This window comes from Novosphingopyxis sp. YJ-S2-01 (genome assembly GCF_016093175.1).
Taxonomy (GTDB): Bacteria; Pseudomonadota; Alphaproteobacteria; order Sphingomonadales; family Sphingomonadaceae; genus Novosphingopyxis; species Novosphingopyxis iocasae.
Window position 1 is genome coordinate 617,858 of record NZ_JAEDAI010000001.1, and the last position, 56,238, is coordinate 674,095.

At 62.3% G+C, this 56,238-nt stretch carries 58 protein-coding genes and 2 tRNA genes (1 of these 60 running past the window's edge); 34 read left to right on the plus strand and 26 right to left on the minus strand.

Features of this window, described 5'->3' with window-relative positions; translation table 11 throughout:
• The 8 genes from I6A82_RS02945 to I6A82_RS02980 all read right to left on the minus strand — a co-directional run.
• Window positions 1–158 carry the start of a PaaI family thioesterase gene (locus I6A82_RS02945; protein WP_198093661.1) on the minus strand. It extends 322 nt beyond the left edge of the window, so the window shows 158 of its 480 coding nt (coding positions 1–158); the start codon lies at window positions 156–158; the stop codon falls past the left edge of the window.
• Complete coding sequence (locus I6A82_RS02950) at window positions 139–609, minus strand: PTS sugar transporter subunit IIA (protein ID WP_198093662.1); 471 nt, start codon at window positions 607–609, stop codon at window positions 139–141. The genes I6A82_RS02945 and I6A82_RS02950 overlap by 20 nt, the downstream gene beginning before the upstream one ends.
• Before the next feature lie 92 nt (window positions 610–701).
• Window positions 702–1,271: a ribosome hibernation-promoting factor, HPF/YfiA family gene (hpf, locus tag I6A82_RS02955; protein ID WP_198093663.1), complete on the minus strand. Its 570-nt coding sequence runs from the start codon at window positions 1,269–1,271 to the stop codon at window positions 702–704.
• 50 nt (window positions 1,272–1,321) lie between these two features.
• Window positions 1,322–2,026: a DNA polymerase III subunit epsilon gene (dnaQ, locus tag I6A82_RS02960; protein WP_198093664.1), complete on the minus strand. Its 705-nt coding sequence runs from the start codon at window positions 2,024–2,026 to the stop codon at window positions 1,322–1,324.
• Between the two features lie 27 nt (window positions 2,027–2,053).
• A complete protein-coding gene (coaE, locus tag I6A82_RS02965) occupies window positions 2,054–2,668 on the minus strand; it encodes a dephospho-CoA kinase (protein WP_198093665.1) in 615 nt (204 codons plus the stop codon).
• Entirely contained in the window at window positions 2,665–3,489 is an 825-nt protein-coding gene (locus I6A82_RS02970) for a shikimate dehydrogenase family protein (protein ID WP_198093666.1), read from the minus strand. The genes coaE and I6A82_RS02970 overlap by 4 nt, the downstream gene beginning before the upstream one ends.
• The gene (locus tag I6A82_RS02975; protein WP_198093667.1) at window positions 3,486–4,079 is read right to left on the minus strand and encodes a Maf family protein; all 594 of its coding nucleotides are present in this window, start codon (window positions 4,077–4,079) and stop codon (window positions 3,486–3,488) included. The genes I6A82_RS02970 and I6A82_RS02975 overlap by 4 nt, the downstream gene beginning before the upstream one ends.
• A 13-nt stretch (window positions 4,080–4,092) precedes the next feature.
• Window positions 4,093–4,932: a pyruvate, water dikinase regulatory protein gene (locus I6A82_RS02980; RefSeq protein WP_187334973.1), complete on the minus strand. Its 840-nt coding sequence runs from the start codon at window positions 4,930–4,932 to the stop codon at window positions 4,093–4,095.
• A gap of 298 nt (window positions 4,933–5,230) precedes the next feature.
• Between I6A82_RS02980 and hemE the strand changes: the two genes are divergently transcribed.
• From hemE to I6A82_RS03000, 4 genes are all read left to right on the plus strand, one after another.
• Window positions 5,231–6,280: a uroporphyrinogen decarboxylase gene (gene hemE / locus I6A82_RS02985; RefSeq protein ID WP_198093668.1), complete on the plus strand. Its 1,050-nt coding sequence runs from the start codon at window positions 5,231–5,233 to the stop codon at window positions 6,278–6,280.
• A 9-nt stretch (window positions 6,281–6,289) separates the two neighbouring features.
• Window positions 6,290–6,730: a CopD family protein gene (locus tag I6A82_RS02990; RefSeq protein WP_187334971.1), complete on the plus strand. Its 441-nt coding sequence runs from the start codon at window positions 6,290–6,292 to the stop codon at window positions 6,728–6,730.
• Between the two features lie 198 nt (window positions 6,731–6,928).
• Window positions 6,929–8,185 (plus strand): transcription termination factor Rho, encoded by a 1,257-nt coding sequence (gene rho / locus I6A82_RS02995; RefSeq protein ID WP_187334970.1) that lies wholly within the window; start codon window positions 6,929–6,931, stop codon window positions 8,183–8,185.
• A gap of 96 nt (window positions 8,186–8,281) precedes the next feature.
• A complete protein-coding gene (locus I6A82_RS03000) occupies window positions 8,282–8,992 on the plus strand; it encodes a YjbE family putative metal transport protein (RefSeq protein ID WP_198093669.1) in 711 nt (236 codons plus the stop codon).
• Window positions 8,993–9,098: 106 nt separating this feature from the next.
• On the opposite strand, the gene I6A82_RS03005 is transcribed toward I6A82_RS03000, so the two are convergent.
• Window positions 9,099–9,797: a dienelactone hydrolase family protein gene (locus I6A82_RS03005; protein ID WP_198093670.1), complete on the minus strand. Its 699-nt coding sequence runs from the start codon at window positions 9,795–9,797 to the stop codon at window positions 9,099–9,101.
• Between the two features lie 110 nt (window positions 9,798–9,907).
• On the opposite strand from I6A82_RS03005, the gene I6A82_RS03010 reads away from it, so the two are divergent.
• The 6 genes from I6A82_RS03010 to I6A82_RS03035 are packed head-to-tail and all read left to right on the plus strand — an operon-like array spanning window position 9,908 to window position 15,617.
• Window positions 9,908–10,177: a DUF6489 family protein gene (locus I6A82_RS03010; RefSeq protein WP_198093671.1), complete on the plus strand. Its 270-nt coding sequence runs from the start codon at window positions 9,908–9,910 to the stop codon at window positions 10,175–10,177.
• A 14-nt stretch (window positions 10,178–10,191) separates the two neighbouring features.
• A complete protein-coding gene (mnmE, locus tag I6A82_RS03015) occupies window positions 10,192–11,466 on the plus strand; it encodes a tRNA uridine-5-carboxymethylaminomethyl(34) synthesis GTPase MnmE (RefSeq protein ID WP_198093672.1) in 1,275 nt (424 codons plus the stop codon).
• Between the two features lie 59 nt (window positions 11,467–11,525).
• Window positions 11,526–13,337, plus strand: a complete 1,812-nt coding sequence (gene mnmG, locus I6A82_RS03020) for a tRNA uridine-5-carboxymethylaminomethyl(34) synthesis enzyme MnmG (RefSeq protein ID WP_198093673.1) — start codon at window positions 11,526–11,528, stop codon at window positions 13,335–13,337.
• On the plus strand, window positions 13,334–13,942 hold the full coding sequence (gene rsmG, locus I6A82_RS03025) for a 16S rRNA (guanine(527)-N(7))-methyltransferase RsmG (protein WP_198093674.1): 609 nt from the start codon (window positions 13,334–13,336) through the stop codon (window positions 13,940–13,942). The genes mnmG and rsmG overlap by 4 nt, the downstream gene beginning before the upstream one ends.
• Window positions 13,939–14,715 carry a ParA family protein gene (locus I6A82_RS03030; protein WP_198093675.1) on the plus strand — a complete coding sequence of 259 codons (777 nt, stop codon included), beginning with the start codon at window positions 13,939–13,941 and terminating at the stop codon, window positions 14,713–14,715. The genes rsmG and I6A82_RS03030 overlap by 4 nt, the downstream gene beginning before the upstream one ends.
• On the plus strand, window positions 14,712–15,617 hold the full coding sequence (locus tag I6A82_RS03035) for a ParB/RepB/Spo0J family partition protein (protein WP_198093676.1): 906 nt from the start codon (window positions 14,712–14,714) through the stop codon (window positions 15,615–15,617). Before I6A82_RS03030 ends, I6A82_RS03035 begins: the two co-directional genes overlap by 4 nt.
• 72 nt (window positions 15,618–15,689) lie before the next feature.
• Here I6A82_RS03035 and I6A82_RS03040 read toward each other — a convergent pair.
• Together I6A82_RS03040 and I6A82_RS03045 are read right to left on the minus strand one after the other, a co-directional pair.
• A tRNA-Leu gene (locus I6A82_RS03040) sits at window positions 15,690–15,776 on the minus strand.
• Window positions 15,777–15,889: 113 nt separating this feature from the next.
• A complete protein-coding gene (locus tag I6A82_RS03045; protein WP_198093677.1) occupies window positions 15,890–16,615 on the minus strand; it encodes a zinc-ribbon domain-containing protein in 726 nt (241 codons plus the stop codon).
• Window positions 16,616–16,751: 136 nt separating this feature from the next.
• On the opposite strand from I6A82_RS03045, the gene ftsE reads away from it, so the two are divergent.
• From ftsE to I6A82_RS03065, 4 genes are read left to right on the plus strand one after another with little or no spacing between them, the layout of a single operon-like run.
• On the plus strand, window positions 16,752–17,453 hold the full coding sequence (gene ftsE / locus I6A82_RS03050; RefSeq protein ID WP_442945050.1) for a cell division ATP-binding protein FtsE: 702 nt from the start codon (window positions 16,752–16,754) through the stop codon (window positions 17,451–17,453).
• A gap of 9 nt (window positions 17,454–17,462) precedes the next feature.
• Entirely contained in the window at window positions 17,463–18,359 is an 897-nt protein-coding gene (locus I6A82_RS03055) for a cell division protein FtsX (protein ID WP_198093679.1), read from the plus strand.
• Window positions 18,356–18,886: a YdcF family protein gene (locus I6A82_RS03060; RefSeq protein WP_198093680.1), complete on the plus strand. Its 531-nt coding sequence runs from the start codon at window positions 18,356–18,358 to the stop codon at window positions 18,884–18,886. The genes I6A82_RS03055 and I6A82_RS03060 overlap by 4 nt, the downstream gene beginning before the upstream one ends.
• Before the next feature lie 2 nt (window positions 18,887–18,888).
• Window positions 18,889–19,581, plus strand: a complete 693-nt coding sequence (locus I6A82_RS03065) for a lysophospholipid acyltransferase family protein (protein ID WP_332310924.1) — start codon at window positions 18,889–18,891, stop codon at window positions 19,579–19,581.
• Here the strand turns inward: I6A82_RS03065 and hisC are convergent.
• Complete coding sequence (gene hisC, locus I6A82_RS03070) at window positions 19,578–20,684, minus strand: histidinol-phosphate transaminase (RefSeq protein WP_198093681.1); 1,107 nt, start codon at window positions 20,682–20,684, stop codon at window positions 19,578–19,580. The two genes, I6A82_RS03065 and hisC, sit on opposite strands and share 4 nt — an antisense overlap.
• Before the next feature lie 78 nt (window positions 20,685–20,762).
• Here hisC and metX point away from each other — a divergent pair, with 78 nt between their 5' ends.
• Both metX and metW read left to right on the plus strand, forming a co-directional pair.
• Complete coding sequence (metX, locus tag I6A82_RS03075; RefSeq protein WP_198093682.1) at window positions 20,763–21,875, plus strand: homoserine O-acetyltransferase MetX; 1,113 nt, start codon at window positions 20,763–20,765, stop codon at window positions 21,873–21,875.
• Window positions 21,872–22,462 carry a methionine biosynthesis protein MetW gene (metW, locus tag I6A82_RS03080; protein ID WP_198093683.1) on the plus strand — a complete coding sequence of 197 codons (591 nt, stop codon included), beginning with the start codon at window positions 21,872–21,874 and terminating at the stop codon, window positions 22,460–22,462. The genes metX and metW overlap by 4 nt, the downstream gene beginning before the upstream one ends.
• Here the strand turns inward: metW and I6A82_RS03085 are convergent.
• On the minus strand, window positions 22,459–23,091 hold the full coding sequence (locus I6A82_RS03085; RefSeq protein ID WP_198093684.1) for a TetR/AcrR family transcriptional regulator: 633 nt from the start codon (window positions 23,089–23,091) through the stop codon (window positions 22,459–22,461). The two genes, metW and I6A82_RS03085, sit on opposite strands and share 4 nt — an antisense overlap.
• A gap of 194 nt (window positions 23,092–23,285) precedes the next feature.
• On the opposite strand from I6A82_RS03085, the gene I6A82_RS03090 reads away from it, so the two are divergent.
• On the plus strand, window positions 23,286–25,664 hold the full coding sequence (locus I6A82_RS03090; RefSeq protein WP_232343247.1) for a TonB-dependent receptor: 2,379 nt from the start codon (window positions 23,286–23,288) through the stop codon (window positions 25,662–25,664).
• Between the two features lie 60 nt (window positions 25,665–25,724).
• Window positions 25,725–26,990: a spinster family MFS transporter gene (locus I6A82_RS03095; RefSeq protein ID WP_232343248.1), complete on the plus strand. Its 1,266-nt coding sequence runs from the start codon at window positions 25,725–25,727 to the stop codon at window positions 26,988–26,990.
• Window positions 26,991–27,021: 31 nt separating this feature from the next.
• Here the strand turns inward: I6A82_RS03095 and I6A82_RS03100 are convergent, their stop codons facing one another.
• From I6A82_RS03100 to rpmI, 5 genes are all read right to left on the minus strand, one after another.
• Window positions 27,022–28,593 (minus strand): peptide chain release factor 3, encoded by a 1,572-nt coding sequence (locus I6A82_RS03100; RefSeq protein ID WP_198093685.1) that lies wholly within the window; start codon window positions 28,591–28,593, stop codon window positions 27,022–27,024.
• 146 nt (window positions 28,594–28,739) lie between these two features.
• Complete coding sequence (pheT, locus tag I6A82_RS03105; protein ID WP_198093686.1) at window positions 28,740–31,145, minus strand: phenylalanine--tRNA ligase subunit beta; 2,406 nt, start codon at window positions 31,143–31,145, stop codon at window positions 28,740–28,742.
• Window positions 31,142–32,236, minus strand: coding sequence for a phenylalanine--tRNA ligase subunit alpha (pheS, locus tag I6A82_RS03110; protein ID WP_198093687.1), 1,095 nt, complete (start codon window positions 32,234–32,236; stop codon window positions 31,142–31,144). Before pheS ends, pheT begins: the two co-directional genes overlap by 4 nt.
• An 89-nt stretch (window positions 32,237–32,325) precedes the next feature.
• Window positions 32,326–32,688: a 50S ribosomal protein L20 gene (gene rplT / locus I6A82_RS03115; protein WP_198093688.1), complete on the minus strand. Its 363-nt coding sequence runs from the start codon at window positions 32,686–32,688 to the stop codon at window positions 32,326–32,328.
• 44 nt (window positions 32,689–32,732) lie between these two features.
• A complete protein-coding gene (gene rpmI, locus I6A82_RS03120) occupies window positions 32,733–32,936 on the minus strand; it encodes a 50S ribosomal protein L35 (protein WP_187334948.1) in 204 nt (67 codons plus the stop codon).
• A gap of 213 nt (window positions 32,937–33,149) precedes the next feature.
• Here rpmI and I6A82_RS03125 point away from each other — a divergent pair, with 213 nt between their 5' ends.
• Window positions 33,150–33,899: an SDR family NAD(P)-dependent oxidoreductase gene (locus tag I6A82_RS03125; protein WP_198093689.1), complete on the plus strand. Its 750-nt coding sequence runs from the start codon at window positions 33,150–33,152 to the stop codon at window positions 33,897–33,899.
• A gap of 18 nt (window positions 33,900–33,917) precedes the next feature.
• Here I6A82_RS03125 and hisN read toward each other — a convergent pair whose 3' ends face one another.
• Window positions 33,918–34,718, minus strand: coding sequence for a histidinol-phosphatase (gene hisN / locus I6A82_RS03130; RefSeq protein WP_198093690.1), 801 nt, complete (start codon window positions 34,716–34,718; stop codon window positions 33,918–33,920).
• 4 nt (window positions 34,719–34,722) lie between these two features.
• Window positions 34,723–35,658, minus strand: coding sequence for a ribose-phosphate pyrophosphokinase (locus tag I6A82_RS03135; RefSeq protein WP_187334945.1), 936 nt, complete (start codon window positions 35,656–35,658; stop codon window positions 34,723–34,725).
• 169 nt (window positions 35,659–35,827) lie between these two features.
• Here I6A82_RS03135 and I6A82_RS03140 point away from each other — a divergent pair, with 169 nt between their 5' ends.
• From I6A82_RS03140 to ribH, 5 genes are all read left to right on the plus strand, one after another.
• Window positions 35,828–36,520 (plus strand): energy transducer TonB, encoded by a 693-nt coding sequence (locus I6A82_RS03140; RefSeq protein WP_198093691.1) that lies wholly within the window; start codon window positions 35,828–35,830, stop codon window positions 36,518–36,520.
• A gap of 67 nt (window positions 36,521–36,587) precedes the next feature.
• Complete coding sequence (locus I6A82_RS03145; RefSeq protein ID WP_198093692.1) at window positions 36,588–36,995, plus strand: hypothetical protein; 408 nt, start codon at window positions 36,588–36,590, stop codon at window positions 36,993–36,995.
• Complete coding sequence (gene ribD / locus I6A82_RS03150) at window positions 36,995–37,957, plus strand: bifunctional diaminohydroxyphosphoribosylaminopyrimidine deaminase/5-amino-6-(5-phosphoribosylamino)uracil reductase RibD (protein ID WP_198093693.1); 963 nt, start codon at window positions 36,995–36,997, stop codon at window positions 37,955–37,957. The genes I6A82_RS03145 and ribD overlap by 1 nt, the downstream gene beginning before the upstream one ends.
• Window positions 37,957–38,577, plus strand: coding sequence for a riboflavin synthase (locus tag I6A82_RS03155; RefSeq protein ID WP_198093694.1), 621 nt, complete (start codon window positions 37,957–37,959; stop codon window positions 38,575–38,577). Before ribD ends, I6A82_RS03155 begins: the two co-directional genes overlap by 1 nt.
• Window positions 38,578–38,602: 25 nt before the next feature.
• Complete coding sequence (ribH, locus tag I6A82_RS03160) at window positions 38,603–39,025, plus strand: 6,7-dimethyl-8-ribityllumazine synthase (protein ID WP_187334942.1); 423 nt, start codon at window positions 38,603–38,605, stop codon at window positions 39,023–39,025.
• A 36-nt stretch (window positions 39,026–39,061) separates the two neighbouring features.
• On the opposite strand, the gene I6A82_RS03165 is transcribed toward ribH, so the two are convergent.
• The 4 genes from I6A82_RS03165 to I6A82_RS03180 form a co-directional block, all read right to left on the minus strand.
• Window positions 39,062–39,787, minus strand: a complete 726-nt coding sequence (locus I6A82_RS03165) for an EcsC family protein (protein WP_198093695.1) — start codon at window positions 39,785–39,787, stop codon at window positions 39,062–39,064.
• Window positions 39,788–39,861: 74 nt separating this feature from the next.
• Window positions 39,862–40,440: a DUF1993 domain-containing protein gene (locus I6A82_RS03170; protein ID WP_198093696.1), complete on the minus strand. Its 579-nt coding sequence runs from the start codon at window positions 40,438–40,440 to the stop codon at window positions 39,862–39,864.
• 248 nt (window positions 40,441–40,688) lie between these two features.
• The gene (locus I6A82_RS03175) at window positions 40,689–41,864 is read right to left on the minus strand and encodes an amino acid aminotransferase (protein WP_198093697.1); all 1,176 of its coding nucleotides are present in this window, start codon (window positions 41,862–41,864) and stop codon (window positions 40,689–40,691) included.
• An 81-nt stretch (window positions 41,865–41,945) separates the two neighbouring features.
• Window positions 41,946–42,764 carry a DUF1134 domain-containing protein gene (locus tag I6A82_RS03180; protein WP_232343254.1) on the minus strand — a complete coding sequence of 273 codons (819 nt, stop codon included), beginning with the start codon at window positions 42,762–42,764 and terminating at the stop codon, window positions 41,946–41,948.
• A 232-nt stretch (window positions 42,765–42,996) separates the two neighbouring features.
• Here I6A82_RS03180 and I6A82_RS03185 point away from each other — a divergent pair.
• The 10 genes from I6A82_RS03185 (at window position 42,997) to I6A82_RS14675 (ending at window position 53,778) form a co-directional block, all read left to right on the plus strand.
• Window positions 42,997–43,089 (plus strand) — tRNA-Ser (locus I6A82_RS03185).
• Window positions 43,090–43,455: 366 nt separating this feature from the next.
• A complete protein-coding gene (locus I6A82_RS03190; RefSeq protein ID WP_198093699.1) occupies window positions 43,456–45,144 on the plus strand; it encodes a hypothetical protein in 1,689 nt (562 codons plus the stop codon).
• Between the two features lie 266 nt (window positions 45,145–45,410).
• Window positions 45,411–45,872 carry a curli production assembly/transport component CsgF gene (locus I6A82_RS03195; RefSeq protein ID WP_232343255.1) on the plus strand — a complete coding sequence of 154 codons (462 nt, stop codon included), beginning with the start codon at window positions 45,411–45,413 and terminating at the stop codon, window positions 45,870–45,872.
• Window positions 45,873–45,973: 101 nt separating this feature from the next.
• Window positions 45,974–46,882: a CsgG/HfaB family protein gene (locus I6A82_RS03200; RefSeq protein ID WP_232343256.1), complete on the plus strand. Its 909-nt coding sequence runs from the start codon at window positions 45,974–45,976 to the stop codon at window positions 46,880–46,882.
• Window positions 46,883–47,064: 182 nt separating this feature from the next.
• The gene (locus tag I6A82_RS03205; protein WP_198093701.1) at window positions 47,065–49,314 is read left to right on the plus strand and encodes a hypothetical protein; all 2,250 of its coding nucleotides are present in this window, start codon (window positions 47,065–47,067) and stop codon (window positions 49,312–49,314) included.
• A 67-nt stretch (window positions 49,315–49,381) separates the two neighbouring features.
• Window positions 49,382–50,758 carry a hypothetical protein gene (locus tag I6A82_RS14670; protein ID WP_198093702.1) on the plus strand — a complete coding sequence of 459 codons (1,377 nt, stop codon included), beginning with the start codon at window positions 49,382–49,384 and terminating at the stop codon, window positions 50,756–50,758.
• A gap of 79 nt (window positions 50,759–50,837) precedes the next feature.
• Window positions 50,838–51,593 carry a hypothetical protein gene (locus I6A82_RS03215; RefSeq protein WP_198093703.1) on the plus strand — a complete coding sequence of 252 codons (756 nt, stop codon included), beginning with the start codon at window positions 50,838–50,840 and terminating at the stop codon, window positions 51,591–51,593.
• A gap of 213 nt (window positions 51,594–51,806) precedes the next feature.
• Window positions 51,807–52,286, plus strand: a complete 480-nt coding sequence (locus I6A82_RS03220) for a hypothetical protein (RefSeq protein WP_198093704.1) — start codon at window positions 51,807–51,809, stop codon at window positions 52,284–52,286.
• A gap of 62 nt (window positions 52,287–52,348) precedes the next feature.
• Window positions 52,349–52,639 (plus strand): curli-like amyloid fiber formation chaperone CsgH, encoded by a 291-nt coding sequence (gene csgH / locus I6A82_RS03225; RefSeq protein ID WP_198093705.1) that lies wholly within the window; start codon window positions 52,349–52,351, stop codon window positions 52,637–52,639.
• Between the two features lie 83 nt (window positions 52,640–52,722).
• Window positions 52,723–53,778, plus strand: a complete 1,056-nt coding sequence (locus I6A82_RS14675) for a helix-turn-helix transcriptional regulator (protein ID WP_198093706.1) — start codon at window positions 52,723–52,725, stop codon at window positions 53,776–53,778.
• A gap of 123 nt (window positions 53,779–53,901) precedes the next feature.
• Here the strand turns inward: I6A82_RS14675 and I6A82_RS03235 are convergent, their stop codons facing one another.
• Window positions 53,902–55,362, minus strand: coding sequence for a DUF4403 family protein (locus I6A82_RS03235; protein ID WP_332310925.1), 1,461 nt, complete (start codon window positions 55,360–55,362; stop codon window positions 53,902–53,904).
• A gap of 148 nt (window positions 55,363–55,510) precedes the next feature.
• A complete protein-coding gene (locus I6A82_RS03240) occupies window positions 55,511–56,107 on the minus strand; it encodes a DedA family protein (protein ID WP_198093708.1) in 597 nt (198 codons plus the stop codon).
• Window positions 56,108–56,238 lie beyond the last annotated feature (131 nt).

Below are 56,238 nucleotides of genomic sequence, written 5' to 3' on the forward strand. Positions count from 1 at the left end.
ACATCGAAAACGATATCGCACTGGCCGGGGCCGGTAATCGCAATATCCGATTCGAACAGGCGGTTGATCGGTGCCGCCCGATAGAGCGACTCAAGCGCGCGGAAATGCGCTTCCTCTCCACTTCCGGTGGGGGGCGGCTCAGGCGGCGTCGAACTCATAGAGCCCCGATAACAGCGAAAAGATCGCCGCGGCATCGGCCGCGCCGCGCAACCGTTCCTGGTTCGACTCGCTCCGCATGGCGCGAGATACTTCGGCGAGCACGCGCAGATGCCGCGCTCCGTCCCCCGCAGGCGAGACGAGACAGAAGATCAGATCGACGGGCCGATCGTCGATGCTGGCATAATCCAGCGCCTTATCCAGCCGCACAAAAAGACCCAGTGGCTCGTCCAGTCCCGCGAGGCGCGCATGCGGGATGGCAACGCCCGATCCAAATCCGGTCGACCCGAGGCTCTCGCGCTGTTCGAGCGCGGCGCGCAACTGTTCCACATCCAGCCCGTAAGCCGCGCCTGCTTGCTGCGACAGCAATTCGAACAACGCATGTTTGCTAGCGATCGAGGCTCGTGACATCACCGCGTCTTCGCGCAAGCCGCAGCTGAGTTGAATATTCATGGATTAGGCTCCGCACCCCAACGCGGTGCGTCGAATTGTTCTAGTCGTTCCCGCCCACGGACGCGTTGTCGGCCGTGGGCGGTGACGGAAATTCAGGATGCGGTCTGAGGCTCTACCCATCCGATCGTGCCGTCGTTGCGGCGATAGACCATATTATGCCGCCCTGTTCCAGAATTTTTGAACAATAGGGCAGGCGTATCGCGCATGTTGAGCACCATGACCGCGTCGGAGACCGAAACTTCGGGAATATTGGCACGCAACTCTGCAATAATCGGCGGTGCGTCGGCCACTTCGTCCGCCTCAGCTTCGGAATCGAACACCGTATAGCCGGCCTCTTCTTCCTTCAGCGCCTGTGCGGCCTGGCTATGACGATCGTTCAAGCGGCGCTTATAGCGGCGCAGCTGCTTTTCGATCTTGTTGAGCGAGGCGTCGAACGCCTGGTGCGCGTCCTGCGCATTGGCCGATGCATTGAGCCAGAGGCCCTGCATCACATGGGTCACGATATCGCAGCTGAAGCCGTCATGCGGGCCGCGGCCAAAAGTGGCCTGACCCGAAATGGTTTCGGGAAAATATTTTTCGGAAAGCGCCGTCATCTTGGTCTCGACATGCTCGCGCAGAGCCTCACCCGTATCGACCTGATGGCCCGAAACCTGAATCTTCATGGGATTTTTCTCCTTCTGGTTGTCGCTCAACGGCCCGGAAGCCGAAGGGTTCAGACGCGCGCGCGGCCACTGCTCCAAAGCGAGCCTTCGATGCCCGCGACGAAAGCCTGATGGCGCGCAAGCTCGGCCTCCGTCGGCGCATGGTGGCGCGGCGGGCGCATCGGCCCGGTGGGCAGCAGGCTGGGCGCAGTGCGCGATGTGGCAGCCGCATCGTCCGCATCCGCCGCCAGGCCCAGACCGATCTGCCGCCCACCGGTCAGCTCAATATAAAGCTGTGCCAGCAGTTCGGCATCCAGCAGCGCGCCATGCTTGACGCGGTGGGACCGATCGATCCCGTAGCGGCTGCAAAGGGCATCGAGCGAAGCCTTCGCCCCGGGATGCTTTTTGCGCGCAATCGCCAGCGTATCGACCATCCGCGCATAATCGACGGTGGGCTGACCGCACCGATCGAGTTCCATATTGAGGAAGCCGAAATCGAACATGGCGTTGTGCGCGACAAGCTTGTCGTCACCAATGAAGTCCAGAAGCTCCAGCGCCTTTTCGTTGAAGCGCGGCTTGTCCTTCAGAAACGCATCGCCAAGGCCGTGAACACGTTCGGCGCCCGGATCCATCGCCCGTTCGGGATTGAAATAGCAGTGATAGGTCCGGCCGGTCATCACCCGGTCGATCATCTCGATACAGCCGATCTCGACCATCCGGTCCCCATTTTCATGATCGGTGCCGGTGGTTTCGGTATCGAAGACGATTTCGCGCATACTTATCATATCGGCCTTTTCGCCGAATCAGGCAAGGGAGGCACGCATGTTCGCGACCAGCTCGTTTACCTGCGCGCGTGTTTCCTCCAGCGTCGTTCCAGTGTCGATCACATGGTCCGCACGGGCGCGCTTGGCGGCATCGTCCAGCTGGACGCCGAGAATATGTTCGAACTTCTCTTCCGTCATGCCCGGCCGCGCCAGAACGCGTTCTCGCTGCACCTTGGCGGGCGCGCTGACAACAACAACAACATCGACACCTTCGGTCCCGCCCTTTTCGAACAGGAGCGGAATATCGAACAGGATCAACGGTGCATCGCGATGCTCCTCCGAAAAGGCGAGGCGGCGGTTCGCGACGACAGGGTGAACGATCGATTCTAGCCGCGCCAGTTCATCCGGCTTGCCAAACACCTTCGCGCCAAGATCATCCCGCTTTACGCCGCCTTCGCCGGTGCTGCCGGGGAAGGCCGCCTCGATCAGCGGAACGAGCGCGCCGCCCGGTCCCTGCAATTCGCGCACGACGGCGTCAGCATCGAACACGGGAACACCGGCTTCGGCAAACATCGCGGCAACGGTAGATTTGCCCATGCCGATCGACCCGGTGAGGCCGATCACCAGCGGCTGCACCTTTTGCGCTGCGCTCACGCGCCCAGCTTTTCGAACAGGGCGTCTTGGCCTTCTTCCGGCGCAGGCTGCCCGAAGAACAGTTCAAAGGCGAAGGCGGCCTGCGCCACCAGCATGGACAGGCCGTCCACCGTTTCAAGATCGCGGTCCGCCGCCTGCCGTAGGAGGGCGGTCTCGACCGGCTTATAGACCAGATCATAAACCAGCGCGCCGCGCTTCAGCGGATCGAGATTCAGCTCCAACGCTTCCTGCCCGGCCATGCCGAGCGGACTGGCGTTCACCAGCAAATGTGCGGGCGGCAGCTTGGCGTCGAAATCCTGCACGCCGCCTTTCAGGCCGAAATGGGCGAGAAGGCCCATGGCTTTCAAGCCGCTGCGGGCGACCATGGTCACTTCGCCGATCCCACCCTTGGCGAGCGCGAACAGCACCGCGCGGGCCGCGCCGCCCGAGCCGACGACGACGGCATGGCGTCCGCTCCAATTCCGCTCTGAAATGGGCGCCCAGAAGCCTGCCGCATCGGTATTGGTGCCGGTAAGCTGGCCGTCTTCGCTGCGAAACACGGTGTTGATCGCGCCGATACTCTCCCGCACGCCGCCCGGATCGGCGACATGATCGAGCGCGGCCACCTTGTGCGGGATCGTGACGTTGCAGCCCATCCAGTCCGGATCGGAGGCGCGATCGGCGAAATAATCCGCCAGTTCGTCCGGCTTCACATGCGCTGTGCGATAGTCCGCATCGATCCCCAACTTCTTGAGCCAGAAGCGGTGGATCATCGGTGATTTGCTGTGCGCTACCGGATCGCCGATCACCTCGGCATAAGGCTGGCCGGTAATGGCTTTCATGACGGCATGACTTTCCGATCGCGAAGAAACTGGAGGAGCGGGAGGAGCGGCAGGCCAAGGATCGCGAAATGGCTGCCCTCGACGCGGGTGAACAGCTGTGCGCCCTTCCCCTCATATTCGAAGCAGCCGCTGGTGTGCCGGATCGCGTCCCACTCTGCGTCGACATAGGAGTGGATGAATTCGGGCGAGAGCGCACGCACATGCAGCTTCGCGGTTTCCACGTGCCGCCAGATGGGCTTGCCGCCCTCCACCATCACCGCGGCGCTGTGCAGACGGTGCGTCCCTCCGGACATAGCGGCAAGCTGCTCGCGCGCAGCCTGCGGGCTCTCCGGCTTGTCCAGCCGTACGCCGCTTGCCAGCTCCAGCATCGAATCCGCACCCAGCACCAGTTGATCCGGTGAAGCTTGCGATCCGCGGAGCGCCTTGGCTTCGGCCAGCGCATCAGCCTGGTCGCGCGGCTTCAAATCGGCGAGCGCCTCTTTCAAAGCGTCTTCATCGACTCGCGCAGGCTTCACCTCGAACGGAACGCCCGCCGCCTCCAGCATCTGCCGCCGGATTGCGCTGCCCGAGGCCAGGACGATGCCGCTCATATGATAGTCCACGTCATATGATATTTCCTTGGCGCTTGCGGCCGGACAGCTCGCGGTCGTTCGCGAGATTGATGATGGCTGCGGCGGTTTCCTCGATCGAGCGGCGCGTCACGTCGATCACTGGCCAGCCGCGATCGGCGAAGATGCGCCGCGCAAACTTCACCTCGGCCTGCACCTTGTCCCCTTCCACATAATCGGTTTCTGGCGCCTGGTTGAGCGACAGAAGGCGGTTGCGGCGGATCTGCACCAAGCGGTCCGCGCTGGTGGTGAGTCCCACGATCAGCGGATTGCGCAGCTGATAGAGCGTTTCGGGCGGCGGCGATTCCACCACGATCGGGATGTTCGCCGTCTTGAACCCGCGATTGGCGAGATAGATGCTGGTCGGCGTTTTCGAGGTCCGCGACACGCCGGCAAGGATGATGTCCGCTTCCTCCCAGCCTTCCTGCAGCAGCCCGTCATCATGCGCGATGGTGAACTGGATGGCCTCGACCCGCGCGAAATAGGCGGCATCCAGGCTGTGCTGGCGTCCGGGCCGTGCCTTGGCCTCCTGCCCGAACATGTCGGACAATGCATCGGTGACCGCATCGAGCGCGGGCACCGCCGGAAGTCCCAGCGCACGGCAGCGGTTTTCCAGCTTGCGCCGCGTTTCGGAATTGACGAGCGTGAACAGTACCATGCCGGGATTTTCGGCAACATCGTCCAGAATGCGTTCCAGATGCACATCGGACCGCACCATCGGCCAGAAATGCTTCACGACGTCGACTTCATCGAACTGGGCCAGAGCGGCCTTCACGATATTGTCGAGCGTTTCGCCGGTGGAGTCGGAAAGCAGATGCAGGTGGAAGCGGTCCATGCGGCACAGCTTTGTTGGGAGCCAGTGGATAAATCAAGGGATAGCGCCGGGGAGTATCTGGCCTGCGGACAAAGCCGCAAGCCTCAATCGATTCGCCCAGCAATCATCCACAGCCTGGCTTTTGTTTCCGCAGCCTGTTGATAAGGCGCACAGGGCTTCGCGAATCCATTGCAGAGTCGCGCGGCGGTGGGAGTCAATCTGTTGGCAAAGGCGGTGGATGGACCTAGTACGGCGCTTGTCCACGGCCCAACTCCCATCAACAATCTCTCTTTTAAATATATAAGGATTTAGGAAGCCCATGACCGGCGGAACCGAACAGCCTGCGACCGACAAGCCTCTGCTCGCTGTCCTGCGCGGGGAACGCCGGGATCCACCGCCAGTCTGGCTCATGCGGCAGGCCGGACGCTATCTCTCGGAATATCGCGCGCTGCGGGCCGAGAAGGGCGGATTTCTCGATCTGGTCTACGATAGCGAGGCGGCTGCCGAAGTGACCTTGCAGCCGATCCGTCGCTTCGGGTTCAACGGGGCGATCCTGTTTTCCGATATATTGATCATTCCCCACGCGCTGGGGCAGGACCTGCAGTTCGTGAAGGGAGAGGGCCCGCGTCTTTCGCCGATCCTGGCCGAGCATGACTTCGCCGAACTGACGCCCGATTTCACGCGCTTCGATCCGATCTATGAGACCGTGCGCCGGGTGAAGGCGGAACTGCCCGCTGACGTCACCATGCTGGGCTTCGCAGGCAGCCCCTGGACGGTCGCGACCTATATGGTGGCGGGCGAGGGGAGCCGTGATCAAGCGACTGCGCGGCGCATGGCCTATGGCGAGCCGGAGCGCTTCGGTGCGCTGATCGATCGGCTGGTCGAAGTCAGCATTGAATATCTGAGCGGCCAGATCGAGGCGGGCGCGGATGCGGTGCAGCTGTTCGATAGCTGGGCCGGATCGCTCAGTCCTGCGCAGTTCGATCGCTGGGTAATCGCGCCGAACCGTGCGATCGTCGAAGGCGTGCGCGCGCGCCATCCCGATACGCCGATCATCGGCTTTCCCAAGGGCGCCGGTGGAAAGCTTGCCGCTTATGCGGAAGGGACGGGCGTCGATGCGCTGGGCCTGGACGAAACGGTCGATCCGGTCTGGGCAAATGATGTCCTGCCGAAGGGCCTGCCAGTGCAGGGCAATCTCGATCCGCTGGCGCTGATCGCCGGTGGAACGGAGCTGGAGCAGGCGGTGTCCGCGATCCGCGATGCTTTCCCCGATCGCCCGCATATCTTCAATCTGGGCCACGGCATCCTGCCCGATACGCCGGTCGATCATGTCCGGAAATTGCTTGGGATGCTTGGCCGAAACGCCTAAACGGACGAAATGGAAACGCTCTCGGTGCTCTATCTCTGGCTGAAGGCAGCCCACATCATTTTCGTGATTTTCTGGATGGCCGGGCTGTTCATGCTGCCGCGGCTGTACGTTTATCATCAGGAGGCCGCACCGGGCTCTGAAGAGGCCGAGAAATTCGCCGACCGCGAGCGCAAGCTGATCAAGATCATCCTCAACCCGTCAATGATCCTGGTCTGGATTCTGGGGATCACCCTGGCGGTCACGATCCAGGCTTGGTCGATGGGCTGGTTCGGCGCCAAAGTCCTGCTCGTGCTCGGCCTGTCGGGCTATCACGGCTATCTCATCGCTTACGGCAAGAAGCTGGCGCGCGGCGAACGCCCGTTGACCGGTAAGGCGCTGCGCCTTCTGAACGAAGTGCCTGCGATCGCTATTGCGATCATCGTTGTTCTGGTGGTGGTGAAACCTTTCTAGCAGCGTAGCGGGGGGTCGGCTGCCATGCGGACTATTCGCCACAGCTGCGATTGACAGCCCTCGCGGCGCGCCGTAAATCGGTCGCGAACGGCCCGTCCGGGCCTCCTCATTCGTGCGCACGGCCTTCCTGCCGATCCCAGCGCCCGCAATTTTCCAGCATCAACAACGTCCCGCATCGTGCCGGGAATGGATTTTCATATGCATCTTCAGGAACTTAAGGACACCGCGCCCGCCGAACTGGTTTCGATGGCCGAGGAAATGGGCGTCGAGGGCGCCAGCACGCTGCGCAAACAGGACCTGATGTTCGCCATCCTCAAGGAATGCGCGGACGATGGTGAGGAAATCCTGGGGCTAGGCACGATCGAAGTTCTTCCCGACGGGTTCGGCTTCCTGCGCAGTCCGGAGGCGAACTATCTTGCCGGACCGGACGACATCTACGTCTCGCCCAATATGGTGCGCCAGTTCGGTTTGCGCACCGGCGACACCGTAGAGGGTGAAATCCGCGCGCCCCGCGACGGGGAACGCTATTTCGCGCTTACCAAGGTGATGAAGGTCAATTTCGACGATCCCGACGCGGTGCGTCACCGGGTGAACTTCGACAACCTCACGCCGCTCTATCCCGACAGCAAGCTGACGCTCGACAATGTCGATCCGACGGTGAAGGACAAGAGCGCGCGTGTGATCGACATCATCTCGCCGCAGGGCAAGGGCCAGCGCGCGCTGATCGTGGCGCCGCCGCGCACGGGTAAAACCGTTTTGCTGCAGAACATCGCCAAAGCGATCACGGACAACCATCCCGAAGTGTACCTGCTCGTGCTGCTGATCGACGAGCGGCCCGAGGAAGTCACCGACATGCAGCGCTCGGTGAACGGCGAGGTGATCAGTTCTACCTTCGACGAACCGGCCAACCGCCATGTGCAGGTCGCCGAGATGGTGATCGAGAAGGCCAAGCGCCTGGTCGAGCACAAGAAGGATGTGGTGATCCTGCTAGACTCCATCACGCGCCTCGGCCGCGCGTACAATACGGTGGTGCCGAGCTCGGGCAAGGTGCTGACCGGCGGTGTCGATGCGAACGCCCTGCAGCGCCCCAAGCGCTTCTTCGGCGCCGCGCGCAATATCGAGGAGGGCGGCTCGCTCTCCATCATCGCCACCGCGCTGATCGATACCGGCAGCCGAATGGACGAGGTGATCTTCGAAGAGTTCAAGGGCACCGGCAACAGCGAAATTGTTCTCGACCGCAAGGTGGCCGACAAGCGCATCTTCCCTGCGCTGGACGTGGGCAAGTCCGGCACCCGGAAGGAAGAGCTGCTGGTCGAGAAGGACGTGCTGTCCAAGATGTGGGTGCTGCGCCGCATCCTCATGCAGATGGGCACGATCGATGCGATGGAGTTCCTGCTCGACAAGATGAAGGATTCCAAGTCGAACGAGGATTTCTTCGACTCGATGAATCAGTAGGGCGGTTCGGGCAACCCGCCCGGATCGGCCCCGGAAAAGCACATTCATCGGCGGATTCGGTCTTCACCGGATCCGCCGTAACTCTATGGTGAGCACATGATCGACTTGCTTCTCTTCGCCCAGGCTGCCGCATCCGCAGGGATGGGTTCGCCGTCCGAAATCTGGCAACATATCGTCAGCGACTTCTCGAACATTACCGAGCCTTCGCAGCTCGCCGCGTTCGGGCAGGTGCTGGCGATCGATCTGTTGCTTGCCGGTGACAACGCCATCGTGGTTGGTGCACTGGCCGCCGGATTGCCCGCCGCGGATCGGAAGAAGGTGATCCTGATCGGTATCGGCGCAGCGCTGGTGCTGCGCATAATTTTCGCGCTGGTCGTCACCTGGCTGCTCGGTATTGTCGGCCTCGTCTTCGCGGGCGGCCTGCTGCTTCTGTGGGTGGCGTGGAAATTCTATCGTGAACTTCGCGAAGGCGGCAGTGCTGCCGGCGAGGAAGTAGGCGTCAAACCCGTCAAGAGCTTCGCCGCGGCTGCATGGGCGGTGGCCGTTGCCGACGTGTCCATGAGCCTCGATAATGTGCTTGCGGTGGCCGGTGCCGCGCGCGAGCATCCGGGCATTCTGGTAGTCGGCCTGATCCTTTCCGTGATCCTGATGGGCCTAGCGGCCAACATCATTGCCAAATATATCGAGCGGCACCGCTGGCTGGGCTATCTGGGCCTTTTGGTGATCGTCTACGTGGCCGGCAAGATGATCTACGAAGGCCTGGTGGGCGGCGGCGAGACGATTGGATTGCTCTCTCTCTTCACCTGAGATTTCGGTTTTCAGCTATTTGCAGGACACAAAAAGATGGCCGACAGCGCATTGCACTGTCGGCCATTTATTTTGCCCATTGCGGGGTAAAATTGGGACTGATGGGTCAGCCGAGATGTTCGGCGAAAAAATCCATCGTGCGCTTGTCGGCCAGATCTGCGTTTTCCTCATCGCGGCGTTTGCCGAATTCGGTCGCAAAACCGTGGTCCATGCCCGGATAGTCGTACAGCGTGACCTTCGGATGATCGTCCAGGCCCTCATGCATTTTAGCCTGTGTTTCCTTGTCTACGAAGCCGTCTTCCTCCGGGATATGCAGGATCAACGGGTTGGAGATAGCCTCTTTCTCCCCCAGAAGTTCATCGACTCCGACGGCATAATAGCCAACGGTGGCGTCGCTATCCGTGCGTGCCGCGGTCATATAGGCAAGGCGGCCCCCGAGGCAGTATCCCACCGCGCCGACCTTCTTGGCACCAAATTCGCTGCGAGCGAACTTGATCGTTGCTTCAATATCGCGAACGCCTTCATCCTGATCGAACTTGCCCATCAGATCGAGCGCTTCCTGCATCTCACCTTCGATATCCGGATCGAGCTCGATCCCGCGTTCTAATTGCCAGAACAAATCCGGTGCGAGCGCGAGATAGCCAGCTTCCGCGAGCTTGTCCGCTTTGCGACGAATTCCGGCGTTTACGCCGAAAATCTCCTGGATGACCACGATCGCAGCCTTCACTTCGCCTTCCGGCTCGGCAACATAGCAATTGAAGCTGTTCTCGCCGTCGAGCGTATCGATGCTGCGCAGTGCTGTCATAGGGGATTCTCCTGATCATTGCGGACGGCCCACCCGTCGCTATCTTGACTCCATCAGCAACGTGCGGCGTCCAACGCCGTTCCGATCAAAGCCGAAGGAGGCCGAGCGCCATGAAGATGAACATCGAGATCAATTGCACGCCCGAAGAGGCTCGGCGATTCATGGGACTGCCCGATGTGACCAAGGCCAATGAAATCTACGTCGATAACGTCGCTCAGGCGATGAAGGGCGCGACGAATCTGGAACAGCTGGAAACATTCGCGAAGCAGATGGCTCCGATGGGTCAAATGGGTCTGAAACTGTTTCAGAACTTCATGGAAGGCGCGGCCACGTCTGCAGTGACTGGTGGCAAAAGTTCAAGCAAGCCTAGGGATAGCTGACGCCCGCTCAGCCAGTGATGGATACAATCTTTGCACTATCTAGCGGAGCGCCGCCGGCTGGCATTGCCGTCATTCGGATAAGCGGGCCGCAGGCATCGCACGCGCTCAGCCTGCTGGCGGGGGATGAGATCAAGTCGAGGCAGCTGACCTACCGGCAGTTGGCGGGGCCGGATGGCGCTATTCTGGATCAGTCGCTGGTCACGATCTTTCCCGGCCCAAGGTCAGCCACGGGCGAGGACCTGGCGGAGTTGCATCTGCACGGGGGCCGCGCTGTGGTGAATGCGGTGCTAGAGGCGTTGGGCTCGATCGAGGGATTGCGACCTGCGGAGGCTGGTGAGTTCACACGGCGCGCTTTTGCGAACGGGCGGATCGATCTCGGCCAGGCAGAAGCCTTGTCCGATCTCCTGTCGGCGGAAACCGAATGGCAGCGCCGGGCGGCTATCGACATGGCCAGCAGTCGCTTCGGGAGGCTTGTCGATGCCTGGCGAGAACGCTTGCTGTTGCTATCGGCTATGGTCGAAGCGGATCTGGATTTTTCGGACGAAGATGATGTGAGCGGCTCATCGGCCGAGTTGGTAGATGCCGGTCGGCTGGCAGCCGAAATAAGGGATACGTTAGACGCTCCGCCTGCGGAACGCCTGCGTGACGGTATCCGGGTCGTCCTCGCCGGTCCGCCCAATAGCGGGAAATCAAGTCTGCTCAACGCGCTGGTATCGCGCGAGGCGGCGATAGTATCGGACGAGGCAGGGACGACCCGTGATGTCATCGAAGTGCCCGTGGCGTTTGGTGGTCTCGCGTTCCTGCTGAGTGATACTGCTGGTCTTCGTGAGTCGACAGCCAATCGTATCGAATCGATAGGGATTGAGCGCGCACGATCAACGTTTGATCGTGCTGACATCCTGTTGTGGTTGGGCGAGGAAGGGGAGGGACCCGCTCACGCAGCGCTGATCGAAATTGCTGCCAAGTCCGATGTCGGGGGGGTGAAGTCCATCGATGTTTTACGCGTGTCTGCGCACACGCGGGAGGGTGTCGATGAACTTATCGCGCTGTTGGTTCACCGCGGGCGTTCTTTGGTACCAAGTGAAAACCAATTCGCCTTGAATGCGAGGCAGCGTGCGGCGTTACAGGACGCCGCTATTGCCTTCGAAACGGCTACCCGGCTCGCTGATCCGCTGATGCAAGCCGAAGAGCTTCGGCACGCGCGTCTGGCATTTGACCGGCTTACGGGCCGAACGAACACTGAAGACATGCTGGATCGTATTTTCAGCGGTTTCTGCATCGGGAAATAATGTTCCACGTGAAACAACCGCTTTTTGACCGAGCCAGCAGCTTTGTTTAAACAGGCTCTATGACCAAAAAATTCGACGTGATTGTGGTTGGCGGCGGCCATGCCGGTTGTGAAGCCGCTGCTGCCGCTGCGCGGATGGGCTGTACTGTCGGCTTGGTAACGCTAGACGCTACGAAAATCGGGGCAATGTCCTGCAATCCGGCCATCGGCGGATTAGGAAAAGGTCATCTGGTGCGGGAGGTCGACGCGCTGGACGGGCTGATCGCAAGAGCTGCCGATGCCGCGGCGATCCATTATAGGATGTTGAACCGGAGCAAGGGCGCAGCTGTACGCGGTCCGCGCGTGCAGGCCGATCGTCGCCTCTTTGGGCGAGCGATCCGCTCAGCATTGGCCAGTTTACCGGGTCTGTCTATTATAGAGGGCGAGGCGGCTGCCCTGCGCCTCGGTGCCGGATCGATTCGGGGTGTCACGCTAGCGGAAGGTACAGAGCTTTATAGCGCCGCGGTTGTGCTTGCCACTGGCACCTTTCTGGGCGGAAGGTTGTTTCGTGGCGAAGAGCGATTTGAGGGCGGCCGGATTGGGGAGGGGGCAGCGCACCGCCTTGCCGAGCAATTGCGCGACGCCGCTCTTCCGCTCGCTCGTCTGAAGACCGGCACGCCTCCACGGCTTGATGGACGAACCATCAACTGGGCGGCGTTGGAGCGTCAGGAAAGCGACGACGAGCTATGGAAGATGTCGCCGTTGAGCCCGAAGCGACGCCTGCCTCAATCGTTTTGCGCAATAACGAGAACAAACACGCTCACGCACGACATCATCCGGAGCGGACTTGATCGCTCTCCCCTATTCGGCGGCGATATCGCCGGCGCCGGTCCGCGATACTGTCCATCAATCGAAGACAAAATTCATCGCTTCGGAGACCGCGACGGCCATCAGATCTTCTTGGAGCCGGAAGGGCTGGACGATCACATGGTCTATCCGAACGGGATCAGCACGTCGCTGCCGGTCGATATCCAGTCGCGGATGATCCGGAGCATAGGAGGACTGGAACAGGCCGAGATCGCCGTGGCCGGCTACGCTGTTGAGTACGATCACATCGATCCGCGCGCGCTAGACCATGGCCTGCAGGTTCGGGCGATCCCCGGTTTATATTGCGCGGGTCAGATCAACGGGACCACTGGATATGAGGAGGCAGCGGCGCAGGGTCTGGTAGCGGGTATTGCGGCTGCAAGCCGCGCGGGGGGGAAGGACGCTCCAGAGTTCGCGCGATCAGATAGCTATATCGGGGTGATGGTCGATGATCTCATCCTGCAAGGTGTGACCGAACCCTATCGGATGCTGACGGCGCGCGCCGAATATCGTCTTCGGCTGCGGGCTGATAATGCATGGGAACGGCTGACGCAACTTGGTCTTTCTGTCGGCTGTATCAATACCAACCGCAGGCTCTGGGTAGAACAAGCCTGTGCACAAAAGGCACGATTGAATGACGCGCTGGATGCACTTCCGAACCCCAACTCGGATCCTGGAAATCGGGTTTCCGTCCGAGAGCTATTGAGACGGCCGGGAATGCACGCGCGGGACTTCCTGCCAAATGAGGATGAATTGCTGCTCGACTCAATTACCGAAGATATCCGGTACGAACCCTATCTTGCACGCCAGGAGGCGGAGCTTCGGGATTTGCGCGCAAGCCAAGATATGGCCATTCCCGATACGCTCACCTTCAGCAAGATCGCGGGTCTCTCTAATGAAATGGTCGAGCGCTTGGAAGCGTCGCGGCCAGCAACGTTGGCAGCCGCATCGCGCATTCGCGGTGTAACGCCGGCTGCGCTATCGGCCATCTTGGTCGCGAGTCGCCGTGTCGAGCTTGCGTCGTGACGCAGGAGCCGAGTGATGCTGCGATTGAGGTTCCACGTGAAACACATGCGAAACTTGGGGCTTATGTCGAGCTGCTGTTGCAGGAAAATGAGCGGCAGAATCTCATTTCGCGTTCATCTGTCGATGACGTCTGGAACCGCCATATTGAAGACAGTCTTCAACTGATCTCCCATCTGCCCCGGGATGAAAGTGCTGACATCTTGGACCTTGGCTCAGGACCGGGTTTGCCCGGCCTGGTTCTCGCCATCGCGCGGCCGGGCTGGACGCTTCATTTAGTGGAGTCGCGACGCAAACGGTGTGATTTTCTTCTCGAAACCAGTGAGGTGTTGAACTTGGAGAACGTGCGCGTTCATTGCTCTAATGTTCGCTCGCTATCCGCTTTCACGGCCGATGCTATTACAGCCCGCGCTTTTGCGCCGCTTCCGGCATTAATCGCAATGGCGACGCCATTCGCCGCGCGTAGCACGCGTTGGGTACTGCCCCGTGGCGCCAAAGGTGCTATCGAACTATCAGAGCTTCCGAAACGCCATCGTTCGATGTTCCACGTGGAACCTAGCGTGACCGATGAAAGGGCTGTCATTTTGGTAGGGAAAGGCACCCCATGATTACGATCGCGATCGCAAATCAGAAAGGCGGCGTGGGTAAAACCACTACGGCGATCAATCTTGCCACCGCGCTCGCCGCAACAGGCTCGCGCGTGCTGCTGGTCGATCTTGATCCACAGGGAAATGCGTCCACTGGATTGGGCTTGCAGAGTTCTCAGCGAGACTGGACCAGCTATGATCTGCTGCTAGGTGAGGGGACTCTGAACGACTGTATCGTCGCCAGCGATGTGCCCGGCCTCTCCCTCATTCCGGCAACTGTCGACCTGTCAGGAGCCGAGATAGAACTCGTCAGCCGTGACGACCGCTCCCATGCGCTAAGAAATGCGCTGGCCGGTTCGGCTCAGTATGATGTTTGCCTGATCGATTGCCCACCGTCGCTAGGCCTCCTGACAGTCAATGCGCTTGTCGCATCCGACTCCGTGCTGGTGCCCTTGCAGTGCGAATTTTTTGCGCTGGAGGGGCTCAGCCAATTGCTCCAGACCGTGGAGCGGGTTCGCACGCGCTTCAACGATGCGCTGTCGGTAATCGGTGTGGCGCTCACCATGTATGACCGTCGCAATCGTCTGACCGAGCAGGTGTCGGATGACGTTCGTTCGGTGCTCGGGCCAATCGTTTTCGACACCGTGATTCCACGGAATGTACGACTCTCCGAGGCACCTAGCCACGGTGTCCCTGCACTGATTTACGACCATCGCTGCGCTGGATCAGCCGCCTATATCGACCTAGCACGCGAGTTGATCGATCGCCTGCCGAAAGAGGAAATTGCCGCATGAGTGCCACGCGTGACCGGAAACGTGGTTTGGGCCGCGGGCTCGACAGTCTTCTGGGCGATGCGGTACGCGGGCGACCAAGTGAGGATAGCGAAGACGCGAGCCCGGCCGCGATCCGTACGCTGCCGACCGCCTCTCTCACGCCGCATCCGGATCAGCCCCGTCGCCACTTCGCGCAGGCCGCGCTGGACGAGCTCGCAGCGAGCATAAGACAGCGCGGGATCATTCAACCGATTGTGGTGCGGCCGACTCCGCGCGGAAGCGGCTATCAGATTATCGCTGGCGAGCGCCGTTGGCGCGCAGCACAGCGTGCGGCTCTTCACGAGGTCCCGGTGATCGTCCGCGATTTCGAGGACAGCGAAGCGCTTGAGATTGCGCTGATCGAAAATGTTCAGCGCGAGGATTTGAACCCGGTGGAAGAGGCGGAAGCCTATCACCGGCTGACGGAAGAGTTCGGTCACAGCCAGAAAGCTGTCGCAGCGCTCGTTGATAAATCACGCAGCCATGTAGCTAACCTGATGCGTCTGCTGGATCTGCCGCAGTCCGTACGGGAGATGATTCTGGAGGAGCGGCTGCAGATGGGCCATGCGCGCGCTTTGATCGGGCACGACGAGGCCGAGGCGCTTGCACTGCGGACGGAGAAGGAAGGCCTGACTGTTCGTGATGTCGAGCGTCTGGTCCGCAACAGCCGCGACGGCGGATCCGCTCAACCCCGCACAAAATCAGGCAGCACCAAGCGCTCGAACGATCCGGATATCATGGCATTGGAAACGCAATTAAGCGACCTGCTTGGTCTGGATATCGCTATTCACAGCGAGGGCGAGACCGGCCGGATGACAATTCCCTATGCCAGCCTCGATCAGCTCGACATGCTCTGCCAGCGCCTGAGCGGCGGCGATCTCTGACACTGTGGAATAGTCAAAACCGGTCCAGGCCGTTTCCGGAAACGACCAGTTTTCTGCTTTGATTTCTGAAAATGGTGCGGTCGAGAAGACTCGAACTTCCACGGCCTTTCGGCCACAACGACCTCAACGTTGCGCGTCTACCAATTCCGCCACGACCGCACGCCGTTTGCAGGTAGGCCGGTGCCATTAGCAAAGGGGTATGGCCGGCGCAACGCAATAACTCGCATTTGTAGCGCAATAATCTGATTGGCACCGACGGTCCGTCGCTGCACTCAGCTCGCTTCGCTGGCCCAGCCGATTTCCAGTTCGGTCGCTGCGCGCGGTACATCGAGTTTTGCCTCGTTGAACTCTGCCTTTCCGCCCGGCGCCAAGGACCGGACCGGCGGCTTCATCGTCCAGCTATAGACCGCGCGCCCCTGCGAATCCTTCAGCACCACCAGCAGGGGCGGGACCCTCTGTTCGATGGCGCTGCTGTTCACGATGGTGCCGCTGGCTGCGAAATACTCGGTCCCGTCGGTCAGCGTCTGCCGATCCTGCTGCTTGTCCAGCACGATCTCCAGCGCAGGCTGCTCTGCGGCGAAAGACACCCCGCCGTCCAAGACGCCCGATTGCCATATCCCAAGAGCCCCGATCACGATCATCAAGGCGAAAAGCGCTGCGGCAATGGTCCACATCTTCGCCGGATTACGCCGCGGGCGAAACGGGGGCTCGTGCGCGAAGCTGCTGCGACGGGGCGCGTCCTGCCGCTCATAGCGCGGCGGGGTGATCGGCGGCGGTGAAGGCTCCTCGATTGGAACGCGTGAAGACGGCGCGCTGGGCGCTTCGACCGGGGCAGCGTTGCCTTCGGAAGCCGCGCTCTTTTCGGTCGGTTCCGGCTCCGGTGCCTGCTGGAACCAGCTATGCTTGCAGGAGGCGCAGCGCACTTGCCGCCCCGTCGGACCGACAGCGGCATCAGGCACGACGTAACGCGTGCGGCAATTGGGACAGGTCAGGAGCATCGGAAGCCCATAAACATCAGCGGCGAATCAAGCGCAAGCGGCGAAGCACTGTGCCTTCCTCCATGACGCCGTCCTAACGTCCTGCTTTACGTTCGCGCAAGCATTTGCCATCGCGGAAGCTGCGATGGAGCATGTGGTGGAATTTCAGAATGTCGGCCTGCGCTACGGCACCGGTGCCGAGACGCTGTCCGATATCAGCTTCACGCTTTTCCCCGGTAGCTTCTATTTTCTCACCGGAGCATCGGGTGCCGGCAAGACGTCACTTTTGAAGCTGCTATACTTGTCGCAGCGGCCGAGCCGGGGGATCATCAGATTGTTCGGCGAGGACGCGGTGACGATGCCGCGTGCCCGACTGCCAGGATTTCGCCGCCGCATCGGTGTGGTATTCCAGGATTTTCGGCTGGTGCCGCACCTTTCCGCATTCGACAATATCGCGTTGCCGCTGCGGGTCGCGGGCGTGCCGGAACAGGAGCTGGCCGGGCCGGTCAAGGAAATGCTGGACTGGATCGGCCTGACCGATCGATCGAGTGCGCGGCCTGCCACGCTCTCGGGCGGCGAACAGCAGCGGGTTGCCATCGCGCGCGCGGTGATCGGTCGTCCGGAGATTCTCGTCGCGGACGAGCCGACGGGCAATGTCGATCCCGACCTTGCCGTGCGCCTGCTAAAATTGTTCAGCGCGCTCAACAAGCTCGGCACGACGGTGGTGGTGGCAACGCATGATCTTCACCTCATCGGAAAGGTGAGCGGCGCGCAGATGATGAAGCTTGATCGTGGGCGACTTTCCGATCCGACGGGCAGTCTGCGCCATCCCCCCCAGCCGCTCGTCCTGGGCGCCTGACCGGATATCATGGCCATCCGCTCTGCCTTGCCCGCGCAGGATCGCAATCTGATGCCCGAAGGGCGTCTCAGCGGTCCCATGCCGTGGGTGATCGCGATCATGGTGTTCCTGACCGTTCTTGCCGCCGCTGCCGGCCTGCTTCTCGCATCGGCGAGCGCGGATATGGGCCAGGAGTTAGCGCGTCAGGCCACGGTGCAGGTTCTCGCCGCGGAGCCGCGAGAGCGCGACGCGGAACAGGCCCGTGCGCTTTCCGCGTTGCGTGCGCTTCCCCAGGTCACCGATGCAGCCTCCGTTCCGCCGGCCAAGGTGGAGCAGCTTCTGGCACCATGGTTCGGCGGGGCATCGATTGCGTCCGAATTGCCGATTCCCGCCCTGATCGATGTGACCCTCACCGGTCCTGCTGATGCCGGGGCGCTGCAGCGGCTAAGAGTCGCACTCGAACGGGCTGCGCCCAGTGCACGGGTGGATGCGGACGGTGCCTGGCTCGCCCCGGTACGCGGCGCACTGCAATCGCTGCAATGGCTGGCCGCGGCACTGATCGTTCTGCTGGGGATCGCCACCGCGGCGACGGTCGTGCTGGCGGCGCGCAGTTCCCTCGGCAATCATCGTGAGACCATCGCGATCGTGCATCTGCTCGGCGGGACCGATCACCAGATTTCAAGGCTCTTCCAACGCCGCATGGCGCTGGATGCTGCTTTCGGTGCCATTCTGGGCTTCGTTGCCAGCGCCGCCTTGCTGTACGCCCTTTCCCGCCAGTTTCTGGAACTCGACACTCCGCTAGTTCCGGTAGTCGGAGCCTCTCCGCTACTTTTTGCCGTTCTCCTCGTGATCCCCGTCGTCACCGTGCTATTGGCCGTGCTAATGGCGCGCCTGACCATTTTGGGCGCGCTGAGGAAGATGCTGTGATCCTGCGTATTCTATCGGTGCCGCTGCTTGCTTGGATCCTGGGCTTCGCCTGGTTCGCGCTCTTGCTGCCTGAGCCGGCGGGCGATCAGCAGACCGACGCCGTCGTGGTCCTGACGGGCGGTGCCAACCGGATCGACCGCGCGCTCGATGTCCTGCGCAACGGCGAGGCGAAATATATGCTCATCAGCGGCGTCGATCCCGATGTGCGCATTGCCGATCTGGAAGCCGAATATGACTGGCCCAAGAAGCTGGAAAAGTGCTGCATCGATCTGGGTTTCCGTTCGGTCGATACACGTTCCAACGCTACCGAGACGGCGCGCTGGGCGGAGCGCCGCGACGTGCATTCGATCCGGCTGGTGACGAGCGACTGGCACATGCGCCGGGCCGAGCTGGAGCTTGCCAAGACGCTACCTACGGACATCACGCTGATCCCCGATGCGGTGCCGACCCACCCCAGCTTCGGCCAGCTGTTCCGCGAGTATAACAAATACTGGCTACGCGTGGCCGCTTCCTGGCTCGGGATCTGATCATGACGATCCGGCGTATTCTTTATGCCTTAGTGTTTTACGGCGGCAGCATCGTTTATGTGCTGTTCGGTACGCTGATGGCATTCGTGAACCGCGAACTGCTGGGCCGGATCACCGAGAATTGGAGCCAATTCCAGTATCGCTGCATGGCGGTGATCGGCGGGGTGCAGGTGCGGATCGAAGGCGATCTCCCGCGCGGGCCATTTCTCTACGCGATCAAACATGAGAGCTATTTCGAGACGATCGATATGCCGCGGCTGTTCGATCGGCCAGCGGTGATCGCTAAGGCAGAGCTGCTGCGTATACCGCTATGGGGTTTGGTGGCGCATCGTTATGGCGTGATCGGGATAGACCGGGCGGGCGGGGCGAAAGAGCTGCGCATTATGCTGAAGCGGGCACGGCAAATGGTGGACGCCGGGCGGCCGATCGTGATTTTTCCGGAAGGAACGCGGGTGCCGCCGGGCGAAGCCCCGCCGCTGCGATCGGGTTTTGCCGGGCTCTACAAACTGCTCTCGCTACCAGTCGTGCCGATTGCGGCGGACAGCTCGGTTCGGGTCGACCGGAACGGGCTGCCGACCCGCAAGGGGGCGATCGTCTATAAGGTGGGAGAGACCATTCCCCCGGGGCTGCCACGCGAAGAGGCCGAGGCGCGGGTGCACGCGGCAATCAACGCGCTGAACTTACCGGGTGCCTAAGCGCTGAGATAGGCTCGCAGCGCGCGCACGACGGCGTGGTTATCCTCCTCGGTACCGATCGTGATCCGCAGCGCGTGGGGCAGGCCCTGCCCGGGCAGGTGCCGCACGGCATAGCCAGCATCGGCAAGCGCCTGCTGCGCACCTGCCGCATCGCGTTCGCCCTCGAACAACACGAGCACGAAATTGGCGTGACTCGGCACGACACGCAGGCCGTGATTGGAAAGCGCGGCCAGTTCTTCGGAAAGCCAGGCCCGCCATTTGCGGTTGTGCGCGCGCGCTTCTTCGATAAATTGCGCGTCGCGCATGGCTGCGGCGGCCATCGCCTGCGCAGCGCTGGTGGTGTTGAACGGGCCCCGGATGCGGTTGAGCGCGGATATGATGTCCGGATGCCCTGTCGCCCAGCCGACGCGCTCCCCGGCTAGGCCGAAGATCTTCGAGAAGGTGCGCGTCACCAGCACATTAGTTGCGCGGCGCGACAGTTCGAGGCCGCCATCTTCCTCGTCCCCGCCCAGATATTCGGCATAGGCGTGGTCGAGCACGAGCAGCACCGATGGCGGCAACGCTTCATGCAGCCGGGAGACCTCCGCCTTTGTCGAAAGCGTGCCGGTGGGATTGTTGGGATTGGCGAGGAAGACAACCCGCGTGCGCTCCGTCACCGCAGCCAGGAGCGCGTCGATATCGGTTGCGTAATCACGGTCGGGCGCTTCGACCGGCTCCGCTCCGCAGCGCCTAGCCACGATTTCGTAGAGCGAGAAGCCGTAGCGCACATAGAGCACCTCATCCCCCGGCCCGGCATAAGCCTGCGCGGCGAGGCCCAGCAGCTCGCCCGAACCCGTGCCGCAGATGATGCGATCAACATCGAGGGCTTCCACCGCCGCAATCGCTTCCCGCAAGGCGCGCGAATCCGGATCGGGGTAAAGATTGCGCGCCGCGCCAAGATGCTCGAGCGCGTCGATTGCAGCTTGGGACGTGCCCAGCGGGTTTTCATTGGCCGACAGCTTGATGAGCGGCTTTCCGCCCTCGGCCTTGCTCTTGCCGGGAACATAAGCGTGGATCGCGTCGATCCAGGGTTTGGGCGTGGGGGCGTGCGTGCGTTGGGACATGGGCCCCCGTGTAGTCCTGCCGCGCGGCGCCGCCAAGCGCCCGCTTGTGTGACGGCGCGCGCTTGCTAAGGCGGCGGCATGGATGAACGGTTCGGACCCGATCGCAAAGTGCGCCTGCTCGGCCCTGTCGCGCTCGACAGCGGCAGGACCTTCGCGCCGGTCGAAATCGCCTATGAGACTTATGGCGCGCTGAACGCGGATGCGAGCAACGCCGTCCTGGTCTGTCATGCGCTGACCGGCGACCAATATTGCGCCTCCGACCATCCGCTGACCGGAAAGCCGGGATGGTGGGCGCGTATGGTGGGGCCGGGCAAGCCCATCGATACGGACCGTTTCTGCGTGATCTGCGCCAATGTGCTGGGCAGCTGCATGGGAAGTTCCGGACCGTCGAGCGAGGATCCGGCGACTGGCCAACCCTATGGCATGGACTTTCCGGTGATTACCATTGGCGACATGGTGCGCGCGCAGGAGCTGCTCGTCACCCATCTGGGCATCGACCGGCTCCATGCGGTCGTCGGCGGGTCGATGGGCGGCATGCAGACGCTGGCCTGGGCAGCACTGTTCCCCCACCGGGTGGCGCGTGCCGTGGTGATTGCCAGCGCGGCGCGGCATTCCGCGCAGAACATCGCGTTTCACGAAGTCGGCCGGCAGGCGATTATGGCTGACCCCAAATGGCGTGGCGGCGCTTATTATGCCGAAAACGATCCCCCCACCGCGGGCCTTTCCGTGGCGCGCATGGCCGCGCACATCACCTATCTTTCGGAAGCGGGCCTTACCGAAAAGTTCGGACGACGGCTGCAAGACCGCGCCGACAAAAGCTTCGGCTTCGACGCGGATTTCCAGGTGGAAAGCTATCTGCGCTATCAGGGCCTCAGTTTCACCGGCCGCTTCGATGCCAACAGCTATCTCTACATCACGCGCGCGATGGATTATTTCGACCTCGCCGATCCGCACGAGGGTCGTCTTGCACGCGCCTTTGCGGACACGGCCACGCGGTTCTGCCTGGTCAGCTTCGATAGCGACTGGCTTTATCCCACTGCCGAATCACGGCGCATCGTCCATGCGCTGAACGGCGCGGGCGCGGATGTGAGCTTTGTCGAGCTGAGCAGCCCCTTCGGCCATGACGCCTTCCTGCTCGACAATCCGGAGCTTGATCGGGTGGTGAGCGGCTTTTTGGGCGCTGGCACGTGAGCGCGCTTCGGCCCGACTTGGCGATTATCGCCCGGCATATCGAGCCGGGCGCAAGGGTGCTCGATATCGGCTGCGGCAGCGGTGATCTGATGGCGACGTTGCGCGCCGAGAAGCAGGTTGATGCGCGCGGGCTGGAGATCGATGCCGCCATGGTATCGGCCGCCGTCGGGCGCGGGTTACCGGTGGTGCAGGGGGATGCCGGGCATGATCTGGCGAATTACCCATCGGGAAGTTTTGGCTATGCCGTGCTCAGTCAGGCGCTTCAGACGATGGACCGGCCTGCCGATGTGCTGGAGCAGCTGCTGCGGATCGGCGGGAAGGCGTTCGTGTCGTTCCCCAATTTCGCCCATTGGCGCGTGCGGGCCAATCTGGCGCTGCGCGGGCGCATGCCGGTCAATCGTGCCTTACCGGAAAGCTGGCATGAAACGCCGAATATCCACCATCTGACCATCGCCGATTTCCGATCTCTGGCGGGTGAACGCAAAATGCGCATCGAACGATCATGGTATCTGACAGGCGGCGAGCAACGCGCGGATCGGCTGGCCAATCTGCTGGCCGAGCAGGCAGTATTCCTGCTGTCGCGCTAATCTTTGCCGGCAATGCCGTGCGCGATCATGCGATTGGCTTCTGCAGCCAGCGACGCGGCATCGCCTTCATCCCCCCAGACCACATAGCGAAGGCCCAGAAACACGTTCATCCCCATGATCGCCCAGGCCTGAAGTTCGCCGACATCATGGCGCAATTCGCCCGTTTCGGCTCCGGCGCGCAGACGGCCCTCGATGCGGCTGGCAATGGTTTCGTAATGGCGGCGATAGCTTTCCGGGTCGACGAACTCGGCCTCATCGATGATGCGATAGATTTCCTTATGCTCGCGCGCAAAGGCGAGAAAGCTCTGTAGCGCCAGCCGCTCGATGGCGAGCGCGCCCGTCTCCTCTCCGATCGCGGCGGCGGCGTGGCGTCCCACCTGACGCGACAGGTCGCGCACCAGCGCGCGGAAGATCGCATCCTTCGATTCGAAATAAGTGTAGAAGCTGCCGAGCGCCGTACCGGCGGCGCGTGTGATCGAGGCGATCGAGGCCTCGTGAAATCCCTTTTCGGCAAATTCCTCCGCCGCCGCATCGAGAAGCTTGCGCTGCGTACGCCGTCCGCGCTCCGTGCGTGGTTGCTTGGCGTCATCCGCATCACTTTGCCGCGTTGTATCGGTTGGCTCCGTCATTCGTATCCCCTCACCTCGCGCATGGCAGAATTGGTCGCAGCATGACCACATACTTGCACGCGCCTGTTGGCCGTTCTGTCGCGGCCCGTCTATCGCGTGCATATCTATAGTTGAAAGGTGGTTCAACTTTCATTATTGCGGACGGCAGAGAGACGGCTCCGCCCGTCCGATCGACATCTGTGAGGGGATTTCCGATGGCACTTTCGACAGCTTCCATGCGCGCAGCGCTGTTTTCCGGTGTGGCTCTTGCGGGCTTTGTCGCCACTCCGGTGACGGCGCAGACCGCCAATTCGGCGCCCGACCAGAATGTTCTGGACGCTGAAAGCGCCTCGTCGTCTCCCGAGGCCGAGCAGGCCGGAAACAACAATGAGATCGTCGTGACCGCCCGCCGCCGCGAGGAGCGGTTGCAGGACGTGCCGATTGCAATCACCGCCTATTCGGGCGAGCAGCTGCAGCAATCGGGCGCAATCGATATTATCGATATTGCGCAGACCACGCCCAGCGTAACGTTGGAGGCCTCGCGCGGCACCAATTCCACGCTCACCGCCTTCATCCGCGGCGTCGGCCAGCAGGATCCGGTCGCCGGGTTTGAAGCGGGCGTCGGCATCTATTTGGACGATGTCTATCTCAACCGTCCGCAGGCAGCGGTGCTGGAAATCTACGATGTCGAGCGCATCGAGATTCTGCGCGGTCCTCAAGGGACGCTCTACGGCCGCAACACCATCGGCGGCGCGATCAAATATGTAACCCGCCGGCTGGGCGATACGCCTAGGCTCAACCTGCGGGCCACCTACGGCACCTATAATCAGGCGGATCTGGTGGGCAGCTTTGCTATGCCGCTGGGCGATAGCGGCTTCGCCATCGGCGGCGGGGGCGCAGTGCTCTCGCGCTCCGGCTTCGGCACCAACCTCACCACGGGGCAGGAGAATTACAACAAGCAAATCCGCGCCGTTCGCGGCACCATCGAATATGATCGCGGCCCGCTGTTCGTGCGGCTGTCCGGCGATTATACGGACGACAACAGCAATGCGCGTGGTGGGCACCGTCTGATCCCAGGCCTGGTCAGCGGGATCCAGCCGCTGGATAATGTCTATGACACGCGCGGCGCCCTGAACGATCCAAAGCAGGATGTGGAGGCCTATGGCGGCTCGCTGTTTGCCGAGCTCGAGGCGACGGATTGGCTCACGCTGCGCTCCATCACCGGCTGGCGAAAGGACGACAGCGGCACCCCGATCGATTTCGACGCACTGCCTGCGGTCGATGTCGATGTGCCCGCTTTCTACAACAACAAGCAGTTCAGTGAGGAAGCGCAGGCGCTGTTCGACTTCGGCCGCCTGAACGCGCTCGTCGGCTTCTATTATCTCGATGCCAGCGCGCGCACGGTGTTCGACGTGCGTCTGCCGGGCGGCGTCACCGCGCTCACCTTTGGTGATGTGAACACGGAAACCTACGCCGTCTTTGCCGACGCGACCTATGACATTACCGATCAGCTCAGCATCTCGGTGGGTGGTCGCTACACTTGGGACGAGCGTGATTCGACGATCAACCGCGCCGTCTATCTGGGCGGCGGATCGCCCTTTTTCGGTGGCGGCGGTTTTCTGTTCGCTCAGCAGACCGATTTCGAAGGCGTGCGCGATTTCAAGCGTTTCACCCCGCGCGCCTCGATCAGCTTCCAGCCGAACCGCGACAATCTGTTCTACGCCAGCTACTCGAACGGCTTCAAAGGCGGCGGCTTCGATCCGCGCGGCGTGGGCACCGCGGCGCCCGATACGAACGGCGACGGCACGCGCAGCTATCGGGAAATCTACAATTTCTTCACCTTCGAGCCGGAAACGGTCGATGCCTATGAAATCGGCTACAAGGGCTCGCTGTTCGATCAGCGCCTGAACGTGGCGGTCGCCGCATTCCGCTCCGACTATAATGATGTGCAGATCCCCGGTTCGGTCGGCGCGACGGTGAACGGGCAGCAGACCTTCATCGGCATCACCACCAATGCCGGCCGTGCGCGCATCCAGGGCGTGGAGTTCGAAGGCAACGCCGTGATCGCGCGCGATTTCGCGGGCCCCGCCAGCCGGTTCAGTCTGGCCGCTACGGCGGGCTATCTGGACGCGAAATATCTGCAGTTCATCGATGCGCGCGGCATTGATGTGGCCGATAACCGCGCCTTTCAGAATACGCCGGAATGGACCGCGAGCGGCACTGCCAGCCTCTCGCTGCCCGTCGGCGCGGGCTATGTCGATGCCAGCGCTACCGCGTCCTATCGCAGCAAAACGCAGCAGTTCGAGTTGCGCAATCCGCTGCTGGACCAGCCGGGCTTCACGCTGTTCGATGCGAACATCGTCTGGCACGCACCGGGGGACCAGTTCACCCTGGGGCTCCACGGGCGCAACCTGTTCGACAAGCGGTACATCGTGTCGGGCTACAATTTCCTGCGTCAGAATCCGGACACGGGCCAGTTCATCCTCGCTAACGGTCAGCCCGGCTACAGCTCCACTTTGGGCAATGAAGGCATCGCGACCGCCTATTACGGCAATCCGCGTCAGGTCTTTCTGACCGCCGGCATCAAACTCTGATCGTCACGCGGCGCGCTGCAGGGGGCAGCGCGCCGCACCCCAGTCTACCGGAAACATATGATGACCAGCCAAGCTCTTCCTTCGCCCGGCCGGCGCGCGGGCGTGCTCGCCATGCTGCTGCTGGTCTACACCTTCAATTTTCTCGACCGGCAGATCCTCTCGATCCTGGCCGTACCGATCAAGGCAGACCTCGATCTTTCCGATACGCAGCTCGGCGCGCTCGGCGGTATCGCCTTCGCGCTGCTCTATTCCACGCTGGCCATTCCGCTCTCGCTGCTGGCCGACCGGACCAGCCGCAGCTGGGTCATCACCATCTCGCTTGCCGTCTGGAGCGGCTTTACCGCCTTATGCGGGATCGCTGCGAATTTCTGGCAGATGTTCCTGTTCCGCCTCGGCGTTGGCGTGGGGGAGGCCGGCGGTGTCGCGCCGAGCTACGCCGTGATCGCGGACTATTTCCCGCAGGAACAGCGCGCGCGGGCGCTCTCGATCTACTCGCTCGGCATTCCGCTGGGTTCGGCAGCGGGCGTGCTGTTCGGCGGCTACATAGCCAGCGAGATCGAGTGGCGCACCGCCTTCATTGCGGTTGGCCTTGCCGGCGTTCTGATCGCCGTGCCGTTTAAGCTGTCCGTGAAGGAGCCGCTGCGCGGCGGGTTCGACGATCATGCCGGGGATGCCCAGCGGCCCGCCTTCGGAACGGTGTTCGGTATCGTCTCGAAGAAACCCAGCTTCTGGTTGCTCGCCTTCGGGGCAAGCTTCAGTTCGATGTGCGGTTACGGCCTCGCATTCTGGCTACCGAGCCTGATGCAGCGCAGCTTCGGCCTCAATTTGATCCAGACCTCGCAGTTCATCGGTGCCGTCCTGCTGATCGGCGGCAGCGCAGGTGTGCTGGGCGGCGGCTGGCTGGGGGACCGTCTGGGCGCGCGGGACAAGGGTGCTTATGCCCGAGTGCCGGCAATCGCTTTCGCCATCGCGGTGCCGCTGTTCGCCGCGGGCATGCTGACGGGATCGGTGCCCTTGGCCTTTGCGCTGTTCCTGGTGCCGCAGGCGCTGGCTTATGTCTGGCTCGGCCCGGTCATCTCCGCCGTGCAGCATCTCGTGCCCGCGAATATGCGCGCCACCGCCTCGGCGAGCTTCCTGTTTATCAACAATCTGATCGGCCTGGGGCTGGGATCGCTGGTGCTGGGTGCCGCATCCGACGCGATCACCGCGCAATATGGCGCCGAGGCTTTGCGCTACGCCATGGTCGGCGCGCTGGTCTTCTACCTGATCGCCGCGCTGCTGATGGCGCTCGCAGCGAAGCATCTGGAGAAGGATTGGGTGAGGTGAAGGCTGGAACCCGCTAGCGGGGATCGGAAAATCAGCGCTCCTTGGTCGCGCTGAACTTCAGCTCCGGGTTCTTCTCTTCCTGATAGCCTACGTCCCAGGCCGATTTCGCCAGGAACACCGCATTGCCGTCGCGGTCGCTCGCCAGGCTCGACTGGTTGATGCGCTTGAACGCTTCGATCGCCTCTTCCGGACCGATCAGCCAGCGCGCGGTGTCGAACGGGGCGGGCTCCAGCGCAGCCTCCACCTTATATTCCGCCTCGAGCCGGGCGATCAGCACTTCCAGCTGCAGCTGGCCGACCACACCGATGATGTGGTTCGCGCCGATCTCCGGGTAGAACACCTGGATCACGCCCTCTTCCGACAGATCGTCGAGCGCCTTTCGCAGCTGCTTGGTCTTGGTGGGATCCTTCAGCTGCACGCGGCGCAGGATTTCCGGCGCGAAATTGGGCAGACCGGTGAAGCGGATGTCGTTCTTTTCGGATAGCGTGTCGCCCACACGGAGCGTGCCGTGATTGGGGATACCGATGATATCGCCCGGTTCGGCCGTATCCGCGATCTCGCGGTCCTGCGCGAAAAACATGATCGGCGAATGCACGGCGATGGGCTTGCCCAGCCCCGAGGGCGTCAGCTTCATACCGCGCTTGAACGTGCCCGAACACAGCCGCATGAACGCGATCCGGTCCCGGTGCTGTGGGTCCATATTGGCCTGCACCTTGAAGATGAAGCCGCTGACTTCCTTTTCGTCCGGACCGACGGTGCCTTCTTCAGTGGGTTGTGGGCGCGGCGGCGGAGCATAGCGGGAGATGGCCTCGATCAGTTCGGTCACGCCAAAATTCTTCAGCGCGCTACCGAAATAGACGGGCGTCAGATCGCCGTTACGATAGGCCTCCAAGTCGAACGGCGCATAACCGGCGGCGGCCAGTTCGGCGCCCTCGCGCAGTTCGTCGGCGCGCTGGATGGTGTCGTCCAGCTTTGAGTCGTCCAGGCCGGAAAACTCCGCGGCCTTCCCCTCATATTCCTTCGATCCGCCGCTCGGCATCGCCAAGCGATCGCGTTCCAGATCGTACAGACCCTCGAACAGGCCGCCCATGCCTGCCGGCCAGCTCATCGGACAAACGTCGAGCGCCAGCATGTCCGCCACTTCGTCGAGCAGTTCGAACGCGTCCCGGCCCTCGCGGTCAACCTTGTTCACGAAGGTGATGATAGGAACGGAGCGCAGGCGGCAAACCTCGAACAGCTTGCGCGTCTGCGGCTCGATACCCTTGGCTGCGTCGATCACCATGATGGCGGAATCGACGGCGGTCAGCGTGCGATAGGTATCTTCCGAAAAGTCTTCGTGGCCCGGCGTATCGAGCAGGTTGAAGGTAATGATGTTGCCGTCCGCGTCCGGCCGCTCGAACGTCATGACCGAGCTGGTGACCGAGATGCCGCGCTGCTGCTCGATCTTCATCCAGTCTGACCGGGCACGCCGCGCCTGCCCGCGGGCCTTCACCTCACCCGCCAGATGGATCGCGCCGCCCTGCAGCAGCAGCTTTTCGGTCAGCGTCGTTTTACCGGCATCGGGATGCGAGATGATCGCGAATGTGCGGCGGGAGGAGGTCATGCTTTTTCCAACTGTTCAACAATCGTTCGCGCACAGCAAACGAGCTAAGGCTTGATGCCCCATAACCGTAAGTCCTGAGCCTGTCGAAGGACGGCTTTCGAGCGAAGGACGCCGTTTGAAAAGCTCAGGGTTAAGGGCAGTCGCGGCTATCCGCGCAATTCACCGCCCTGTTTGGCTGCGGCCTTGACGATGCGGTCCGAGATCGCGCTCAGTTCTTCCTCGGTAAAGCTCTGCTCACCCGGTTGCAGCGTCACCTCGATGGCAAGGCTCACCTTGCCCTCCGGCACACCTTGTCCGGTGAACCGATCAAACAGCCGCGCGGCGACGACATGCTTTTTCTCGGCTCCGCGAATCGCGCGGACCAAATCGGCGGCCGGCTTGTCCGCGTCGATCAGGAAGGCGAAATCGCGGGTCACCGCCTGTTGTGCGGGCGGGGCATAAGCATCGCGCCGATGGCCGGTCTTGGCCTTCACCGGGATGGCATCGAGGAAGATTTCCGCGCCCACAACCACGCTTTTCAGCCCGAAAGCGCGCGCGACCGATGGGTGCAGCGTGCCGAACGCGGCAAGCACGTTCTTCGGCCCCAGCCGCAGCGTACCGGACTGGCCGGGATGATAATGGTCGCCCGCTTCGCCCATCTGCATCAGGCGTTCCACATCGACGCCCGCGGCGGCGAGTAGCGCCTCGACTTCGGCCTTGGCATCGAACGGGCCAACGCTCTGCGCCTTGCCCGCCTGCCAATCGCGTGGGGAGCGCTCCCCGGCAAGCAGCAAGGCAAGCGTCTGGCGTTCGTCGGTGGGGCCATCCTCTTTGCGGAAGTAGCGCCGCCCAACTTCGAACAGGCGCACGCCGGTGGCCGACCGGTCCAGATTGCGCTTCGCGGCGGATAGCAGCCCGGGCAGAAGCGACGGCCGCATGATCTTCAGATCTTCGCTGATCGGATTCGCCACCGTCCAGGCGCCGCCGCCAAAGGGCGCGGCTTCCTTTTCGCTGATGAAGGACCAGTTGACCGCCTCGTTCAGCCCACGCGCGGCGGCGAGGCGCTTGAGGCGGCGCTCCAGGATCTGTTCGGGCGATGCGGTCGGTGCGGCAACACCGGGCACGCGCGGCAGCGGCGTGGAAGGCACCGCGTCCAGCCCCACGATCCGCACGACTTCCTCGACGATGTCGGCGGAGCCTTCGACGTCACGACGCCATGACGGGGTCGTGATTGTCCAGCTTTCGCCAGTCTCGACGGTGAAGCCGAGGCTTTCGAGGATCGACTTCTGGCGCTCGCGCTCGACCGCGACGCCGCCGAGCGCTTCCGCCTGCGCAGGATCGTAGGCGATCTGGCGCGTTCCGTCGGGCGGCGATCCGGCGCGGATGGCTGCGCTCGGGCTGCCGCCGCAATGTTCGGTCACCAGCCAGGTGGCGATGTCGAGGCCGTCGTCCAGGAAAGCGGGATCGACGCCGCGTTCGAAACGCTGGCGCGCGTCGCTGGTCAGCGTCAGCTTCTGCCCGGTGCGCGCGATCCGTTCGGGCGTGAAATAGGCGCACTCGATCAGCACGTCGGTGGTGTCTGTCTCGGCACCCGAATCCTCGCCGCCCATGATGCCGCCGATATCGTGAACGCCTTTGTCGTCCGCGATCACCGTCATGCTGTCATCGAGCGTGTAGGTCTTGCCATTGAGCGCTAGGAGCTGCTCGCCGTCCTTCGCCTTGCGCGCGACCAACGGACCGTTCAACCGTGAGCGATCATAGACGTGCAGCGGACGGCCGAGGTCCAGCATCACATAATTGGTGATGTCGACCAGCGCGGAAATCGGCTTCTGTCCGACCGCGGTCAGCCGCTGCGTCATCCAGCCGGGCGCCGCACCGTTGGTCACGCCGCTGACGCTGCGCGCATAGAAAGCGGGGCAGCCCTCCGGATCATCGGTGCGCACGTCCGGGCCTTCGCCCTCGCCCGCGATGCCGCCTTCGGGCAGCGGATAGACGTCGCCAAGCGGCTTTAGCGTACCGAGGCCCGCCGCCGCCAGATCGCGCGCAATGCCGCGCACACCCATGCAATCCTGCCGGTTCGGCGTGATCGCCACGTCGATCACCGGATCGTCCAGCCCGGCGTAATCGGGATAGGCCGTGCCGGTGGCTACGTCCGCGGGCAGCTCGATAATGCCGTCATGCGCGTCGGAGATCTCGAGCTCGGCTTCGGAACACATCATGCCGAAGCTTTCGACGCCGCGGATGGTGGCCGCCTTCAGCTCGAAGCCGGCGCCGGGCACATAGGCACCGGGGGGTGCGAATACGCCCTTCATGCCCGCCCGCGCATTGGGCGCGCCGCAAACGACCTGCCAGTTCTCGCCCGTGCCCGCGTCGACGGTGAGTACTTGCAATTTGTCGGCATTGGGATGCGGGTTGGCCTCCACTACCTCGGCCACGCGGAATTCGCGCAACGCTTCGGCAGGGTTTTCGACGCCCTCCAGCTCATGGCCGATGGCGGTCAGCTTTTCAGTGATCTCGGCAAGGCTCGCATCCGTATCGAGATGCGCCTTCAGCCAGCTCAGTGTGAACTTCATGCGCCCACTCCCATGCTCAATGTGGGCACGTCGAGCGACGCGAACCCGTAATGCTTCAGCCAGCGCAGATCGCCGTCGAAGAAGGCGCGCAGATCGTCCATGCCATATTTCAGCATCGCCAGCCGATCGATGCCGCAGCCGAAGGCGAAGCCGGAATATTCCTCCGGATCGAGCCCGCAGGCAGCGATCACCTTGGGGTGGACCATGCCGGAGCCGAGAATTTCGAGCCAGCCGCCGTCGGGGCCGTTCGGATCGCCGCCGATGACGCGCTTGCCCTTCTCCCAGGAGAAGCCGACATCGACTTCGGCCGAGGGTTCGGTGAAGGGGAAGTAGCTGGGGCGCAGGCGCAGGACGACGTCGTCCCGCTCGAAAAACGCTTTCACGAACGTTTCCAGAGTCCATTTGAGGTGCCCCATATGCACCCCCTTGTCGATCATCAGCCCTTCGACCTGGTGGAACATCGGCGTGTGCGTTGCATCGCTGTCCGATCGGTAGGTGCGGCCGGGCGCGATGATGCGGATCGGCGGTTTCTGCCCCATCATCGTGCGGATCTGCACCGGGCTGGTGTGCGTGCGCAGCACCATCGGCGCGGCGTCCGGCCCGTTTTCGGCGGTGTAGAAGGTATCGTGCTCGGCGCGCGCGGGATGCGTTTCGGGGATGTTGAGCGCGGTGAAATTATACCAGTCGGTCTCGATCTCCGGCCCGGTCGCGACGGCAAAGCCGAGGTCCGCGAAAATCTCAGCCAGCTCGTCCATCACCTGGCTGACCGGATGGACGCTGCCCGCGGCCTGCACCGGGGCGGGCAGGCTCATGTCGATCCGTTCGCCGGCGAGCTGCGCGTCGAGCGCGGCCCGCTCCAGCGCTTCCTTGCGCGCACGCACCGCGTCGTCCACCGCCGCGCGAGCGCCCTGGATGATGGGCGCCTGCACCTGCCGCTCCTCCGGGCTCATCTTGCCCAAAGTCTTCATCCGCTCGCTGATAGCGCCCTTCTTGCCGAGCGCGGCAACGCGCACCGCGTCGAGCGCCTCCAGATCGGTGGCGGCGGCCACGTCGGTGAGGAAGCGTTGCTTGAGATCGTCGATATCGCTCATGGGCGTCTCGCTAGAGGAAATGGGGACGTAAAAAAAGCGCCGAACCCGGTGGGCTGGCGCTTCTTTTATAAAGGTCGATCGGGGATCGATCAGTCGGCGGGCAGCGCCTGCTTCGCCTGGCTGACGATCACGCCAAAAGCTTCGCTCTCGTTCATCGCGAGATCGGCCAGCACCTTGCGGTCCAGATCCAGGCCGGACAGCTTCAGGCCGTGCATGAACTGCGAATAGGTGAGGCCTTCGGGGCGAACGGCGGCGTTGATGCGCTGAATCCAGAGCGCGCGGAAGGTGCGCTTCTTAACCTTGCGGTCGCGATAGGCATATTGGCCGGCCTTTTCGACGGCCTGCTTGGCGACGCGGATGGTGTTCTTGCGACGGCCGTAATAGCCCTTCGCCTGATTCAAAATCCGCTTATGCTTCGCCTTGGTGGTAGTGCCGCGTTTCACACGTGCCATGCTAAAATCCTTTCAGAAACTTTGGGAGAAATCGGTCGCCGGGCTCAGTTGAGACCGTAGGGCGCCCATTTCTTGACCGTCTTGGTGTCGGCGTCCGAGAGGACGGTCGTACCGCGGTTCTGACGGATATACTTGGCGTTGTGGCTCATCAGGCGGTGGCGCTTGCCGGCCACGCCGTGCTTGACCTTACCAGTGGCAGTGAGCTTGAAGCGTTTCTTGACGCCGCTCTTCGTCTTCAGCTTGGGCATTTCGGTCTCCTTGTGTGAAGGTGGAACGAGGCTCGCGGCCCGGTTCCAACCGTTGCGGACGAACATGGCAGCCCTACCGGCCAGCCCGTCCCATAGTCGAAGCGGCGGCAATTAGCGGCTCTGGGTACGAATTGCAAGCCATGGCGACCGACGTTGATCGGCGAACCTTCCCCTCCCCTTTGCGTTACCTGTCACAAAGCAAGGAGCTCTCCCATGAACCGATTCGAAAACCAGCACATCCTCGTCACCGGCGGCACCTCGGGCATCGGCCTCGCTACCGCGAAACGCCTTTCGGATGAAGGAGCGCGGCTGCTGATCACCGGGCATAGCGAGGAGCATATCGAGGAGACGCGCAAGGCGCTGCCGGAGGCGAAGGTGATCGCCAACGACGCCTCCGATCCGGATGCGGTGACCGCGCTGGCCGGCGCGGCGGGAGATTTCGCGCCGGACGGCCTGGACGCAGTGTTCCTGAACGCGGGCTATGGATCGTTCGAAAAGCTGGACGCGATCGATGCCGATCATTTCGACAAGCATTTCGATCTCAATGTGCGTGGGCCCCTGCTGCAGGCCAAATCGCTGGCGAGCCGGATCAAGGATGGCGGCGCCATGCTGCTCGTCGGCTCGGCCACCGTCGGCGGTAACCGGCCGGACACACTCGTCTACAGCGCGTCCAAGGCGGCAGTGCGCCAAGCGGTCCGCTCGCTCGCCAGCGAATTCGCGCCGCGCGGTATCCGCGTGAATACGGTGACGCCGGGACTGACCGAAACGGAGTTCCATTCGCGCGGCGGCATGCCGGAGGATGAGCAGAAGCAATACAAGCAGAAGGTGGCCGACATGATCCCGCTCGGCCGCATCGGTGCGCCGGAGGACGTTGCAAAGGTGGCCGCGTTCCTGCTGTCGGACGAGGCGGGTTATGTGACGGGCGCGGAACTGCGCGTGGACGGCGGGCTCACGATGGCGTGAGCGGCAAAGCGGGGTAGTTCAGTGATCGTGCTCGTGACCGGGCACGATGCTCTCCATCGCCTCCAGCACGTCTTCCAGCCGCGCCGGATCGCCCAGCGCGATCACCTCGCCGTCGCTGGCGGCGTGGAGCGGATCGCCCGCCCAGTCGCACATCAGCCCGCCCGCGCCGTCGACGATCGGCACAAGCGCGGCGAAATCGTGCAGTTTCAGGCCGCTCTCGACCACCAGATCGATCTGTCCGCTGGCGAGCAGGCCGTAATTGTAACAGTCCCCGCCCCAGACCATGCGGCTATGCGCGGTCTTGGCCGCTAATGACATAAACCGGTGACCGGTCTCGTCCGTGAAATGGTTGGGACTCGTGCTGGCCAGCACCGCCTGGGACAGTTCCGGGCAGGTGCGCACATGGACGGGCGCCCCGTTGAAGGTCGTCTCCTTGCCCGCCGCGCCAATCCAGCGTTCGCGCCCTATCGGCTGATCGATCAGGCCGAGCACCGGCCAGCCGTCTTCCAGAAGGGCGATCAGCGTTCCGAAGATCGGGCGGCCCGCCATGAAGCTGACGGTGCCGTCAATGGGGTCCAGCACCCAGGTCCGGCCGCTATTGCCTTCTTTCACGCCATATTCTTCGCCATGGATGCCATCGCGCGGGGCTTCGGCATCGAGGAGACGGCGCATGGCGGCTTCGGCCGCACGGTCTGCCTCCGTCACCGGAGAAGCGTCGGCCTTCGCTTCGCTGTTGAAGGCGGCGCGGTAGAAAGGGCGAATGGCTTCGCCCGCCGCATCGGCGAGCCGCTGGGCGAGCGCGAGATCGGCTGGCGTCATGCGATCAGTCGAACAGGCTGGAGACCGAGCTTTCGTCGGCGATGCGGCGGATTGCCTCGCCCAGCAACGGCGCAATGGTGAGGTGGCGGATGCGGCTGGCGTCTTTCACCGCCTCGGTTGCGGCGATCGAATCGGTAATGACCAGTTCCTTCAGCTGCGATCCGTCGATGCGCGGGGCCGCGCCGCCGGACAGTACGCCGTGGGTGCAGTAGGCGGCGACATCGCTGGCGCCCTGTGCCTTCAGCGCGGCAGCGGCGTTGCACAAGGTGCCGCCCGAATCGACGATATCGTCGATGATGATGCAGAAATGGTCCTGCACATTGCCGATGATGTTCATCACTTCCGATTCGCCGGGCTTCTCGCGGCGCTTGTCGACGATGGCGAGCGGCGCGTTGTTGAGGCGTTTGGCGAGCGCACGGGCGCGCACCACGCCGCCGACGTCCGGGGAGACGACCATCAGCTGTTCATTGCCGAAGCGCGCCAGGATGTCTGCGCTCATCACCGGGGCGGCGAACAGGTTATCGGTCGGGATATCAAAAAAGCCCTGGATTTGACCCGCGTGCAGGTCGATCGATAGCACGCGGTCCGCCCCTGCCTGGGTGATCAGGTTGGCCACCAGCTTGGCCGAGATCGGCGTGCGCGGTCCCGGCTTCCGGTCCTGCCGGGCATAGCCGAAATAGGGAAGGACGGCGGTGATGCGCTTGGCCGACGCGCGGCGCAGCGCGTCGATCATGATCAGCAGCTCCATCAGATTGTCGTTCGCCGGATAGCTGGTCGACTGGACCACGAACACATCCTCGCCGCGCACATTCTCGTGGATTTCGACGAAGATTTCCTCGTCCGCGAAACGGCGCACACTGGCGTCCACGACGGGCAGTTCGAGATAGCCCGCAATGGCGCGGGTGAGGGGCAGGTTGCTGTTACCGGAGATGATTTTCATGGCGCGCGCGGTGGTCCTCTGGGCTCAAGGATGACGATCGCGTGACGCCCTAACGCCTGGGCGCTCGCCTGCCTAGTGCGCGCGGCGCACAGGCCAGCTTGCCCGACCTTGGTGTTATGCTATAACATGATCCGGGTTGAGGAGCCCGTGTATAGGAGAGGAGAAGGACATGAGTTTTGTCGATCAACGCGAACCGGCGCGCGATGCCAGGAGCATGGTTGCCGCCATCGCCATCAACGGAGCGTTTCTCGCCGCGGTTTTGCTGGCGCCTGCAGCAGTCAGGGAGGTGAGCAAGTTCAAGCCGATCGAGGCGATCGACGTCAAACCGCTCGACCCGCCGCCGCCGCCCGAACCGGAACCGGAAATCGCGGCAACCGATCCCGCGCCGCCTGCCCCGCCGCTGTTCGCGCCCAAACCTGTTGTGGAGACGCCGCTTCCCCCACTTGATGGCCCCGAGACCAGCAGCGATCCGCAGCCCAATCCCCTGCCCGTTCCGGGCTTCACGCCCGGCGGCACCGGCACCATCATCGCGCCCCGGATTGCGCCGACACCAACGCCGACACCCGCCCCGCCGGTGTTGCGCGATGCGGTGCGCGATCCGCGCTATGCCGCGAACTTCCAGCCGCCTTATCCAAGCAGGCTTTTGAGGCTGGATGTTGAAGGCACGGCAACGGTGCGCGTCCTGATCGGCCCGGACGGCCATGTTTCGAAAGTCGAGGTGGTCAGCGCCACCGATCCCGAATTCGGCCGAGCGACGGAGCGGCAGGCGCTGTCCAAATGGCGGTTCAAGCCCGCCACCAGAGACGGCACGCCCGTGCCGAGCTGGCAAACGCTGACGGTGCGCTTCACAATCGACGATTGAGCGGTCGCGCCCGTCCGGCCACTGGCGGGGCGGGCGCGAACCTCCTATATCGGCCGGTATGGCGACGATGAACTTCCTGTCCCAGGCCAATCCGAAAAAGGCCTATGCCGATCTGCGCTTTTTTCTGTCGCAGGAGCGTCCGTTCAAGCTGCTGTTCTTCACGATGGCGCTGGTGCCTGCCATCGGGCTGGTGGTGGCGCTGATCATCGATGCGCATGAGAAGTCCGCGCCCCCGCCGCCGGAGATCATCTATGTCGAAAGCTGGCCGATCGACCGCAGCATGGCGGTGATCATGAAGGAGCGCGAGGAGCGCCGCATCCGCGAAGAGGCGCATGCAGAGCAGGTGCGCGAGAATTACAAGTCGCTCGGCCGAATGGTCGGCATGGATGTCGAGAAGATCGAGGCGGAAGCTTCCTCGGAGCAGGGCGGCGCAGCCGATGCGCCTACCAAAACCCCGCAGCAGCCCGAACGCTGATGCATACTGATCGCGACGTCATGGCCGCCGCGCTGGCACTGGGCGAGCGCGGACGGGGCCGAACCGGCGCAAACCCCCATGTCGGCTGCATCATCATGCGCGGCGGGCGCGTGCTCGCGCGCGGTTGGACCCAGCCCGGCGGCCGCCCGCATGCCGAGGCGCACGCTCTGTCGCAAATCGATGGCACGCTGGATGACGCCACCGCTTACGTGACGCTGGAGCCCTGCGCGCATGAGAGCGAGCGCGGCCCTGCCTGCGCCGATCTGCTTGCCGAAGCGCGCCCGGAACGGGTGGTGATCGCCGCGCATGACGCGGACCCGCGGACGGAGGGCAAGGGCATCGCCCGGCTGCAGGATGCCGGCATCGCGGTGACGCACGGGGTCATGGCGGCAGAGGCGCATCGGTCGATGGCGGGGTTCTTCACCCGGCAAGCGCATGGCCGCCCGCATGTGACGCTGAAGTTCGCCACCTCGCTCGACGGGCGCATCGCGATGGCGGACGGATCGAGCCGATGGATCACCGGCGATCGCGCCCGCGCGCATGCCCACGGCCTTCGTGCACAAAGCGACCATATCCTCGTCGGCGGCGGCACTTTGCGGGCCGACGATCCGAAGCTCGACGTGCGCCTTGCCGGACTGGAGGAGCGCTCGCCACGGCGCGAGGTCCTGACGCGTGGATCGGTGCCCGAAGGCTGGAACGGCATCGCCGCTCCCGAGGGAATCGCCGATCTCGCGGGCAATTACCTCCTCGTCGAAGGCGGCGCGCAGACCGCCGCCGCATTTCTCGCGGCGGGGCTGGTCGATCGCCTCGTCCTCTACCGCGCGCCGATCCTGATTGGCGACGGCTACCCGGCGCTCGGTGATATAGGCCTTGCCGCGCTCGCCGACGCGCATGGCCAATGGCAGCTCGCCGACACGCGCATGCTTGGCAGCGACCGGCTGGAAGTCTACGAGCGCAGCTAATGTTTACAGGCATCATCACCGACATCGGCACCATCCGCTCAATCGAGCAGCGCGGCGATATGCGCGTCGTCATCGGCTGTTCCTACGAGCCCGGCGATATCGCCATGGGCGCATCGATCGCTTGCTCCGGCGTCTGCCTGACGGTGGTCGACAAGGGCACGGACGATCGCGGCCACTGGTTCGCGGTCGACGTATCCGGCGAAACCGTCTCGCGCACCGCGCAGGGCCAGTGGAGCGAGGCGCAGCGCCTCAATCTGGAGCGCGCTCTGAAGGTGGGCGACGAGCTGGGCGGCCATATCGTCACCGGCCATATCGATGGTGTCGGCGAAGTGGTCGGCGTGGAGCCGCAGGGCGATTCGTGGAAGGTTAGCATCCGTGTGCCGTCCGATCTTGCAGCGCATGTGGCGGGCAAGGGCTCGATCGCGGTCGACGGCGTGTCGCTCACCGTCAACACGGTGGAGGACGGACCGGACGGCACCGTCTTCACGCTCAACATCATCCCGCACACCGCGGAAATGACCACGCTGGCGGGCATCGAGCCGGGCCGCGCGGTCAATCTCGAAATCGATATCCTGTCGCGCTATCTGGCGCGGTTCGATCAGGTCAAGAACGCGGCCTGAGCCGCCCTTCCGGAGATACACCCCCATGGCCAAGTTCCTCATCGTGGAAGCGCGCTTCTACGGCCAGCTCAACGACATGCTGATCGACGGGGCCCGCGCGGCGCTGGAAGAGGCGGGCCATCAGGTCGATGTCATCACCGTGCCCGGCGCGCTCGAAATCCCCGGCGCCATCGCGCTGGCCGCCGAAAGCGGGCGCTATGAAGGGTTCGTGGCGATCGGCGTCGTCATCCGTGGCGAGACCTATCATTTCGAAATCGTGGCGGGCGAAAGCGCGCGGGGCCTGATGGCGCTCACCATGGACGGCCTTGCCGTGGGCAATGGCATCATCACCGTGGAAAATGAGGCGCAGGCAGTTGCGCGCGCCGATCCCGCGCAGAAGAACAAGGGCGGCGAGGCGGCCAAGGCGGCGATCGCGCTGCTCGATCTGCAGGCGCAGTTCGCCGGATAACGAAACCGGCCGCGAGGGCGACCGGTCCTCGTCTGCTCAGACGTTTTCGGCCTGTAGACGCCGTGCCTGATAGGCGAAGCGCGCGGCTTTCGAGACATCGCGCTGGAAGGAAGCGTTAATCGCGCCGCCCACCGCTGCGCCCACAAAGGGCACTACCATGCCCGCGCGGCGGCGGAAGGAAGCAAGTGCCAGCGCGCGCGAGACGCGTTCCACCACCTGATCGACCACCGGCGTACTGGCCTTTGCGCCGGGAGCCAGCAGACCGCCATCGGGCGCGATGCCCGCTTCCAGCGCTGCGATGCGCGCGCGGCGCTGCTCTTCATTATCGAGCGTTGCCAGCTCCAGGATTTGCAGCCGGAAAATCTGCTCGGCCTCGCCTTCGCCGGTGAAGCCGTAAGCCCTGCCGGTGTCGCGGATGTTGCGCATGGCTAGACCGACCGTCGCGGGAACATCGAGCCCCATGGTGAACAGGCCGCCAAAGCCCGATGCCGCCCCGGTCGATGCGTTGATCGACATGGCCACCTTTTCCACCCTCCCGGCAGCTTTCCGGCAGGCGGCAAGATTGGAACGATTATGTTCGAAATTGTACAATTGGGCCGCGCCGCTCGCATCATCGAGCCGTTTGAGCACCATGCGCACGAGCGATGAGGGAACGAGCTTAGCCAGCTTCTTGCCGACGGGGCTGGTCAGCCGTTCGATCCCGCGACCAAGGGCGGAGGGTCGGCTTTCGCGATAGGCGCGCTGTTCGGTTTTGATATCCATAAAGCCTTAACAGGCCCGGACATTTTATGTTCCGGCTTTGACGCCGTGCCTTTCAATCCTCCGCCGCTCTCGCCTCAGCCCGCCTTGTTAGCTCCCGGTATCGATTCGGGGCGCAGATGACCCATCATGTGCGCGACATAGTCCGCCTTGCCTAGCGCGACGCCCTGTTGGCGCAGGATCGCATAGGCGGTCATGATGTGGAAATAGAACTGCCCCAGCGCCCAATCGCGCGCATATTGTTCGGTGCCGAGATCGAAGACCATCCCGTTGGGCAGCTCATGCGCAATTGGCGCTCCGGCGTCGGGCTCGGTCATGTCGGTAGCGAGCGATTGCACGGAGGAGACCGTTTCAGCGATACGGGCCTTGGCCTGCGCCAACGAACCCGGATGCTCGCCGCCATTCTGGCCTTCCTTCAGCAGATCGCTCATTTCGGGCGGAAAGGCCTCGCCCCGCAAGCGGTACATTCCTTCCAGCGCTTGCACACAGGCGAACCGCACCTGCGTGGACAGCGGGAACATATCCGGCGCCAAGCGGGCGGCCAGCAGCTTTTCGGCCTCGTCCGCGCCGATCTGCCCCGCAGCCTTGTCGAGCCAGGCGGACAGGGCATTCAGCATCTGAATATAGGTCGGGGTGAGCAGATCGATCAGCTTCATAGGATTTCCTTCCGGTTGGCGTTTTCTAACCCGCACGCGCAACCGCGTCACGCGCGGTAGCAGCTTCACCGCCCGCGATCCGGAACGGCCCTGTCCTACAGAGACGCTGCAATGTTACTGGAAATCGCATGGACGCCTGCGTTTCCTTTCACCCGAACGCGCGGAGCGATCTTGCGCATCACAGGTCCGGTTCGCGCGGGAGGCAAAACGCCTCCCCCGTATGCGGACCTATGCGACTTTCCAGCCGATCAGGCGATCGAGCGCAGTGCTTCAACAAAGTGCGGGATGTTGCGTTCGTTGAGGCCGGCCACATTGATTCGGCCCGATGCCGCCATGTAGATGCCGTGGCTTCCACGCATCGCCATCACCTGATCCTTGGACAGGTTCAGCGTGGAGAACAGACCGTTCTGGCGCCCGACGGCGGCCAGATCGACATCGCCGACATTCTGATATTCGGCCAGCGCGCTGCGCATCCGGTTGAGCCGTGCGCGCATGTCGCGCACTTCGGCATCCCATTCGGCGCGGAAATCGTCGTCGGAAAGGATCACGCGCACCGTCGCCGCGCCATGATCCGGCGGCATCGACCAGTTGGCGCGCGCGTTGGACAGCAGATGGCTGTAGAGCGTCGCCGCCTGCGCTTCCGTATTCGACAGCGCATAGAGCGCGCCGACGCGTTCGCGGTACAGCCCGAAATTCTTGTCGCAGCTATAGGCCAGCATCGATTCGGGCGCCGCAGCGATGACCTTGCGGAGGCCCTCGGCGTCTTCTTCGAACCCGTGTCCAAGGCCCTGATAGGCCAGGTCGATCAGCGGGAAGAGTCCGCGGTCCGCCACGATGGAGGCGATTTCGCCCCATTGATCGGCACTGTAATCGATGCCGGTGGGATTATGGCAGCAGCCGTGCAGCAGCACGATGTCGCCCTTGTCCGCCGCCTTCATGGCATCGATCAGTGCGCCGAAATCCAGCGTCTGCGTCTTGATATCGGCGTGGTCGAACAGCACCGGCTCCATGCCGGTCGCCTGGATGATCGGGCCGTGGTTCGGCCAGCTGGGCGTGCCCAGCAGCACCCGCTTCGCACCCGCCGATGCCAGCGTTTCGCAGGCCAGACGCACCGCGCCGGTGCCGCCCGGCGTCTGAACGCCGTTCAACCGCGCGCCGTAGCCATCGTTTTTGCCGAAGATATAGGGGCGCAGCGCAGCGACGAATTCATGGTCGCCCTCCGGCCCCAGATAGCTCTTGCTGTCCTGCACCTCGTGCAAGCGATGCTCGGCCTTCTTCACCGCGCGGAAAACCGGCGTGCCGCCATCGGCATCGCGATAGACGCCCACGCCCAGATCGATCTTCTGCGGGTTGGAATCGTCGCGGTAGAGCTTGATCAGCTGAAGCAGACCATCGGGCGGCAGGTCTTTGAGATCTTCGAACATGGCAAGCTCCGGCTGTTGGGTCCGGCGCGTGCCATGCCGTTTATGCCGCGCCGCCGCAAGAGCGCGCGCAGGATTGGCGCGTCAGAAAGGCAGCCAGCGCTGCTTCTTGGAAAACTTCATATAGCCGACATTCGCCCCCAGTCGCAGCCCGGCGCCCACCCGGATCGGGATCAACACTTTGTCCCCGCGGCGCAGATAGCTGACGTTGAACCCGCCCAAAAGATAGGCCGCACCCTCGCCCGCGACATAGCGTTTATAGAGGTCTTCGGTGTCGTAGAGATTATAGACCAGGATGAAGGTGCTGCCGGCATTGGCGCCTGCATCGAAGCCCACCGACGGGCCGGTCCAGTAGACCGGGCGCTCGCCCTCAATCTTGTGGAACAGCGTGCCGGAGCCGTAGCGCAGGCCCACGACGAAGGCGGCGCTACCCTCGCGCCCGACGATATAGCCATTGGGCTCGCCCTGTTTGGAGAGAATATCCTGGATCACCTTGGCCAGGCCCTCGGCCCCTTTGCCGAACACGCCCTCGGCAGCGCCGATCAGATCGTCCTGCTGATAGGTATCGTCGCCGGATACGGGAACGCTGCCGATCGGCGGGGCCTGCGGAGTGGCCGTGCCCTGTACCGGCGGGGGCGGCGGCGGCGGGACGGAGGGCTGATAATCGCCGTTCGGGTCGCTCTGCCCGTTCATCAGGACATTGTCCTCGGGCGGCACGTCATAGGGGTTATAGGTTGGCGTTGCGGGATTGTTCGGAGTCCGCTGCTCGGTAGGGGGTGGTCCAAGATCGGCGTCGATCGCCTGGTTGGGATCGATCTCGCGAATCTGGGCAGCGGCTGGCGCGCCGACCATCATCATAGCCGCGGCGATCGGCAGCAGATACCGCGTCAGAAAGGATGTCATCGCTCGTTTCCCCTTTTGTGCCCGGTGCGGAACCGCCATGTGTGCCGGGTGAATAGTCCCTCAAATCCTCCGCGTCGACCAGAGTCCTTTTCGCGGCAGGATCACGGCGCTGACGGCACCGCGATGAATCCGCGCTGAAGCAGGGGCAAAGCAAAGCTTCATCGCAAGCCTCACAAGCCCGTTGCGGGCAAGCGTCCGGCTCGTTATAGAGCGCGCCTTGCCAGCCGGCACAGGACACGTGGGTGAGTGGCTGAAACCAGCGGTTTGCTAAACCGCCGTGCGGGTTAATTCCGTACCGAGGGTTCGAATCCCTCCGTGTCCGCCATTCGGTCGCCAATGTTCTTGCCGGACGCGCCGTCGCTGCCTGTATCACGTGAAAACGGACGGCGAGGTGGCTTTTTTCTACGACGTTTCGCTCTATCGGTAGCGGTACCAAGTCGAGAACATGTCCGGTAAGCTCAACGACTTCTGCCACCTTCAGATATGATAGCAGTGCTTAGCACCATATCACGGCCTCCAAGATCAGTCTCGAATCCGATTAGGGTCGATGGTTCGTATACAATACTGTGCCGACTAACCGCAGCTCGAAGCTTTGCGACAGTGTGCTTTTCTGTGTTGTGATGTACATAGCGCGCCGGCTAGTCTATTCATCATCACGAAGATGCCGACGGGTGGCTTCGGGGGCAATTATTTGGACGCCGAAACTGCAACGCTGTTTCTGATTGGATGTCCGCGCGTCAAAGCCGCGGATGGGGAACCTGTGCCGATTTCCAGCAGCAAGGGGCTTGCTCTGCTGGCGCTCCTTGCGCTTTCCGAACGGGCGGAGCGGTCGCGGGTCTGGTTGCAGCAAATGCTTTGGGAAGGGCGTTCGAAACAGCAGGCGCAGAGCAGTCTTCGCGCCGAACTTGCTGGTCTACGCAGGCAACTGGGCAAAAGCAATATTGATTGCCTGATCGTCAATCAGCGGACGGTCCGTCTCGATCGCGCGAAAATTAGGGTCGATTGGGATGGCTCGGGACCGCCGGATGCCTCAGGAGAGCTGCTAGATGGTATCGACCTGGAAGGCGCGGATGCCTTTGCGGCCTGGCTCGATGAAAGCCGCGCGAAGCTAGAGCGGCAGAGGCGGCGGGCCGCAGCGACCAAGATCCGAGATGAATTCGAAGCGCTGCATGCACCTCAGCCGCAGACGGTAGCGCGCATCGCTGTAGCACCGACCCGGTGGGCGAGGGCTAACAAGCATGCCGCCGCCGCCCTGGTTATGCAAAATCTCCTGGGCCTGTTGCCTCGCTTGCGCTGGCTGCCGGTCGTAACGTCGGGAGCGCTTGTGGAAGCGGCAAGTGACGTGATGGATATCGATGCCATCGCCGACGAACTTTCCGCGCGCTACGTCATTTATAGCGAGGTCGACGAAGTGCGCGGCGACCCTTCAGTGAGCTTTGCACTGTATGAAATGCCCGGTCGTATCATTCGATGGAGCGAGACGCGCAGTCTCGGTACCGAGGCTGCAAATGTTGAGGCGATCGAAAAAGAGGTTGCGCGGGCGGTTAGCACCATTGCAGCCACGTTCGACTATTGCGAGCAGCGCCATGTGAAACCGGACGACGATCGCGAGCACGGATTGCATACGCTCGCGTGGCGGGTGCGCCATCATATCGACCAGTTCACGCAAGCCGATTTCGCCACGGCACGCGCGCTTATCGAGACGATGCGCGCTGAAACGCCGTACCATTCGGAAATCCTGATGCTTTCAAGCAACCTGGAGCTCTGGCAGCACTGGCTTAATCGGTCACCACCGGACGAGTTTGCCGCTCTCGCCGGTCGCATCCGAGGCGCGATCCGGGCCGATCCGGCGGATGCGCGCGGTCCGTTATATCTCGGTATTCTGGAAAACTGGCACCGCCACAGTGACGCTGCCAAAGAGCATTTGCGGCGTGCGTGCAACCTCGATCCAAGCTCGGCCAGTGCCTTTACCCATTTGGGCTCCTCGCACTATCTCGGGGGCGATCCCGAAGGCGCCATTCCTTTGATAGAACACGCATTGTTCCTCAGTCCGCTGGATTCCAAGCGCTTCTTTGCGCTGGGCGAAAAGGGTACGGCGCTGTGGATGCTGGAGCGACACAAAGACGTGCTGGATATCGTAAAGGCGATCCGCGCCACACATCCCGGATATGTTCTGGCGCATGTGCTGGAAAGCGCTGCGCTGCGCGCCTTGGGGCGGGATGACGAGGCGGAAGCCGCGCTTGGCCGGCTCAACGAATCGAAGCGCGCCGCATGCGATGCCATGCTTGACTGGATACCCTTCGAAGATCGCCGCTGGAGCGAGCGACTTCGGGACGCCGCACGGTTCTTACCGGTGCGTCGCTTTGGACCCGTCGCCTGATCCATCCATCGTTTTCGGCGAGGGCATGTGTCTAGCCTTCCCCGGACTTTACCTGTGAGTGTCGGGCGGTCTCGGTTTGGGACAACGTTCGCGCTCTCGATCTTTTAACGCTTTATTAACGCAGGCTCACCCAATTGGGTGATGCACTGATGCCGCGTCATGCCCGATAACGCTTGTGACAGCGGGGGCGAGTCGAACTTAAAGCTTCGCAGCGCGATCGTGAAGCATCTGCTTTTCCCTGTCGTCCAAGAGGAACCGGCTTTCGTTTGGAAGCCGCGCTGATGGCAACATCAACGAATGGGGTAGAGGAAATGAAACGGATTTGCGCCGCGCTTCTGGCGATCGGGATAGCTGTATCTCCAGCAAAAGCACAGGATCTGGTCTACGAGCCGATCAACCCCAGCTTTGGCGGCAATCCGTTTAATTCGGGACACCTGCTTGGCATTGCCAATGCGCAAAATGATTTCAGGGACCCGAATGCACGCAGCACGTCGTCGCAGGCCGACATTTTTGCGCGTCAATTGCAGTCGCGGTTACTTTCTGCACTCTCCTCGCAGCTCGTCGATGCGATCTTCGGGGATAATCCGCAGGAGCAGGGGACGATCAGTTTTGGAGGACAGACGATCAATTTTTTCCGGTCATTGGACTCTGTCACGATCACAATCCGCAATGACGATACGGGAGAGGAGACGACGATCGTCGTTCCGCTGTTCGTCGAGGTGAACTGAGCAGCGCAGGGGTCAATTGGGGGATTGAGATGCTAAGGGTTGGATCCAAATTACTGATGACGGCGAGCGCGATGGTCGCGTTGGCTTGCACATCGGGGTGTATGTCTTTGGACGAAGACGGGCGGGCGGAGTTCCCGGCCACCACGTCCCTGGCATTCTTCCCGCAGAAAACGCAGACTCAGTTGCTTCTGAACGATCTGCCGCCGCCGCAAAGACCGGTCGCGATCGCGGTCTATGGTTTTACGGACCAAACGGGCCAGTTCAAACCGACCGAAGCGGGGCAGACGCTCTCCCGGGCGGTGACGCAAGGTGCAGGGTCCATGCTCGTCCGGGCGCTGCAGGAAACCGGTGACCGTAAGTGGTTCACGATCGTAGAGCGCGAGCGGCTGGATAATCTGCTGAAAGAGCGCCAGATAATTCGCGAAATGCGCGAGCGTTATCTGGGCGAGACCCAGTTGAACACTCAGGCCCTGCCCGCATTGTTGTTCGCCGGTGTCCTCCTGGAAGGCGGCATTGTGGGATATGACACCAATACCGTGACGGGAGGTGCAGGTGCTGCATTTCTCGGCATTGGCGGGCGAACGGAATATCGCCAGGACACGGTGACGGTTTATCTGCGGGCGGTATCCGTGCGCACCGGAGAGGTTCTGACGACCGTTACCGCCTCGAAAACGATCGCCAGCACCGCCATCGGCGGTAGCGCGTTCAAATTCGTGGCGTTCAAAGAATTGCTGGAAGCGGAGGCCGGCGTGACCACGAACGAGCCCAACCAGATAGCCTTGCAACAGGCGATCGAGAAAGCGGTCTACGGCATCGTCATGGAGGGCGCGGACCTGAAACTTTGGGAATTCGCGGACAGCGAAGCGGCCTGGCCGATGGTTTGGGCCTATCGTCAGGAACGCGACGGCATTTATTCGGCCGGGGACATGCAGCGTGCAGCGGAGCGTGCGCGCAAGACCCCGCCGCTCATCATCAAGGAGGAGAAGAGTATGGGGAAAAGTGAATCCTGAACAATCCGGACGTGGCTCAACAGAAGAAACCGGGCCTAAGCCGAGACAGAAGACCATGCGGTTCGCCTTGAAGCCGCGAATATCAGGATGATCAGGGCAAGGCACGCACCGGAGCGGTAACTCCGATGCGCGCAGGTAGTGAACGTGAGTGAACACAACCCCGTGGTAACCACGGCTCCCCGATGCATGCGCACCGGGGCCTGCTGGTTATCACCTTTGAAAGAAGGAAGACAACCATGAAGAAGTCTTTTTACGCAACCGTATCAGCCGCAGCGCTTCTGATGGGCGCCCCGGCTTTGGCGCAAACCAATAACAGCAGCGATGTCAATCAGATGGGCGCCGACAATGCAGCAACTGTCGATCAGAACGGCTCGAACAACAAGTCCGATGTGGATCAGGACGGCACCGGCACCGCACGTTTCACCACCGGTGACAATGCCGGGCGGTCAAACGTGGCGTCTGTCGATCAGGATGGTGAAAATGGCTATTCCAAGATCGACCAGAGCGGCAATCGGAACGCTGCCACGCTGACGCAGGGTGAAGACAGCAGCGGGATGAACTCCACCATCACGCAGAGCCAGAACCGCAACCAAGCGACCGTCGAACAATATGGCGTCGGCGGCAATGATGAGACCACCGGTTCCGTCGTCACGCAGTCCGGCACCAAAGGCACTGCTTATGTTCTGCAGAACAGCGGCACGCTGGATGCTTACAGCAGTATCGAGCAGACCGGCAGCGATCAGCGCGCCAGCGTGATCCAGAACAGCGGCACGGCTAGTTCCGAAATCACCCAGAATGGCGGCCCGCACAATGCGGCGGTTTATCAGGATGGTTCGAGTACATCGACAATCCTGCAGCAGTCGCGTTTCAACGAAGCAAGCGTCGATCAGCGCGGCGATGACAATATGTCCAAGATTACGCAGACCGGTGTGAACGGTGATATCGGCGATCCCGATAACAATTACACGGATATTGAACTCGATGCAGGGCGCAGCGTGGGCGTAATCCAGAACGGCGATGGCAACAACTCGACGATCGAACAAAGCGGCGACAATCAGATCGCGAGCGTTGGACAAATTGGCGACGACAATACCGCATCCATCAAGCAGGCTGGCAATTTCGCCGACGCCACCATCTCCCAAGAGGGGAATGACAATATGGCAACGGTCGTGCGGCAGGATGCCGACGGGTTCGGTGATGCCACCCCACCCTCGGCTGAGACTGAGCTTGGTCTGAACGCCACCGCCAGCATCACGCAACTGGGTGACGACAACAGCGGAACCGTTACTCAGGAATTAGCGCTGCCAGCCGACGCTATTATCGATCAAAACGGCAACGAGAACGTCGCCGCGATCACCCAGCAATCAGGCGATGCTTTTGCTGAGGTTGAACAGACGGGCGATCAGAACGATAGCAGCATCCTGCAGTCCAATGGCATGAATTCGGCAACGGTGAGCCAGACTGAATCGATGGAAAGCGCAAGCGGCTTTTTCGGTCGTCCGCGAACCGATCAACCGAACCGCCTGAATGACGACGCACCATTTGCTGTTCGTGCAAACTTCTCGAACATCGAACAGACAGGCTCGGGCGGCGCAAGTGCTCAAGTGACGCAAAGCGGGCAGCTCAACCGCTCGGACCTGCGGCAGAGCTCGGAGGGCGGTATGGCTGATGCCACTGTCAAGCAGACCGGCATCTTCAATAATTCCGATCTGGAGCAGACCGCGGGCGCGACGGCCAGCGTGACGCAGGCCGGTGCCTATGGCGACAACGACTCGTTCGTGTCCCAAACTGCCGAAGGTGCCGACGCCACGGTGGTTCAAAACGGTGATGCGACCGTGACCACCTACTTCCCGAGCAACTTCTCGTCGATCGAGCAGGCCGATGCGGCCACTGCCGATGTCCGGCAGGACGGACAGCAGAACGACTCCGTGATCACGCAGGATGCGGGGTCCGCGGGGGCATTGGCAAAGGTCCTTCAGAAGAATGACCTGGCGAGCGCAACGGCAGAGCAGACCAACGAATCGTTCATCACCCAGTCTGCGATGAGCAGCGCCTTCGTGGAGCAGATCGGCAGCGGTAACGAGTCGGAGGTTTTCCAGACCGGTGCCTCTGAAGGCCCGTTCGAGAACGGTATGGCCGCCACTTACGTTCGCCAGCTTGGCACGGACGGGGTCAGCTATGTCAGCCAGTCCGGTGTCGGGAACGAAGCGACGCTGTGGCAGCAGGCAGGCTCCATCTCGGCAGATTCGGACATCACCCAGTCCGGCAACGACAATCTGGCCGAAGTTACCCAGGGCGGTGAAGGCATGGTCTCCGAGATCGAGCAAAGCGGCAACGGCAATAGCGCGTTCGTGACGCAGACCGCTGTCGACAATGCTTATTCGTCGGTCACTCAGAGCGGCAGCGCCAATACCGCCACGGTGAACCAGTAAGGCGTGCGCCCGGCGGGGCGCGACCCCGCCGGGCCCGTCTTCTCAAACCAATATGAGGAGAAATCCTGTGAAAAAATTTCTAACCATCACCGCTTCGGCGATCGCACTATCCATGGCCGGTTCCGCCCTGGCCCAGGAAACCGTAGAGACCGAGCGCCCTGCCCAGTCCGATGCACCGGCAGCTCCGTTGGATGATGCCGACAGTTATTTCGACGGCACTGCGATGACGAGCGGCAACCAGTCCAACATTACCCAATATTCCGACGGAAACGACGCGGATGTCGATCAATCCAATTCAACGGGCGGCAATGGTTATGCCGAAATCGTCCAGGGAACGCCGAGCGGCGGTGCGGGCGGAAATTCCGCCAGTGTCGATCAGAGCGGCAGCGGTGCCAACAATGCGCTGATCGAGCAGAAATCGACCGCGCGCAGCAATGGTTTCTCGCCCGCGGGTGAGCCGACCCGTCCGGCTGGACGCGATACCGCGGATCGCAGCGATCGCGGCGGCGCCGTCCAACTTGCGGTGATCGATCAGACCAACGATGCTGGCAGTTCAGCCGAGGCGAACGACGCCGTCATCCAGCAGGGTGTCTCCGGTGTCGCGGGCTTCGCGAACGAGGCGCAGATCGCGCAGAACGGCAGCGGCAACGAAGCCGTGGTCGTTCAGGGCGGCGGCACCAATCACGAAGACGGCAACATGTTTTCCAATGTCGCACAGACCGGCACGGGAAACATTGCGCAGAGCAAACAGGGTGAGGCCGACTATTCAAACATCGAACAGTCCGGTGATGGCAATGAGGCCTATGTCGATCAGGGCGATCTTTTTGGCGTGCTCGGTCGGACCAGCGACGTGTCGCAGAACGGAACCGGGAATATGGCCTCGGTTCAGCAGAATGCCAGGGACGCGATGAGCTCTGTGTTGCAGGGCCTGGATGACGCCGATTCAGCCGGCAATGACGCGGTCGTGATCCAGGATGCCAATGCGGTCTCGGTGATCGAGCAGAACGGCACGGGCAATATGGCACAGACCGAGCAGTCGGGAGCGCTGGCCAGTGCCTATGTCGATCAGATCGGCAGCGGTAATGACAGCTTCATTCGCCAGACGGCCGATTCCACTGCCACTGCCAATCAATATGGTAGCAGCGGTGTGTCCGACATCCTGCAGAGCGGCGAAGGCAACAGCGCAACGCTGACCCAAACCGTAGGCTCAAGTCTTGAACGATCGCTGATCGAACAGAACGGCACCAACGGCGTGGTTGAAGTTACCCAGCGCGGCACGGACAATTATTCCGAGGTTTTCCAGCTTGCAGGAGACATGAACTCCGCCATCGTCGGGCAGGGCGGTTCTGGAAATTATTCCACGGTAACTCAGGATGGATCGAACAACAGCGCGTCGGTCTCTCAGAACGTGTCCGCACCCATGGGCCTTCCCGTCGCACAATAGCACCGAAAGCCGGGTCCGGAGGGTTGCGACGCTCCGGACCCGTCATCTGAAGTTTCCTCCAGCAGGAAGAAAGTTGGTCATGCTCACCAAAACCCTAACCCTTGCGGCCGCGCTGACCCTCGCAGTCGCTGGTGGGCATGGCCATCTCCATGCCAAGAACGGCAAGACCCCGCCGGGCAACCCTTGCGGTGGCGGGCCGAGCAAGGGCACCGGCAACCCTTGCAACGGCAATAGCGGTAACGCTGGCCAGAACGGCAATGCCGGCGATCGCGGTGCGGCGCCCCAGTTCGTCGTCATCCCGCGGCCGGATGGCGAAAACCGCGGGGCCTATATCGCGCAGATCGGAACCACCCACCAGGCGCGGATCGATCAGCAAAACAACCGCCAATATGCCCGGATCGAACAGAGTGGGACGCAAAACCGTGCCAATGTCGATCAACGCGGCGTCGGAGAACATTTCACCGAACTGGTTCAGCAAGGCGACGAGAACGATTTCGAACTTCGCCAGGAAGGCGCGGGTGCGAATGTTCTCTATGCTTCGCAACAGGGTGATCAGAACCGTATCGATGCAGTGCAATCACAGACTGGCGCGATCTATAATGCCGCGATCGTCAGTCAAAAAGGCAATCGGAACGACTTGGCCTTGGCACAGGATGGCGCCGATAATCAGGCTACTTTGGTGCAGCAAGGCGACGACAACATCATGAGTGCAACGCAGATCGGCGATGGAAACCGACTTAACTGGTTGCAAGATGGTTCAAATTTGTCAGATCTTATGATACATCAAAGTGGCGGTGCGGCGATGCAGGTCACCCAAACCAATAGCGGTCGATGAAGGGGTTTTCGAACCATGAGTTGGCGTTTGGCTTTTCTTTTTCCATTATCCTTTTCTTCGCCGCAAGAAATTCAGGTCGAACAACTTTCGGCTGGCGATAGTGGCTCGACCGACGTTCAGCAGGCGGAGGGGGCCGCGCAACATGACCGCGGGAGCCGCGCCGACCAGATCACGCGCAACAGCCAATCCTCAGCGGCGGCACCGCAGCTTCCCTTGGACGAGACAGAAGGGCCGCAGGTCCTACAGCTCGCTGAGCGCAGCGACTCGACCGCGCGGGACAATTCGATATCGTCTAGGCAATCCGGGCGTACCGCGCGCACCGAGGTACCGTCCGGCTCCGATCGCTGCGATCATCATGTGCAGAGCACTCGCCCGGCTGTCTGCGCCGCAGTAATCGAGACCCGGGCGGCCGAGTTCCGCCAGCCAGAACCTCCTGCGCTATCGCCAGAAGAGCGGTTGCTCGCGGAGCGCAGCGATCTCGCACGTGGTCGCAGTCCGCTCGATGTAGCGCGCAGCGTTGAGGCGTTGCGGTCAGACGACAAGGACAGCCAGGTGCTAGCCTCGCTCGTCCTCGCGCGTCCCGATCCAACGCCCCAGCCGCAGCCGGAAGAGCCCGAGTTCGGGGCGGGCACGCAGGCGCTGATCGACGCAATCGTGAGCAGCTTCGCAGGTCCCGGAGCGGTGCCGCAATGACGCCGCTCCTTCTCCTCCTGACGGGCGCTCCCGCGCTCGCCTTTTCGCCGGAGACAGCCGCCATGACCGAGAAGGACAGTCATGCCATACGCATGGAAACCGAGCCTGCTGACGGCACCGTTGGCATCACGCTGATCGGCAACGCATCGCATCGCGTGACAGTGGAATATGAGCTGGAGGTCAGCGGAAGCTCGCGCACACGCCACCACGGAAAATCGACGCTCGCTGCGGGCGAACGCGGTGTTCTTTCGCGCGTCATGCTTTCGACCGGCGATGGCAACTGGTGCGCACGTCTTGAAGTGCGCCAATCTGACGGCGTGACCTATCAAGAGCGCGCCGGGCCATGCGCATGACGCACTGACGGCAATTCACGCACATTATCAGGGAATTATATCGCGGTAACAGGGGCCTGCGTTTGAGTTCATATGAAACCATTGTGAGAAAATGCGGCGAGGTCGCGTGGGGCGATGCCGACTGGCCATCGCTGATTGGCGAGGTATGCCGCTTCGTAGAGGGCGAAAAGGCGCTGCTGCTCGTTTCGGACCGGTTCGGCGTCTATCATCACAGCCTGAGCCATCGTCACAAGAGCGAGGCCACCGAGCGCTATAATAGCGGCTACAATATCGCCGATCCGCGCCTGCCATTTTCGATGACCACCGCGCCTGGCGATGCCCGGACGGGCCAACAATATCTGCGAAACGAGACCTTTAGCGACACCGAATATTTCAATGAGATCACCGTGCGTGCCGACGTGATGGACAGCGTGCACGGTGTGATCTGCGACGGCGAGATAACCGGCCGCGTCGCGCTCAGCGTGCAGAGGGGATTCGGCAGCGATTTCTTTGACACGACCAGCGTGAAGCGCATGCGCGCGGCGCTGCCGTTGCTAGAGCAGGCAGTCATGCTCTCGGCGAAATTGAACCTGAGATCGGGAATGGACGACGGGATGGAAGCTAGCTGCATGATCGATGGGGAGAGCAATGTCCGGTTCTCTCGCAGTGCCGACGCACAGGCCCTTGAAGCGACGGGAATCGGGGCCGTGTCCAATGGCCGTTTGCTAATCCGGCAGAGCGCCATCGCCGATCTGTTCGCGCGCGCCTTTGCGCGGCCGAGGCTCGATAGCCCGGTCCGCTTCCGAATTGCCTCCGAGCCGCCATTCTACTGCAATTTCAGACTGAGCGAAGTGCCCGAGCCGATGCGCTGGATGATGGCAGGTGGCCGCTGCCTGCTCCTCACCTTCGTCACGACACCGGACGTACCCGATGAGCTTACCGAGCAGTTCGCCGCTGCCTACGGTCTTACCGCCCGGGAGCGGCATATCGTCCAGCAGGTTGCCAGCTCCGGCAATTTGCGTGCCTCAGCCGAAGCACTGGAGATCAGCTACGAAACGCTGCGCAGCCACATGAAAAATGTTTATGAGAAGACCAATTTCCGCACGCTCAGCGATGTGATCCAAGCCGTTCGTACCGGAGACCTCAGCAATTTACTCTGACCACGGTGCAATAGAGCCGTCTCGGGTGGGATATAAGCGCGTTGCGCGCATGATGGCGGTCAAGCATGGCTCTGCGTGAGACACTTGCTTCCCGCGATCCAGTTTCTGACTCTACCGCTGCAGCTATTGTAGGCTGATCCGTGCCGTGCCTTCGATGCGCGTTGGCAGGAACAGGCCTTGGCCGGTTGCGGATATGGTGCCGGTCTGGATGCTGTCGATATCGGCCCGGATGGTGAACTGGCCCTCGCGTTTTGCGGCGATGGCGCGCTCCACTTTTTTCAGCAGATCGTTGAAATCGTCCTGGAAGTTCTGTTCCAGCGATGACGCGATAAACTCCGTAATGCCCGGCGCATTGGCAAGATCGAGGATAAGGTCTCCGCCGGTGACGTCGGTAGTACCGCTGATCGACAGATCCTGGAACCGGACAACGCGCGAATTCTGTTTGTTCATCGGTTTGGCCGTGAGCCAGACCGTGCCTTTGGCGGTCTCTCTAGCCTTGCCCTGCGGATGGGCCGCAAAATTGACCCCCACGGCCATGCGTCCGTTTTTCGTGCCGTAGATCGTGACGCGTTTGAAGCTCGCGACAACCGGGCCGATGCCGGGCACATCGATCGGTTGCGCGGCGCGCTTGGTCAGCGCTTTCATCAGCACCGGTTCCAGTTCCTTGTAACTGGCCACCACCGGGATCACAAAGGCGACCCTTCCAGCCTTGTTCTGCATCGGCGTCATGGATGGCAACGGCGTGGGTTCAGGTGCATCCGGCTTGTTGCCGACGAAGCTTTCGGTGACGGCTTCCATGCCTAGGCGCAGGCGCATCGTGCGGCCATCAACGTCATAGCCGCCATAATGCAGCGCCGTCGGCTTGACGCGCAGCCAAACCGGCGGATTCTCACGGTTCAGGGACAAGACCGTAAAAGCGGACGCCCAGCCTTCCTGAACCTTCTGGCGGATACCGAGCTTTCTGAGTTCCTTCGGCAAGTCGCGCTCCAGCCGGGCGATTACCGGCTTCAGCTTGGCATCGGCCTGGCTGGTGAAATCGATGCGCTGACCCAGAATTTCGGCATGGGGCGCATCGGTCCAGTCATATTTCAGATCGACCGTGCCGTGCGGCGTCCAGTTCTTGTCCAGATCCAGGTGGATCACCGCATGCGCCATCGCATCCGCGGTTGCGGTCTCCTGCGCGATAATCCCGCCGATATTCTCTGCGTGGAGAACCGCATGGAGGGGAATTGCGGCGCGGATGGTCTGTCCAGATCCAGAGAGCCGCAGCTTCCCGCGCGTGACCGTTCCGACAATGCGGCACTTGATGCGCGGGGTCTTTACAGTCGCAATGCCCAGATCGATGCCCTTGGATGCGACGCAGGTCTGCCCGGGCTTGTCGATCGACCAGAGTTTGCGCGGAATATCGCGCTCAAGTGCCGCGGTCAGCGAATCGAGCTTGGCGGTTACCGGAACGGCGATCTGCGAAGGGGCGGACTTGACGGTGATCGGTGTGGTTACCCGCGGCGGCGCTTCGTTCTTGGGCGATCCGCTGCACGCGGCGAGCAACGATAGCGAGGCGAGGGCCGGAAGGATAACGCGCACAGGACAGGCTCCGAGAATATTTAGCCGCAAACGGATGAAAACCCGTTTGTTTTCCCGGGCGCGACGCCGGGATGTCCTTTGCATCTCTGGAGGATGGCCGGATCGCAGAGAAGCTCTGTCGGCGGCGATTGCCATAGGGCGGCCGCGCTCAATCGGCGCGCCAGCGCATTACCCGGTAGAGATAAGCCAGGACGATTACGCCGACGATGATGTTGGAGACGGGATTGATCCAGGTCTGGACCAGTTCATAGCGGTCGCCCAGCATATAGCCTCCAAAGGTGAGCAACGCGGTCCATCCCACGGTGCCGATGGTGGAGTAGATGAGAAACCGGCCAAGCGACATTTCGAAAATTCCGGCCGGGACCGAGATGAGCGTGCGGACCGCGGGGACGAGACGACCCAACAGAACCGCCTTCTCGTTATGCTTGTCGAACCAGCGGTTGACCCGTTCGATCTCGCTGGCGTTCAAGGTGAGCAGCCTTCCGTGACGGCTGGCAAACCGTTTGAGCCGATCCTCACCGATCCAGCGCCCGATGACATACCAGAAGAGCGCGCCTGCCACTGAACCGATGCTGCCTGACAGGATGACCAGATAGACGTTCATGTCACCGCGCGCCGCATCAAAGCCGGCGAGCGGCATGATGAGTTCGGACGGGATCGGCGGGAAAACATTTTCCAGCAGCATCAACAATGCAATGCCGACATAGCCGAGCTGATCGAGGAGATGCGTAATCCATTCGAACATCGCTCTTTTCCCTTTGGAGCTGCAGGCCAAGCGCAATGGATTGAAATGTTCCGGCGCGATGAACGATCCGTCTGGGCACGCCGGGCAGCGCCGAATGAGACGCTCGCAGATTGCTCTCTCAACATTTTGAG

Coding starts and splice junctions, on each gene's coding strand:
- I6A82_RS03010 (WP_198093671.1), top strand. CDS start 9,908: ATGAAGATGAACATCGAGATCAATTGCACGCCCGAAGAGGCTCGGCGA.
- I6A82_RS03095 (WP_232343248.1), top strand. CDS start 25,725: ATGACCAGCCAAGCTCTTCCTTCGCCCGGCCGGCGCGCGGGCGTGCTC.
- I6A82_RS03180 (WP_232343254.1), bottom strand. CDS start 42,764: ATGACATCCTTTCTGACGCGGTATCTGCTGCCGATCGCCGCGGCTATG.
- rplT (WP_198093688.1), bottom strand. CDS start 32,688: ATGGCACGTGTGAAACGCGGCACTACCACCAAGGCGAAGCATAAGCGG.
- I6A82_RS03005 (WP_198093670.1), bottom strand. CDS start 9,797: ATGACAGCACTGCGCAGCATCGATACGCTCGACGGCGAGAACAGCTTC.
- I6A82_RS03135 (WP_187334945.1), bottom strand. CDS start 35,658: ATGAAAATCATCTCCGGTAACAGCAACCTGCCCCTCACCCGCGCCATT.
- hisC (WP_198093681.1), bottom strand. CDS start 20,684: ATGTCCCAACGCACGCACGCCCCCACGCCCAAACCCTGGATCGACGCG.
- I6A82_RS03085 (WP_198093684.1), bottom strand. CDS start 23,091: ATGACGGAGCCAACCGATACAACGCGGCAAAGTGATGCGGATGACGCC.
- I6A82_RS03000 (WP_198093669.1), top strand. CDS start 8,282: ATGATCGACTTGCTTCTCTTCGCCCAGGCTGCCGCATCCGCAGGGATG.
- I6A82_RS02975 (WP_198093667.1), bottom strand. CDS start 4,079: ATGAGCGGCATCGTCCTGGCCTCGGGCAGCGCAATCCGGCGGCAGATG.
- I6A82_RS03200 (WP_232343256.1), top strand. CDS start 45,974: ATGTCTTTGGACGAAGACGGGCGGGCGGAGTTCCCGGCCACCACGTCC.
- I6A82_RS03175 (WP_198093697.1), bottom strand. CDS start 41,864: ATGTTCGAAGATCTCAAAGACCTGCCGCCCGATGGTCTGCTTCAGCTG.
- pheT (WP_198093686.1), bottom strand. CDS start 31,145: ATGAAGTTCACACTGAGCTGGCTGAAGGCGCATCTCGATACGGATGCG.
- rho (WP_187334970.1), top strand. CDS start 6,929: ATGCATCTTCAGGAACTTAAGGACACCGCGCCCGCCGAACTGGTTTCG.
- ribD (WP_198093693.1), top strand. CDS start 36,995: ATGCATACTGATCGCGACGTCATGGCCGCCGCGCTGGCACTGGGCGAG.
- I6A82_RS03090 (WP_232343247.1), top strand. CDS start 23,286: ATGGCACTTTCGACAGCTTCCATGCGCGCAGCGCTGTTTTCCGGTGTG.
- I6A82_RS03140 (WP_198093691.1), top strand. CDS start 35,828: ATGAGTTTTGTCGATCAACGCGAACCGGCGCGCGATGCCAGGAGCATG.
- I6A82_RS03240 (WP_198093708.1), bottom strand. CDS start 56,107: ATGTTCGAATGGATTACGCATCTCCTCGATCAGCTCGGCTATGTCGGC.
- I6A82_RS03045 (WP_198093677.1), bottom strand. CDS start 16,615: ATGCTCCTGACCTGTCCCAATTGCCGCACGCGTTACGTCGTGCCTGAT.
- dnaQ (WP_198093664.1), bottom strand. CDS start 2,026: ATGCGCGAAATCGTCTTCGATACCGAAACCACCGGCACCGATCATGAA.
- I6A82_RS03170 (WP_198093696.1), bottom strand. CDS start 40,440: ATGAAGCTGATCGATCTGCTCACCCCGACCTATATTCAGATGCTGAAT.
- I6A82_RS02950 (WP_198093662.1), bottom strand. CDS start 609: ATGAATATTCAACTCAGCTGCGGCTTGCGCGAAGACGCGGTGATGTCA.
- I6A82_RS03125 (WP_198093689.1), top strand. CDS start 33,150: ATGAACCGATTCGAAAACCAGCACATCCTCGTCACCGGCGGCACCTCG.
- I6A82_RS03100 (WP_198093685.1), bottom strand. CDS start 28,593: ATGACCTCCTCCCGCCGCACATTCGCGATCATCTCGCATCCCGATGCC.
- rpmI (WP_187334948.1), bottom strand. CDS start 32,936: ATGCCCAAGCTGAAGACGAAGAGCGGCGTCAAGAAACGCTTCAAGCTC.
- hisN (WP_198093690.1), bottom strand. CDS start 34,718: ATGACGCCAGCCGATCTCGCGCTCGCCCAGCGGCTCGCCGATGCGGCG.
- I6A82_RS02970 (WP_198093666.1), bottom strand. CDS start 3,489: ATGAAAGCCATTACCGGCCAGCCTTATGCCGAGGTGATCGGCGATCCG.
- I6A82_RS03035 (WP_198093676.1), top strand. CDS start 14,712: ATGAGTGCCACGCGTGACCGGAAACGTGGTTTGGGCCGCGGGCTCGAC.
- csgH (WP_198093705.1), top strand. CDS start 52,349: ATGACCGAGAAGGACAGTCATGCCATACGCATGGAAACCGAGCCTGCT.
- I6A82_RS03055 (WP_198093679.1), top strand. CDS start 17,463: ATGGCCATCCGCTCTGCCTTGCCCGCGCAGGATCGCAATCTGATGCCC.
- mnmG (WP_198093673.1), top strand. CDS start 11,526: ATGACCAAAAAATTCGACGTGATTGTGGTTGGCGGCGGCCATGCCGGT.
- I6A82_RS03030 (WP_198093675.1), top strand. CDS start 13,939: ATGATTACGATCGCGATCGCAAATCAGAAAGGCGGCGTGGGTAAAACC.
- hpf (WP_198093663.1), bottom strand. CDS start 1,271: ATGAAGATTCAGGTTTCGGGCCATCAGGTCGATACGGGTGAGGCTCTG.
- I6A82_RS02990 (WP_187334971.1), top strand. CDS start 6,290: ATGGAAACGCTCTCGGTGCTCTATCTCTGGCTGAAGGCAGCCCACATC.
- I6A82_RS03205 (WP_198093701.1), top strand. CDS start 47,065: ATGCATGCGCACCGGGGCCTGCTGGTTATCACCTTTGAAAGAAGGAAG.
- I6A82_RS03165 (WP_198093695.1), bottom strand. CDS start 39,787: ATGGATATCAAAACCGAACAGCGCGCCTATCGCGAAAGCCGACCCTCC.
- I6A82_RS03155 (WP_198093694.1), top strand. CDS start 37,957: ATGTTTACAGGCATCATCACCGACATCGGCACCATCCGCTCAATCGAG.
- I6A82_RS03215 (WP_198093703.1), top strand. CDS start 50,838: ATGCTCACCAAAACCCTAACCCTTGCGGCCGCGCTGACCCTCGCAGTC.
- ribH (WP_187334942.1), top strand. CDS start 38,603: ATGGCCAAGTTCCTCATCGTGGAAGCGCGCTTCTACGGCCAGCTCAAC.
- hemE (WP_198093668.1), top strand. CDS start 5,231: ATGACCGGCGGAACCGAACAGCCTGCGACCGACAAGCCTCTGCTCGCT.
- metX (WP_198093682.1), top strand. CDS start 20,763: ATGGATGAACGGTTCGGACCCGATCGCAAAGTGCGCCTGCTCGGCCCT.
- I6A82_RS03065 (WP_332310924.1), top strand. CDS start 18,889: ATGACGATCCGGCGTATTCTTTATGCCTTAGTGTTTTACGGCGGCAGC.
- I6A82_RS02980 (WP_187334973.1), bottom strand. CDS start 4,932: ATGGACCGCTTCCACCTGCATCTGCTTTCCGACTCCACCGGCGAAACG.
- I6A82_RS03145 (WP_198093692.1), top strand. CDS start 36,588: ATGAACTTCCTGTCCCAGGCCAATCCGAAAAAGGCCTATGCCGATCTG.
- pheS (WP_198093687.1), bottom strand. CDS start 32,236: ATGAGCGATATCGACGATCTCAAGCAACGCTTCCTCACCGACGTGGCC.